The organism is Streptomyces sp. UF-297, from assembly GCF_058245575.1.
In genome coordinates this window covers 57,672-113,776 of the sequence record NZ_JBSIBZ010000003.1, presented here as the reverse complement: position 1 = coordinate 113,776, position 56,105 = coordinate 57,672, and the positions used below count along the sequence as shown (strand labels likewise).

Here is a 56,105-nt window from a genome sequence, read left to right as displayed (position 1 = left end):
CAGGGCGGCGACGAGGTGACCTACCTCAACGCCTTCCTGGACGCGCGGGTGTGGGCGATGAAGCAGGAGGAGGCCCACGAGGACACCAGCCGGGTGGACACCGCCCAGCGGGTCTTCCTCAAGAAGCGCAACCTCGACCTGAACCCGCCGCTGGACTGGAAGGTGTACGGGCAGCGCTTCCACATCGGCTGACGCGCCCGCGGTGCCGGCCGGGCACCCGGCCCGGCCGGCCCCCGTCAGTGCGCCGGAGCGGCCGTCGGCTCGGGGGCGCTGCCCGGCTGGTGGCCCGCCGACTCCAGCGGTGGCTCGCCGCGGTCGCGGCCCAGGTGGTTGAAGGCGAGGTTGAGCACGATGGCCACCAGGCAGCCGGTGCTGATGCCGGAGTCCAGGACGACCAGCAGGTCCTTGGGGAAGTGGTGGTAGAAGGACGGCGCGGCGATGGGGATCAGGCCGATGCCGATGGAGGCCGCGACGATCAGCGCGTTCTCGCCCTTCTCCATGGCGGCCGAGGCCAGGGTCTGGATGCCGCTGGCGGCCACCGAGCCGAACAGTACGATGCCCGCGCCGCCGAGGACGGGCAGCGGGACCAGGGAGATGACGGAGGCGGCGACGGGGCACAGGCCCAGCACGATCAGTATGAGGCCGCCGGTGGCGACGACGAAGCGGCTGCGGACCTTGGTCATCGCGACCAGGCCGATGTTCTGGGCGAAGGCGCTGTTGGCGAAGCCGTTGAAGACGGGGCTGATGGCGGTGCCCAGGCAGTCGGCGCGCAGTCCGCCCTCGATGGTGCGCTCATCCGCGGGCCGCCCCACGATCTTGCCGAGGGCCAGCATGTCGGCGGTCGACTCGGTCATGCACACCAGCATCACGATGCACATGGAGATGATCGCGGCGATCTCGAACTGCGGGGCGCCGAAGTGGAAGGGCGTCGGGAAGCCGACGATGTCCGCCTCGGTGATCGCGGAGAAGTCGGTGATGCCGACGGGCACGGCGACCAGGGTGCCGGCGACCAGCCCGAGCAGGATGGAGATCTGCCGCAGGAAGCCGCGCAGTACGCGCCGCAGGACCAGGACGATGGCGAAGGTCAGCACCGCCATGCCGATGTTGGTCAGCGATCCGTAGTCCGGCGCCTTGCTGTTGCCGCCCTGGGACCAGTTGAAGGCCACCGGGAGCAGCGAGACGCCGATCAGGGTGATGACGGTGCCGGTGACCACCGGCGGGAAGAAGCGTACGAGCTTGGAGAAATAGGGGGCGAGCACAAAGCCCAGGACCCCGGCGACGATGACGGCGCCGAAGATGATGGGGAGGGCGTTCTCGGGGCTCTCGGCCTTGCCGATGGCCACCATAGGGGTCACTCCGGCGAACGAAACGCCGTTGACGAAGGGGAGTTTGGCGCCGACCTTCCAGAAGCCGATGGTCTGCAGGAGGGTGGCGATGCCCGCGGTGAAGAGGCTGGCGCCCATCAGGAAGGCGGTCTCCACGGGGGTCAGCCCGCAGGCCGGTCCGACGATCATCGGCGGGGCCACCACGCCCGCGTACATCGCGGCCACGTGCTGCAGGCCGCTGGTGAACATCTTCAGGGGTGGAAGGGTCTGGTCGACCGGGTGTTTCCGGTCCCCCTGCGCACTCGGTGTGGAGGGTGCGGCCACTGCGGGCCTCCTTCGATTTCTGTGTCACCGAGGGGGTGTCACGAGGCTGTCACGGAGGTCGTGCCAAGTGGTGCGGTGCTGCCGTGGGGTGCAGCAGGCGGTGCGCACACGGCGCTTGTGGCGCGCAGGAGTGCTCAAGTACCGGCCCGGGGGCGTGGGTTGGTGCCCACACCCCCGGGGTCCGGCGCTTGTGGACCCCGCTCGGGTCCACAAGCCCGGCCGGGAGCCGTCCCTCCCGGCCGAGTCTGCTGGGTAACGCCATGGAAGGGGCTCAGCCCTCGGCGGCGATACGGGCCAGGCGCTGGGCCTCGGCGCGCGCGGTGCGGGCGATGGTCTCCTCGTCCACGTTCGTCAGGTGGCCGTCCTCGACCACCGGGCTGCCGTTGACCAGGGACAGGGTGACCGGCGCGGCGGCGCCGAAGACGAGCGCGGTGACCGGGTCGGCGATGGTGGAGTGGCCCAGCCCGTCCAGCTTCCACAGCACCAGGTCGGCGAGCTTGCCGGTCTCGATGGAGCCGATCTCCCGCGTACGGCCCAGGACTTGGGCGCCGCCGAAGGTACCCAGGCGCAGCGCCTGACGGGCATTCAGGGCGGCCTCGCGGTGCGCGCCGAGGCGGTTGATCAGCAGCGCGTTGCGCAGTTCGGTGTGCAGTTCGCCGGACTCGTTGGAGGCGGTGCCGTCCACACCGAGGCCGACCGGGACGCCGGCCGCCAGCATGTCGGGGACGCGGGCGATGCCCGCGGCCAGGCGGGCGTTGGAGGACGGGCAGTGCGCCACGCCCGTTCCCGTACGGGCGAAGGCGGCGATGTCGGAGTCGTTCATGTGGACGCAGTGCGCCATCCACACGTCCTCGCCCAGCCAGCCGGTGGACTCGAAGTAGTCGGTGGGGCCCATGCCGAACAGCTCGTGGCAGAACTTCTCCTCCTCCACCGTCTCCGAGCCGTGGGTGTGCAGGCGCACGCCCTTGCGGCGGGCCAACTGGGCGCCCTCGCGCAGGAGTTCGGTGGAGATGGAGAACGGCGAGCAGGGCGCGGCGGCGATGTGCACCATGGAGCCGAAGGAGGCGTCGTGGTACCGGTCGATGGCCTCTTCGGTGGCGATGAGGGCGCCTTCGGTGCTCTCCACGGCGAAGTCCGGGGGCAGTCCGCCGTCCTTGACACTGCGGTCCATGGAGCCGCGGGCCAGCGTGATACGGGCGCCGATCTCGGCGACGGCGGCGAGTTCGGCGCCGACCAGGTCGCCGGAGCCCCGCGGGAAGACGTAGTGGTGGTCGCTGGCGGTGGTCACGCCGCCCTTGACCATCATCGCGAGCGAGCCCTGGGTGGCGGCGGCGAGCATGGTGGCGTCGATCCGCGACCAGGTCGGGTAGAGCGCGACCAGCCAGTTGAACAGGTTGTGGTCGGTGGCCAGGCCGCGGGTGATCCACTGGTAGAAGTGGTGGTGGGTGTTGACCAGGCCGGGGGTCAGGAGGTGGCCCGTACCGTCCACCCTGCGGACCACGTTCTCCAGGCCCTCGGGGGCCTTGCCCGCGCCCACCGACTCGATGACACGGCCCGCCACGACGACATGTCCCGAGGCGTACTCGGTGCCGTCGGCGTCGACGGTGGCGATCGCACAGTTCTCGATGACGATGCGCTGGGCTGCTGCCGTTTCTGCCGTTTCTGCCATGGGGTCTTCCTTCTTCGTCCGGAAATGATGCGGGCACGGCAGGACCCTAGGGGGATTTGAGTGCCGCGACCGTACGGCCGCGGGTGCCGAGATGGTGGAAGAACAGGTTGAGCAGGACCGCGACCAGCGCGCCCGCGCTGATGCCGGAGCCGAGCACGGTCTGCGCCCAGGCGGGGAAGTCCTCGTAGAAGGTGGGGGCGGCGAGCGGGATGATGCCCGCGCCCAGCGACACGGCCACCAGGATGATGTTGGAGCTGTCGTCCAGTCCGGCCTCCGCGAGCGTACGGATGCCGCTGACCGCGATCGAGCCGAACAGCACGATGCCGGCGCCGCCGAGGACGGGCATCGGTACGAGCGAGACGACCGCGCCCAGTACGGGGAAGGCGCCCAGCACGATCAGCGCGCCGCCGGCCGCGGCCACCACATAGCGGCTGCGCATCCGCGTCAGCGAGACCACGCCGACGTTCTGCGCGAAGGCGCTGGTGGGAAAGCCGCCGAAGACGGGCCCTATCAGGGTGGCGATGCCGTCGGTGCGCAGACCGCGGGTGATGGTGCGCCCGGTGGTCTCGCGCTCGCAGATCTCGCCCAGCGCCAGCATCCCGGCGGCGGACTCGGTCATCAGCACCAGCATCACGATGCACAGCGAGACGATCGCGGCGGGCTGGAACTCGGGGGCGCCGAAGGCGAAGGGGGTGGGCAGGGCCGCGACGGGCGCCTGGCGCAGCGCGGCGAAGTCGGCCATGCCGAAGGGCAGCGCGGCCAGCGTCCCGACGACCAGCCCGAGCAGCAGCGCGATCTGCTTGACGAAGCCGGTGGCGAAGCGCTGGATGAGCAGGATGACCACGAGGGTGAAGGCGGCCAGCGCCAGGTACTTCATGTCGCCGAAGTCGGCGGCGCCCTTGTGGCCGCCCTGCGCCCAGCCCACCGGTACGGGCATCAGCGTGACGCCGATCAGGGTGATGACCACGCCGGTGACCAGGGGCGGGAAGAAGCGCAGCAGCCTGCCGAAGAACGGGCCCACGGCGAGGCAGAAGACTCCGGCGACCATAACTGCACCGTAGATGGCGGGGAGTTGGTGCCCTTTGGCGGTGTTCTCCGCGATGGCGAGCATGGGGGTGATCCCGGCGGAGCTGGCGGCGTTGACGAACGGCAGCCGGTTGCCCGCGAATCCGCGGATGCCCAGGGTCTGCAGGAGGGTGGCGAGCCCGGCGATCAGGAGGCTGGCGGCGATCAGCCGGGTCTGGCCCACGGCGTCCAGGCCGACGGCCTGGCCGATGATGAGCGGAGGGGTGACGACACCCGCGTACATGGCGGCGATGTGCTGGAGGGCGGCGGGGACGAGCCGCTTGGGGGCCGGCTTCTCGTCCACCGGGTGGACCGGCGGTGCGGAGGGTTTCCGGTGGTGCCTGTGGTGCGATTGCTGTGCCATGGGTCGTTCCCCTCAGGATCCGCGGGCCCCCTCCCCACTGCGGGTGTGAGAGGGGGCGGCGAGGCACGGCGTTGCGTCGTGAGCCGTCAGAGGTTCGTCAGATCCACCGGGATCTCGGCTTCGACGCCGTCGCGCAAAATGGTGGCTTCGATGAGGCCGTACGGGCGGTCCGCCGCGTAGTAGACGGCCCCGTCGGACGTCTCGTTCTTCAGCCCGAACGGCTCCATGTCCACCAGGAAATGGTGCTTGTTCGGGAGCGAGAACCGCACCTCGTCGATCTCGGAGCGGTTGTTGATGATGCGTGAGCCCATTTGGTACAGGGTCTGCTGCAGGGAGAGGCTGTAGGTCTCCGCGAAGGCGTGCAGCAGGTGCTTCTTCACCTGGGCGTAGGAGCGTTCCCAGTTGGGCATCCGCTGCTCGTCGTCACTCCAGTTGAAGCGCCAGCGGCCCGATACCTGGGTGGCCAGGATGCGGTCGTAGGCCTCTTGCAGGGTCGTGTACTTGTCCTTGATGTAGCCCCAGAACTCCGAGTTGGTGGAGTTCATCACGACCAGGTCCTTCAGCCCCGAGATGACCTGCCACTTCTCACCGTCGTAGGTGATCTGGGTGAGGCGGGTCTCCTGGCCCTTGCGGACGAAGGAGTGCTTGACCTCCTCGGAGCCGATGAACCGGGAGTTGGCATCGGAGGTCTCGATGCGCTCCCAAGCGTATTCCTCGATACGGATACGGGCCCGGTGGATCGGCTCCTGGCTGGTGACGAAATGGCGCGCCAGGTGAATTCCGAACTGCTCGGCCGATTCGATCCCGTATTCCTTGGCGAAGGCGTACACGGTGTTCTTGGTCGTATCGGTGGGCAGGCAGTGCGCATTGGAGCCGGAGAGGTGGACCTCCTCCAGGTCACCGGAGAGGGCGACGGAGACATTGAGGTCCTTGATGTGGTGGGTGTCGCCGTCCCGAGTGATCTTTACGACGCGGTTTTCTGCTTTCCCGTACTGGTTCTGGCCGAGAATCGTGGGCATAGGTCTGCTAGCTCCCTCGGTATACGGAGTAGCCGAACGGGTTGAGCAGCAGCGGTACGTGATAGTGCTCGCCCGGCTTGACGGCAAAGGTGATTGCCACCTCCGGGAAGAAGGCTCCGCTGTCCCGTGGCGCGGGGGCGTCCTGCTGTTCCTCGGCTTGCTGGTGGGTGAAGTACTCCTCGACCGCGAAGTCGAGACGTACGTGCGTGGTGCCCTGCGGCAGCTCCGGCAGGTCCTTGCAGCGCCCGTCCGCGTCCGTCTTGGAGGCGCCGTGGGCGCTCCAGCCCTTCTCGCGCCCGGAGCGCACGGACAGCGTCAGGGCCACGCCCTCGGCGGGGCGGCCCGCGCTAGTGTCCAGGATGTGCGTGGACACGGAGGTGTGCGTCCCGTCGCTCATGCCATCTCTCCTTCTGCGAGGCGGGTCAGCCGGATGCGGTTGATCTTGCCGAGCTCTCCACGAACGATCTCCCGTTCCTGTTCCGGCGTGTTGTCGATCCGGTTACGGAGAGCGTCACGCATCTGTTCGCCGGCCAGGCCGGTGGCGCAGATCAGGAAGACATGACCGAACCTGTCCTGGTAGGACAGGTTCAGCTCGAGCATCTCGGTCTTGAGGGCCTCGGAGGCGCCGGCCATGCCGCGCTGTTCGCGCGAGGAGGTGGCGTCCCCCGGCTTCGGCCGGCCGATGGGCGGGTGCCCGGCCATGGCCTCGGCCAGGTCCTGTGCGGTGAGCTCGGCCATGGCGGCGTCGCTCGCGGCACACAGGGCCTCGGCGGTGGCGTACGGGCGCTCGGCGAGCATCCTGCTCCCCCACGCCTTACTGGCGCACACCTCGTGCAGTGCGGCGCGGGCCGCATCGTCGTCGGCGGCGTTGAACCGGGCGAGCCCCGGCGTCGGGATCGAAGACACGGGAAAGCCTCCGCGGCCTGGTGCTGATCGAGACGGCGCTGATCTTCGGTGGTGCCGATCGGGCGCTGCTTGGCTGGAAATAGCTAAGACCTCCGGCAACATCACGTCAACACTTTGTTGAAGAATCCTCAACGCAAAACCGCCATCCGGGAGAACCGAATGGCGGCTTGTACCGATTTGAGGCGACGGGTCGAGCGCGCGCCACGGGAAGACTCGAGCGAGCGCCGCAGGGGGGCACCGCACCCGCTACTGATCGCCCTTCGCGGTCTCGCGGTTGAGGTAGTTGTAGACGGTGAAGCGGCTCACGCCGAGCGCCCCGGCGACCGTCTCCACCCCGTGCCGCACGGAGAAGGCACCGCGTGCCTCCAGAATCCGCACCACTTCCTGCTTGGTCTTGCGCTCCAGGTCCGACAGCGGCATCCCGTGCCGCCGCTCCAGCTCGGCCAGGATGTGGTCCAGCGAGTCGGACAGATGCGGCAGCCGTACGGCCACCCGGTCCTGGCCCTCCCAGGCCAGCACCACATCGTCCCCCCGCGCCAGCTCGGGCGCGAGCAGCTCCGCGCCCATGGCGTCCACCAGCGGCTTGACCGCCTGGACGAAGGGGTGATCGGCGGGCTCGGTCATCCGCGCTCCCCCTCCCCGTCCGCGATCACGTTGACCTGGAGGGAGACCCGGGTGGCACCGGCGTCCAGGGACCGGCGCAGCAGGGACTCCACCGCCGCCAGCACCCGGTCCGTGTCACCCTCGGCGGTGTTGCCGAACGGGCCGACGTCGACGGCGTCCAGCCCCGCGCCCGTGACGACCTCCCGCGCCACCACGGCGTGCGGCGGGGCCTCGTCCAGGTCGAACGGTTCCGTCGTGAACTCAACTCTCAATCGCGCCATGCCCCCAAGGTAGCCGCGCTGACCTGGGAGTTCACCAGGTTCGACAGCCCGGCTGCGCACACCCCTTGCCAAGCCCTCCCACCAGTAGCACGCTACTCGGTCAAGCTGGCACCTCACTGCCGCACAGTGGTCCGCCACCCGGCGTTCCTGCCGTGCTCCTGCCTTGTTCCCTTGTTCCCTTGTTCCCTTGTTCCTGCCGACGCTCGTCCCGACGACGGGAGACCGCCATGGCCCGTGCGACCGGCCGCCTTCGCGACAGCTCGCCGCAGGCCCGTACCGCGGCGAAGGTGACCCGGCGGATCGTGCCGCTGCTGGTGCTCGGCTACATCGTCAGCTACCTGGACCGCATCAACATCGGCTTCGCGAAGTTCGGCATGGAGCGGGAGTTCGGCATGAGCGCGTCCCAGTACGGGTTCGCCGCGGGGATCTTCTTCGTGGGGTACGTACTGGCCGAAGTGCCCAGCAACATGGTGCTGCTGAAGGTGGGCGCGCGCCTGTGGCTGAGCCGGATCATGGTCACCTGGGGGCTGGTCGCCGCGGCCATGGCCTTCGCGCCCAACGTGGAGACGGTGTACGGGCTGCGGTTCGCGCTCGGCGTGGCGGAGGCCGGGTTCTTCCCCGGCATCCTGCTGTACCTCACGCGCTGGTACCCCGACCGGCAGCGGGCCCGCGTGATCGCGACGGTGATGGTGGCGATCCCGCTGGCCGGGGTGGTCGGCGGCCCGCTCAACGGCTGGATCCTGACCGCCTTCGACGGCCTGCTCGGGCTGGACGGCTGGCGCTGGATCTTCCTGACCGGCGGGCTGCCCGCGGTCCTGCTCGGCGCGGTCTTCTTCGTGACGATGACCGAGCGCCCGGCCGACGCCCGCTGGCTCCACGCGGCCGAGCGCGCCCGGCTGGTGGCCACCTTGGAGCGGGAGGAGGCCGAGCGCGGCGCCGAGGCCCCGGCCGGGCACCGGGCGGTCTTCCGCGACGGCCGGGTGCTGGCGCTGACGGCGGTCTACTTCCTGCTCCAGTGCGGCGCCTACCCGCTGGTGTACTGGATGCCTTCGGTGATCAAGGAGGTCGGCGCGGCCCTGACCAGCGTGCAGGTCGGCTGGCTGACGGCGCTGCCCTTCCTGCTGGCCGCGGCCGCGATGTACCTCGCGGGCCGGCTGGTGGGCGGCGGGGGCTCGGTGCGCCCGGTGATGATCGCGCTGGCGGTGTCGGTGGCGGCGTTCACCGTCACCGCGTTCAGCCTGCACAGCCCCGCCCCCGCTTTTGCCGCCATCACCGTCGCCACGATGGCCGCACAGGCCGCCAAGCCGCTGTTCTGGCCGCTGCCCACCGCGTATCTGGCGGGGATCGGCGCGGCCAGCGGCATCGCCCTGATCAACTCCCTGGGAAACGCGGCGGGTTTCGTCAGCCCCTTCGCGGTGGGCTGGCTCCAGGACGCCACCGGCCACAACGTGGGCCTGTCGATGTCGGTGATGATCCTCGCCAACGCGGTGGCCATGGCGGTGCTGGCGGGCGTGTGGGTGGCGGGACGGCGCAGGGCGCGGGCCCAGCCGCCGTGAGGGCACCGGTTATGCTCGAAACCCGGTCGATGACCGTACGGGCCGGGGCTGTTCTCCGTCGCCCGGCCGGTCACGCAGAGCGCTACGGGGAGTGTCGTGACCAAGGATCCGCGCGCCGAGAGCAAGGCCGAACAGATCGCGGCGCAGATCCGTGACGCGATCCGCGGCGGCCGTCTGGAGCGCGGCGTGCTCTACTCCTCCCGCGAGCTGGGCGAGCGCTTCGGCGCCTCCCGTACGCCGGTGCGCGAGGCGCTGCTGCGGCTGGCCGACCTCGGTCTCGTACGCATCGAGCGCAACCGCGGGGCGCGGGTGCTGGGGCCCGACGGCCGGGGCATCGTCGAACTGTGCAGTCTGCGCGTGCTGTTGGAGCCGCCCGCCTGCCGCAGCGCGGCCGCGGTGATGACGGCGGCGGACGACGAGGCGCTGGCCGCGGAGTACCGGACCATGGAGGAGCTGGCCGACGGCAGCCCCGCGTACTTCGCCGCCGACGAGCGGCTGCACTCGCTGATCATGCGGGCGGGCGGCAACGCGCGGCTGGCGAAGTTCGTCGCCGAGCTGCGCCAGACCCTCGAACTGGACAGCCGGCACAGCGTGCCGCGGCACCAGTCGCCCGAGACCGCGCTCAAGGACCACCGCGACATCATCGAGGCGCTGCGGGAGCGGGACGGCGTGGGCGCCGAGCGCGCGATGCGCAGGCACCTGGTCAGGTCGGGGGATCTGCTCGTGGCCCACAGCAGCGGGGACAACCGCGCACTGGTCGCCGAGTGGCGGCGGTGGCTGGAACTGTCGGTCCCGGCAGGCTGACCCTCCGTCAACTCGCGTTCCCTACACGTCATTTCACGTCCGGAGCGAGGCGTGCGGCACTGTTGCATGCCACTCAAAGGGGGTAATACGTTACGTGCGATGGGCGGCCTGCCGACCGAAAGGGCTCCCGATGACGACACTCCCCCGCTCGCCCCACCCCTCCTACGCCGCCTCGGTCGCCCGCGGCATCCGCGACTGCGGCGCCGAGATGGTGGGGTACGTCCCCTCCGTCAGCGTCGCGCCGGTGATCACCGCGCTGGGCGGGGCCGAGCCGCCGCGCACCTTCCCGCTCTCCCGCGAGGAGGAGGCGATGGGCGTGCTCGGCGCGCTGCCGCTGGCGGGCCGCTTCGGCGCGGTGGTCATGCAGGACAACGGCTTCGGCAACGCGCTCACCGCGCTGACCACCTTCAACCTCGCCTACCAGCTGCCGCTGCTGATCGTCGCCAACGCCCGGGGCGGCCTGGGCGAGTACAACTCGATGATCCACACGCTGTGCCAGTACGTGCCCGAGCTGCTGGGGCGGGTCGGGGTGCCGGTCTTCGCACTGGACCGCCGCAGCGCGCCCGAGGACTGGCGGGCGGTGGTCGCCGAGGCCGGGGCGCACGCCCGGATGACGTTCCGGCCGGTCGTGGTGCTGTGCCACTTCTGGGGTACGGACGGGAAGGCGGCCTGAGGTGAAACGCATCCAAGCGCTGCGCGTACTGGCCGAGTTGACCGCGGGCCTGCCGGTCGTGGTGACCTGCGCCGCCACCAGCCGCGAGCTGGCCGCCGTCGCGGACCGTCCGAACCACCTGTACCTGCTGGACTCGATGGGCCTGGCCGGGTCCGTGGCGACCGGGCTGGCGCTGGGCCTGGGCGACTCCGCCGTCGGGCCGGTGGTGGCGATCGAGGGCGACGGCTCGCTGCTGATGAACCCCAATGTGCTGCCCACCGGCGGCTTTCTGCGCCCGCGAAAGCTGCTGGTCGCGCTGGTGGACAACGGGGTCTACGGCTCGACGGCGAATCTGCCGACGTACGCGGCGACCCGGATCGACCTGGGCGAGCTGGCCGGGGCGGCCGGCTGGCATGTGCTGCGCGCCGACGAACCCGCCGCGCTGCGGCGGGAGTTCACGGTGGCCTGCACCGTGCCGGGCCCCACGCTGCTGCACCTTCGCATCGACCCCGGCAATGCCGAGGGCATCCCCAAGCTGCTGGAGAATCCGGTGGTGCTCGGCCGCCGCTTCCAGGACTGGCTGGCGAACCGCGTACGGGTGCCGGGGGGCGGGGCCGTGAGGCCGGGGAGCGGCGTCGCCAGGGCGGGGAACAGTGCCGCCAAGCCCGAGATCGGGGCCGCCAGGCCAGGGACCGACACCGCCCGACCAGGGATCGATACCGCCGGGCCGCGGACCGCAGGAGGCGCCTGGTGACCATCCGGTCCGTGCGGGCGCGCGCCGTGGCCGTCCCCGTCGGGAGCCCGACCCGTATGTCCAACCGCGAATTGACGGTACGTCACTTCGTGCTCGTCGAGGTCACCGGCCGCGGCGGGGAGACGGGGCTGGGCTACACCTACGCGGGCACCACCGCAGGGCCGCTGACCAGGGCGGCCGTCGAGGACCTGCTCGCGCCGGTGTATCTGGGAGCGGACGCGGAGAACACCGTCGGGCTGTGGAGCCGCGCCTATCAGGAGACGCTGCTGGCCGGGCGGCGCGGCGCGGTGATCCGGGCGCTGTCCGCGCTGGACATCGCGCTGTGGGACCTGCGGGCCAAGCGGGCGGGGCAGCCCCTGGCGGTGACGCTGGGCGGCTCCACAGCGCCGCAGCCCGCGTACGCCTCGGGCGGCTACTACCGGGCGCAGGACGGCGAGTGGAGCCGGGCCGTGCGCGCGGAGATCGCCCTCAACCGTAGCCAGGGCTTCACCGATCACAAGATCAAGGTCGGCGGGCTGCCGGTCGCCGAGGACGCGCGGCGGGTCGCGGCCGCCGTCGAGGCCATCGGCGAGGGCGGCCGCCTCGCGCTGGACGCCAACAACGCCTACCGCCCGGTGCACGAGGCCCGCAGCGCCATCGAGGCGTTCGAGCGCGCGGCCGGAGACGTACCGCTGTGGTGGTTCGAGGAGCCGCTGTCGCCCGAGGCGATCGCCGGGCACGGCGAGCTGGCCGCTTCCGTACGCACCCCGGTCGCCACCGGCGAGATCCACCAGACCCGCTGGGAGTTCCGCGCGCTGATCGAGGCGAGGGCGGCCGCCGTGCTCCAGGCGGACGCCGGGGTGGTGGGCGGGGTCACGGAGTGGCTGCGGGTGGCGCACACCGCGGACGGCTTCGGGCTGCTCATGGCCCCGCACTGGCACCACAACCTGCACGCGCACCTCACCGCGGCGGTGCCCAACGCCCTCGCGGTGGAGTTCTTCGCGCACGAGAAGGGGATCTACACCTTCGAGGCCCTGCTGACGCCGGCGAGCAGGATGCGCTGCCGCGACAACCAGGTCCTGCTGCCCGAGCGGCCCGGCGTGGGCATCGAGCTGGACGGCGCGGCGGTGGAGAAGTACGCGATCGCGGGCTGAGGCCCGCCGTATCTCCGGGAGCCCCCGTGGCCCGCGGCACGGACCGTCCCGTGCCGCGGGCCGCGCGCGTATCCGGCCACGCCTCACCCACGCACCGCCGACATTCCGGGCATCCGGCCGGCCCGCGCCCGCCCGGAAACTCGGCACCCCCTTGACAGCCTTCGAACAGCGCGGGCAGTCTTCCATCACGCAGAAATCTTGTTCCGCAATACGGAAGGAGCGCAGAGCCTCATGGGCTTCTCGGACGCGCGCTTCAACGTCAATCTGTCGATCCTGTTCACCGAGCTGCCGCTGCTGGAGCGGCCCGCAGCGGCCGCCGCCGCCGGGTTCGACGCGGTGGAGCTGTGGTGGCCGTGGGTGGACGCCCCGGTGCCCGGACAGGGCCAACTGGACGCGCTGCGCGGCGCGTTGGAGGACGCGGGCACCCGCCTGGTGGGGCTGAACTTCTACGCGGGGCAGCTGCCGGGCCCCGACCGCGGCGCGCTGTCCATCCCCGGCGAGGAGTCCGAGCGGTTCCGCGCGAACCTCCCCGTCGCGGTGGAGTTCGCCCGCTCACTGGGCTGCACGGCGCTCAACGCGCTGTACGGCAACCGCGTACCGGGCGTCGAGGAGTCCGTCCAGGACGCGCTGGCGCTGGAGAACCTGACGCTGGCCGCCCGCGCGGCCCACGACATCGGCGCAGCCCTGCTCATCGAGGCCCTCAACGCCCCGGAGTCGCCCGCCTGCCCGATCGTCAGCGCCCCCCGGGCGGTGGAGGTGGTGGACGCGGTCAACGCGGCCACCGGCCTGGACAACACCCGCTTCCTGATGGACCTGTACCACCTGTCCATGAACGGCGAGGACCTGGAGCAGGTCATCGACGCCTACACGGCGCGGACCGGCCACGTACAGATCGCCGACAACCCCGGCCGCGGCGCCCCCGGCACCGGCAGCCTGCCCCTCGAAGACCTCCTGGACCGCCTGCGCAAGGCCGGCTACGGCGGCTTCGTCGGCCTGGAGTACAAGCCGGGCGAGCGCCCGAGCCACCAGGCCTTCGACTGGCTGCCGGCCGCGGCCCGCGCCGCCCGCTGAGCGGCAACTCACCGACGTAGTACAGCAGTTGGAAAGGCACCCGCATGAGCAACCTCGCTGGCTCCTCCCGCCCGACCCGCCCGGCGATCGCGTGGATCGGGCTGGGCATCATGGGCTCGCCCATGGCCGAGAACCTGATCAAGGCCGGCTACCCGGTCACCGGATACACCCTGGAGCAGGACAAGCTGGACCGGCTGGCCGCCGCCGGCGGCACCCCCGCCGCCTCCATCGCCGAGGCGGTGCGCGAGGCGGACGTCATCATCACCATGGTGCCCGCCTCGCCGCAGGTCGAAGCCATCGCGTACGGCCCCGAGGGCATCCTGGACAACGCGCGCTCCGGCGCCCTGCTCATCGACATGTCCTCCATCACCCCGCAGACCTCCGTCGACCTGGCGAAGGCCGCGGCCGACAAGGGCCTACGGGTCCTGGACGCCCCGGTCTCCGGCGGCGAGGCCGGTGCCATCGAGGCCGTGCTGTCCATCATGGTCGGCGGCAACCGCGAGGACTTCGACGCCGCCCGGCCGCTACTGGAGGCCCTGGGCAAGACGATCGTGCGGTGCGGCCCGCACGGCTCGGGCCAGACGGTCAAGGCCGCCAACCAGCTGATCGTCGCGGTCAACATCCAGGCCTGCGCCGAGGCCGTGGTCTTCCTGGAGAAGTCCGGCGTGGACCTCGCCGCCGCCCTGGAGGTCCTCAACGGCGGGCTCGCCGGATCGACCGTGCTGACCCGCAAGAAGGACAACTTCCTCCAGCGCGACTTCGCGCCGGGCTTCCGTATCGACCTGCACCACAAGGACATGGGCATCGTCACCGACGCCGCCCGCAATGTCGGCGCGGCCCTCCCGGTCGGCGCCGTGGTCGCCCAACTGGTCGCCTCGCTGCGCGCCCAGGGCGACGGCGGCCTGGACCACTCCGCCCTGCTGCGGGCCGTGGAGCGCCTCTCGGGGGCGCAGATCTGAGCCGCAGGGCTCCTTGAACTCCGGGCTGCGGCGGTTGCCGACACCTGTCCTGTCGCGCCCAGGCGCCGCCGCGGCCCGGAACCCACACTTCTCTTTCAACAAACTGTTGACGTTGCGTTCGGGGCGAATCTACGCTCCTCGCACCGCCAGCAGCTCCAGTACGGAAGGTCACCTCCGCCACCATGACGCAGCGCGTGCTTACCACCGAGTCCGGCGCCCCCGTCGCCGACAACCAGAACTCCGCCTCCGCCGGCGTCGGCGGCCCGCTCCTCCTCCAGGACCAGCACCTCCTGGAGAAGCTCGCGCGCTTCAACCGCGAGCGGATCCCGGAGCGGGTGGTGCACGCCCGTGGCTCGGGCGCGTACGGCTACTTCGAGGTGACCGACGACGTTTCCGCGTACACCAGCGCCCACTTCCTGGGTGAAGTCGGCCGCCGCACCGAGCTGTTCATCCGCTTCTCGACGGTGGCGGACAACCTCGGCGGCCCGGACGCGGCCCGCGACCCGCGCGGCTTCGCCGTCAAGTTCTATACGGAGCAGGGCAATTACGACCTCGTCGGCAACAACACCCCGGTGTTCTTCATCAAGGACCCGCTGAAGTTCCCCGACTTCATCCACTCGCAAAAGCGCGACCCCTTCACCGGTAAGCAGGAGCCGGACAACGTCTGGGACTTCTGGGCGCACGCGCCCGAGGCCACCCACCAGGTCACCTGGCTGATGGGCGACCGCGGCATACCGGCCTCCTACCGCCACATGAACGGCTACGGCTCGCACACCTACCAGTGGACCAACGAGGCGGGCGAGGCCTTCTTCGTCAAGTACCACTTCAAGACCAACCAGGGCATCCGCTGCCTGAGCAGCGAGCAGGGCGCGGAGCTGGCGGGCAAGGACCCCAACAGCCACCAGACCGACCTGCTGCAGTCCATCGAGCGCGGGGTCTACCCGTCCTGGACGCTGCATGTGCAGGTGATGCCGGCGGCGGACGCGGCGAACTACCGCTTCAACCCGTTCGACCTGACGAAGGTGTGGCCGCACAGCGACTACCCGCTGCAGCGGGTGGGCCGCCTGGTCCTGGACCGCAACCCCGACAACGTGTTCGCCGAGGTCGAACAGTCCGCGTTCTCGCCGAACAACTTCGTGCCGGGCATCGGCCCGTCCCCGGACAAGATGCTCCAGGGCCGGCTGTTCGCCTACGCCGACGCGCACCGCTACCGCCTGGGCGTCAACCACACCCAGCTGGCGGTCAACGCGCCCAAGGGCGTGACCGGCGGCGCCGCCAACTACGGCCGCGACGGCCTGATGGCCACCAACGCCTACGACCGGCACGCCAAGAACTACGAGCCCAACTCCTATGACGGCCCCGCCCAGACCGGCCGGGCGCTGTCCGCCCCGCTCGCGGTCACCGGCCACGCCGGCACCCACGAGGCCCCCGCGCACACCAAGGACGACGACTTCTTCCAGGCCGGTGAGCTCTACCGGCTGATGTCCCAGGAGGAGAAGCAGCGCCTGGTGGCCAACATCGCCGGCGGCCTGGCCCAGGTCAGCCGCGACGATGTGATCGAGAAGAACCTCGCCCACTTCCACGCCGCCGACCCGGAGTACGGCACGCGCGTGGAGTCCAAGGTCCGCGAGCTGCGCGAGGACTGACGGGAGGTCAGTTCACCTCGCGCGTCCGTACCGGCCGGCCCACTGAGGGGTGACCGGCCGGCACGGAGAGGCAGTGCGGCGCTCCGCGGCGCCCAGGGGAGATGCCGGTGCGGTGGCAGTGTCCGCCCGGAAGGGAAGGGCGGTCCGCCTCCCCGCCGCGGAGCCCGCCTGACTCACCCGGGACGGTACGTTCCTGCAGCGGACGCGGCCCGAAGGCCCTCAATGCCACGGTCCTGCAACAGGCGGGTTCTCTGCGTCGAATCTCCCCCCAACGCCTCGCGTTGGAGAGAACATGGACGGCAGCAGCCGATCCCGCTCCGGCTGCGGACCTACCGCTCAGGAGCCGACCATGGCCGACAGCGTGCCGGTGCGATGCCCGACATGCCGCCGCGAGAACGCCTTCACCCCGCCCACGTTCCCGTGTGCGTGTGGCGCCCCGCTGACCCTCCCGGTGCTCCGTGGCGCCGCCCCCGTCGAAATCGTGCACCGCACCTGGCAGGGGGCGTGGGTGGAGGTGCGCTGCGATGTGTGCAAGCGCCAGGACGAGTGGCCGGCGCCCGAACTGGGCTGTGTGTGCGGGACGGTGGTCCGCGTGCCCGTGGTGCCCGTACCGACCCCGCCGCCGCCCAACCTCCCCGCGCACGGCGGCCTGGCCGCGCCCGCCCCCGAGCCCCAGCACCCCATACTGCGGCCGGCCTTCCGCCCGGTGACCATCCGCACCGCCCGGGACTGCATCAGCGCCGCCGCCCAGTACCTGAAATGGCTCGGCTTCGACGATGTCGTACGGCCCCTGGAGCGCGGCTCCTCCGGCGTCGACCTGCGCGGTCCAGGAGTGGTGGCCCAGGTCGACCCCACCACTCGCCCCACCAAACTCCGCGAGATCGAGTGCCTCTGGCTCAACGGCCTCAACGAATCGGCTCTCGCGGTCTGCTTCTCCCTGGCCGGTTACGCCCGCGACGCACGGGCCCGCTCCGACACCCTGCACATACCGCTGTTCGTCATGGACCTCACCGGCACTCCCCAGCCGGTCAACGACCCTGCGGACGAACTGATCGCCCGGGGAGCACCGTAACGACACCCTCCCGGCCGTCGGACAGATCACCGGGCCCGGCTGGATCACCGAAACCCTCCAGGCCCTCGGCAGGGACCCCGCCGAGGGCACCCCCGCCGCCGAGGTGGCCCGCGCCTACGCCGACGCCGTGGAAAATCGGCTGCCCGGCGCCCCCTGAGCGGGCGAGGATCGCGGTATGGACCACCACTTCCGTACCGCGACACCCGACGATCTGCCTGCGCTGCGCGCCATCGAGCGCGCGGCGGGCGAGGCCTTCCGGGGTATCGGGATGGCGCAGATCGCCGACGACGAACCGCCCTCGCTCCAGGAGCTGGCTGCCTATCGGCAAGCGGGGCGGGCGCTGGTGGCGGCGGATGCCGCCACGGACCGTCCCGTCGCCTATCTGCTGTGCGCACCCGTCGACGGCTGCACCCACATCGAGCAGGTCTCCGTCCATCCCGACGCCGCACATCGCGGTCTGGGCCGCGCGCTGATCGACCGCGCCGCGGCGGCGAGCCCGCCGGGCACGGCCCTGACCCTGACCACCTTCGCCGAAGTCCCCTGGAACGCCCCGTACTACGCCCGCCTCGGCTTCTTCCCGCTGCCCGACTCCGCCCTCACGCCGGGGCTGCGCCGCATCCGCGAGCAGGAGGCGGCGCACGGCCTGGACCGGTGGCCGCGGGTGTGCATGCGACGGGCGGCCGCGTGAGCGCTTCGCCGGGTGCGGCAGGGAAACCGCGGGCCGGTGGGGGCTGACCGCGCAGTTCCCCGCGCCCCCTTCGGGGCGCGGCCGGCTCAGGGCGGGTCAGTCCTCCAGTCCCCGGGCCCGGCGGAAGCGGGCGAGGGCATCCGGGAGGGTGACGATGGGGGGCGGGTAGTCGAGGTGGGTGGAGGCGGGGAGGGTCCAGGGGCGGTGGATGGCGGGGGTGGGGACGGTGGCGAGTTCGGGGAGCCAGCGGCGGATGTAGGTGCCGTGGGGGTCGAGGCGGGTGGACTGGGTGAGGGGGTTCAGGACGCGGTTGGGGCGGGTGTCGGTGCCGGTGCCCGCCATCCACTGCCAGTTGAGCTGGTTGTCGGCGATGTCGCCGTCGACCAGCAGGGACAGGAAGTGCGCGGCTCCGGTGCGCCAGTCGGCGTACAGCGTCTTGGTCAGGAAGCTCGCGGTCAGCATCCGGCCGCGGTTGTGCATCCAGCCCTCGTGGGCGAGCTGCCGCATGGCCGCGTCCACCAGCGGATAGCCGGTCCGGCCCGCGCGCCAGGCGGCGATCTCCCGCTCGTCGTGGCGCCAGCGGTCGCCGCGGGTGCGGTAGTCGCGGTGTGCCGCCGAGGGGCGGGCGGCCAGCACCTGGTGGTGGAAGTCCCGCCAGGCCAGCTGCCGTACGAAGGCCTCCGCGCCCGGTCCGCCCGCCGCACGGGCCCGGGTGGCCAGTTCGACCGGGGAGAGCGTGCCGAAGTGCAGGTGGGGCGAGAGGCGGGAGGTCGCGTCGGCCGCCAAGTCGTCGTGGAGATCGGGGTATTGGGGCAGTCCGCTGGTGCGCCAGGCGGTGAAGCGGCGGCGGGCCGCGCGCTCACCGCCGCGCGCCAGGCCGGGTGAGACGCCCGCCACCGCCGCCCGGCGCGGCAGGTCCTGCGAGTGGGCCCGCTCGGGTACGCGTACGGCCCTGGGCGCGCGCAGCACATCGCGCAGCCGCTCGGCGCTCCAGCGCCGGAAGTAGGGGGTGAAGACCGCGTAGTGGTCGCTGCCCGCCGGGGTCACCGCGCCCGGCGCGAGCGCGGTGCTCACCGTGTCGTGCACGCGCAGGCGGCGGCCGGCGGCCTCCAGCGCCCTGCGCAGCCGGTCCTCGCGGCGCTGTGCGTAGCCGCTGGCGCCGCCGGCGAGGTGCACCTCCTGGGCGCCGGTGCGCGCCGCCATGCCCAGCACCTCCTCGACGACCTCGCCGCTGCGCAGCACCAGGCGCCCGCCTCGTTCGCGCAGCGCCGCGTCGAGGTCGGCCAGGCAGTCCGCCAGGAAGGCGCGGCGGTTGGGGGCGTCGAAGCCGGCCGCGCGCACCCCGTCGTCCATGACGAACAGCGGCACCACCTCCTCGGCGGCCGCCAGCGCGGCCCGCAGGACCGGGTTGTCGTGCACCCGCAGGTCGGCGGTGAACAGCGCGATCGAGACACTCATGGCGCCCCTTCTGTCAGGCGTCGTACGGGTCACCGGAATTTCATCAGGTGGGGCGGCTGGGAGGTGGGAGGCGGCCGAGCCGCGCCCCCAAGGGGCAATCCGGGGCGCCGTACCGGAAAACGCCGGGTGTCAGTGGGCACCGCCATAATGTCCGCCATGATCGACGCGCAGACGCTCAGGGCCCGCTGCCTCGAATTCAACGGGGCGGTCGAGGAGTACCCCTTTCCCCGCCACTCGGAGGTGTGCACCTTCAAGGTCGGCGGGAAGATCTTCGCGCTGAGCACCCTGGAGGCCGTACCGCTCACGGTGAGCCTGAAGTGCGACCCGGAGATCGCCCTGCGGCTGCGCGCCGCGCACCCCCAGATCGTGCCGGGCTACCACCTCAACAAGCGCCACTGGAACACCGTCACCCTCGACGGCACCCTGCCCGACCGGCTCGTCCTGGACATGGTCGAGGACTCCTACGACCTGATCGTGGCGTCACTGCCGCGCGCCCAGCGGCTGCTGCTGGACTGGCCGGGCGAGCGCGGTTCCCGAGCAGATTCTTGAACGCCCATTCTTGAAAATTCGGCCAGCGGTCGCTTAGGGTCGACGCATGGGCAGAGTGAAGGAGTTCGACCCGGACGCGGCACTGCGCTCCGCGCTGGACCTGTTCTGGCGCAAGGGCTACGCGGCCACGTCCATGCAGGACCTCGTGGATCACCTCGGCATCAACAGGGGCAGCATCTACGCGACCTTCGGCGACAAGCACCAGCTGTATCTGAGCGCGGTGGACCGCTACCGCGAGGACAACGAGGGCGAGCTGCTGCGCCTGCTCGGCCAACCGGGCCCGGTGCTGCCCGCGGTGGGCGACCTGGTCCGCAGATACGCCCGTACCGCCCTGGAGGACCTGGACCGCAAGGGCTGCCTGATGACCAACACCGCCGTGGAACGGCTGCCGGAGGACACCGGCGCCGGGCGGCGGGTGGAGGCCTCGCTGGCCGCCCTGGAGACGGGCATCGCCGGCGCGCTCGTACGGGCCCAGGCCCAGGGCGAACTGGCCGCCGGCAAGGACCCGTACAGCCTGGCCCGCTTCCTGGTCACCGTGCTGCAGGGCCTGAAGGTGATCGCCAAGACTCCGGAGCCGCGGCGCTATCTGGACGCCACGGTCGAGCAGGCCCTGGCGCTGCTCGACTGACGGCCCCTTCCCCGCCCGACCCTTTCGCCTGCCCATTTTCTTGAACGGCCATTCTAAATAGATGTCCGTTTCCTCAACCTGCCGTACGGCACACAGGAGTTGACATGACGACCGACGCCGAGCTGGCCCGCTCCCTGGAGGGCGACTTCACCAGCCGCTACGCCGAGGTCAACGGCGTACGCCTGCACTACGTGGCGGGCGGACAGGGCGACCCGCTGATCCTGCTGGGCGGCTGGCCGCAGACCTGGTGGCAGTTCCACAAGATCATGCCGGCGCTCGCCCGGCACCGCCGCGTCATCGCCGTGGACCTGCGCGGCATGGGCGGCTCGGACAAGCCCGCGGACGGCTACGACAAGAAGACGATGGCCCGGGACATCCTCGGACTCGCCCGCCACCTGGGCCACTCCACCGTCGACATCGCGGGCCACGACATCGGCGCCTCCCTCGCGTACCACTTCGCCGCCAACCACCCCGAGGCCACCCGCAAGGTGGTCATGATGGACATGGGGCTGCCCGACGAGAGCTGGTACGAGCAGGCCATGCTCCCCCGCCTCGGCGGCCAGGTGGAGAGCATGGCGCGGGGCCGGATCGAGCCGGGCGCGTACACCTGGTGGTACGCCTTCAACCAGCTGCGCGGGCTGCCGGAGATCCTGCTGGCCGGCCGCACCCGCCCGCTGATCGACTGGCTCTTCGGCTACATGCTGGCCGACCAGGCCTCCATCGACGAGCACGACCGCGAGGTCTACGCCCGCGCCTACGACTCCCCCGACGCCATCCGCGCGAGCAACGGCTGGTACCAGACCATGCCGCAGGACATCGCCGACGAGAAGACCTACGGGCCGCTCGCCGCGCCGCTGCTGGTGCTGTCGGGCGAGGGCGCCTATGCGCTCCAGAAGCAGCAGATGGAGGGCAAGGGGCGCCAGGTGCGGGTGGTGAAGGTCGAGGGCAGCGGGCACTACGTACCGGACGAGCGGCCGCAGACGGTGATCCGGGAGATGGCGGCGTTCCTGGACTGACACCCCCACGTGGCCGTATATGCGGGGAAGTTGAAGCCCCTGCATATACGGCCGCCGCGGCGAGGTGCCGTGCCGGGCGTCGCCAGGCAGACGGGACTCGGACGACAGGCCGCCAGCCAGACGGGGCTTGGACGACAGGCCCTACGGCTGGGCGAGGGACGCCTGCTCCGCCAGTGCCGCGGCCAGCTGCTCGCGCAGTTCGACCTTCCTGACCTTGCCGCTGACCGTCATGGGGAAGGCGTCCACGACATGGACGTAGCGCGGCACCTTGTAGTGGGCCAGGCGGGAGCGGCAGTAGCGGGCCAGCTCGTCGCGGGTCAGGGTGTCCCGCGCGTCGCGCAGGATGACACAGGCGGCGATCTCCTCGCCGTACTTCTCGTCCGGGACCCCGACGACCTGCACATCGGCGACCTTGGGGTGGGTGTGCAGGAACTCCTCGATCTCGCGCGGATAGACGTTCTCGCCGCCCCGGATGATCATGTCCTTGATGCGGCCGACGATCCGCAGATAGCCGTCCTGGTTCATCACCGCGAGGTCGCCGGTGTGCATCCAGCGGGCCGCGTCGATGGCCTCGGACGTGCGCTCCGGCTCCTCCCAGTAGCCGAGCATCACGCTGTAGCCGCGGGTGCACAGCTCGCCGGGCTCGCCACGCGGCAGGGTCCGCCCGCTGACCGGGTCCACGACCTTGACCTCGATGTGCGGCAGCACCCGCCCCACCGTCCCGGTGCGGTGCGCCAGATCGTCCTCGCGGCGGGTCTGGGTGGAGACCGGCGAGGTCTCGGTCATGCCGTAGCAGATGGAGACCTCGGCCATGTGCATCTCGCCGACCACCCGCTTCATCACCTCCACCGGGCAGGGCGAGCCCGCCATGATGCCGGTGCGCAGCGAGGACAGGTCGTAGGAGGCGAAGTCGGGCAGGCCCAGTTCGGCGATGAACATCGTCGGCACGCCGTACAGGGAGGTGCAGCGCTCGTCCTGTACGGCGCGCAGGGTGGCGGCGGCGTCGAAGGTCGGGGCGGGGATGACGACGCAGGCCCCGTGCGAGGTGGCGCCGAGGTTGCCCATCACCATGCCGAAGCAGTGGTAGAAGGGCACCGGCAGACAGATCCGGTCGGCCTCGGTGTAGCCGACCGTCTCGCCCACCCAGTAGCCGTTGTTGAGGATGTTGTGGTGGGAGAGGGTGGCGCCCTTGGGAAAGCCCGTCGTACCGGAGGTGTACTGGATGTTGACCGGGTCGTCGGCGGACAGCTGCGCCGCACACTCGGCGAGCCGGCCGGCGGGCACGGCCGCACCGGCGGCCAGCAGCCCTTCCCAGGTCGGGTCGTCGATGTAGACCACGTCGCGCAGCGCGGGGCTCTCGGCGCGCACCTGCTCGATCATCCGCCGGTAGCAGGTGGTCTTGTACTCGGTCGCCGAGACCAGCACCTCGATGCCGGCCTGCTTGAGGACGTACGCCAGCTCGTGCACCCGGTAGGCCGGGTTGATGTTGACCATGATGGCGCCGATGCGGGCGGTGGCGTACTGGACGAGCACCCACTCCGGGCAGTTGGGCGACCAGATGCCCACCCGGTCGCCCTTGGTGACGCCCTTGGCGAGCAGGCCGAGCGCGACCTCGTCGACGGCACGGCCGAACTCGGCGTACGTCCAGCGCCGCCCGCTGGGCACGTCGACCAGCGCCTCGCGGTCCCCGAACCGCTCCACGGTCAGGTCCAGATCGGCTCCGATGGTGTGGCCGAGCAGCGGGCGCTCACCGGCCCCGCTCTCGTACGACAGTGCCCCTGGTGGCTGGCTCATCGGTGGTCTTCCTCCCGGTACTCGTCGGCGCCCCCGTTGGCGGTGCGCTCGCGCAGTTCGATACGGCGGATCTTGCCCGAGACGGTCTTGGGCAGCTCGGCGAACTCCAGAGGGCGTACCCGCTTGCAGGGCGCCAGGACCTCGCGGGAGTGTTCGAAGAGAAGTTTGCCGGTCGCCGGGCCCGGCTCCCAGCCCTCGGCCGGCACCACGTACGCCTTGGGCACGGCCAGCCGCAGCGGATCGGACGCCGGGACGACCGCGGCCTCGGCAACCGCCGCGTGCTCCAGCAGCGCGCTCTCCAGCTCAAACGGCGAGATCTTGTAGTCGGATGCCTTGAACCCGTCGCCACCAGCGGCCGGCGGATCCAGCAACACCAACAGCCGCGGACCGCCCCGCCCCCGCACCTCAAGCGGCGGCAGCACGCCCCCTCCCTCCGCGAGCCGCTCCCCCGGCATCCCGTCCAACTCATCCAACTCATCCAACTCGTCCGACTCGTCCATGAGCCGCCCCCACAAACCCGTGGCCAGCCAGTGCTGCCACGACCTCGCGAGGCTCCCGCGCGGAAACGGCAGCGCGTCCCACGCACACCCCGTACTCGCCTTCTGCAGCATGGCGCCCATGCATGCCCCGGCCGTCCTTGCAACGCCTACCTTTCCGGCCCGCGAAGATCGCCTCAACGCGCGCCCACGCTCCGTCCGTCAACACCGGCACACAGCGCTCTCGCTCCCGGAACCACGCACTGATCCCGTCATCACACCGCGTCTTCCGCCGAACCTCCCCCAGAATCGTGACCCGAATATCCAAGAGGCCCATCGCCTCGACCTGCTCCCCCAGATCCCTCCCGTGCAGGCGATGGCGCGCCATCGTGGCCAGTTCCCGGAGGCCACGGCCCCACTGCACCGCCCGCCCGCTCTCCTCCTCCCACCTCCTCGTCTCCTCCAAAAGCTGACAGGTCTGCTCCCGCTCCTCGGTCAACGTCAGAACCGCCTGCTCGATGGCCGCCCGGGCATCCGCCTGCTTCGCGGCCACCACGACAACCGCCGAGATCGCCGCATCATGAGCGACCACCTGCTTCTCCAGCTCAGCGACCCTCGCCACGCAATCCACATCCACCCGGCCCGCCTCGCCAAGGCCAACTCACCACTGGCCTGGAGGCCACCGACTCCCTCGCCACCGCTCAGGTGCCAGACGACATCGGGGACGAGGAGTGGGTGGCATGACCACCCCATCCATTGCCGACAGCTCGCCGCTGGGGGACTTCCTGGTCGATCCGATGGGTGCCCTGTCCGGTTTCGGCCATGCATTGCTCGTGCACGGCCGACCGTGGGCCGTTGTTGCCGTACTGGTGCCCGCTTGGCTGTTACTGCGGACGGTTCTGCGGCAAGCCCACCGCCGGGCGCTGGCGGCCGGTGCGCGCCAGATCGTCATCCTGGCCCCGCCGCAGGCCGACCCCTCCGGGGGTGAGGCGCTGTGGGCGAATCTGGCCGGCCTCGTACGGCCGTGGTGGCGTCGGGCGTTCGGCGAGCAGCCGCATCTGGCCTTCGAATTCGCCTGGCAGCCCGAACAGCTGACGGTCAGCATGTGGGTCCCGCAGTGCGTACCCGAAGCCCTGGTGCGCCGGGCGATCGAGGCCGCCTGGCCCGGCGCCCACACCACCACCCGCCCCGCCATACCGCCCCTCGCCGAACTCTCGGGTACGCGGCGCCAGATGACCGGTGGCCGTTTGCGCCTGGCCCACCCGCAGATCCTCCCGCTGGAAACCCGCCATAGCGCCGCCCCGCTCCGTGCGCTCCTGGGCGCCGCCGTCGGCCTGAGCAAGAGCGAGGCGGCCTGCGTCCAACTGCTGGCCCGCCCCCGCAGCCGGGGCCCGGCTGCGCCGCGCTGCGCGCGCCGCCCGGTGAGCGAAGGCCGGTCAGGCCGCCAGCCGCCTGGCCGGAGTGCTGGACTGGCTCACCCACCAGCCCTCCCGCACCACCACAGGCCGCTTCGACCCCGCGCACGCCGCCGAAGTCCGCGCCGTCGCCGAGAAGCTCTCCGGTCCTCGTTCACCGGCTTCCTCACCGGCGGCAGCACAGCCAGCGCCGCCGCCCGCAGCAACATCCCGCCCCGCATGCTCGCCCTCTACCAACAGGCCGCCCCCACCTGCCCCGGCCTTGACTGGACCGTCCTCGCCGCGATCGGCAAGGCCGAAACCGACCACGGCCGCCACCCCACGATGCGCTCCGAGGCCGGCGCCGTCGGCCCCATGCAGTTCCTGCCGAGCACCTACGCGGCGTACGCGTACCCGGTCCCGCTCAGCGGGAAGAACCCGCCCACCCCCTGGGACCCGGTCAACGCCGTCCACGCCGCCGCCCGCATGCTCTGCACCAACATCGCCCGCGGCGGCAAAGACCTCAACCGAGCCGTCTTCCAGTACAACCACAGCCACACCGGTGCGGCCGCTGCCCCGACCGTACTCCGGGCCATCACCTTCGCCCGTTCCCAGATCGGCACCCCCTACCTCTGGGGCGGCGATGGCCCCCACGAAGGCGGCTTCGATTGCTCCGGCCTCACCCAAGCCGCCTACGCCACCGCAGGCATCCGCCTCCCCCGCGTCGCCGAAGACCAGTACAACGCCACGCCCCAAGTCCCCTGCGGCCAGCCCCTGCTCCCCGGCGACCTCGTCTTCTTCGGCCGCCCCGGCAACATCCACCACGTCGGCCTCTACATCGCCGGGACTGCCATCGGAGGTGCCGTGGGAGTCATCGGCGGGCTCTTCACCGTCATAGGTCTTCGAAACTGACCCCCTGCGGGGATGCCCGGCAAACAGGGCATCCCCGCACTTCCGCACTGGCAGTGATGGGGAGGGCCAATGCAGGAATGGATGCCCGGAAGGGCGATGAGAGGTCTACTTCTAGGCTACGCCGCGCTAATGACTCTGCTCGTCGTTGCAGCGGCAGCACTGGGGCAATGGAAGATGGCTGCGCTCTGCGCCATCGGCGCCGGCCCCGGAATCATCGCCTGCTTCTACTTCTCCAGGAAACGGGCCAGGTAGTCGGGAGGAAGGCCGCTCAAGGCGACGGCCCGCCCCCGCTCCAACGACGTATTTCCTACGAGCAAACCCTCGTAGAGAACATCGACACGAACACCCAACGCGGTGCTTCATAGGGGCGGCTTCCTTGCCAGGGAGTTCGAGCACCGTCACGATCTGCGCAAAGCGTCTTTGGAGAGCCGCTTGACTTGGGGGACGAAGCGAGCGTCCATGGTCGTGGCCGATGAATCGCGTGGGACGTAACGACTCCGCTGGGGCGTGGAAAGAGCGATCGCACTGCTGCACCGATGCCGCCGCCTGCGCACCCGCTGGGTCCGCGACGACATCCACCACGCGTTCGTCACCTTCGGCCCTCATAAGTGCTGCTGATGCCTCCGCACCGCACTGTGCCGGGAGTTGGAACTCTGCTGCGCATGTCGCTGGGGCGTGCGGGGTGACCGTGTCGGGGGTCGGCAACTGCGAGGTGGCGTTGGGGTGTCGGGTCGCCCGGTGTCCGCTCAGAACAGGGCCAGGCCCTCGCCGCTGGTGTCGGCGATGACTGGCCGGGACTGGGCAGGGAGGCCGTCCAGGCGGTCAGGACCGGCCGCGGCGGCCACGGCTGGGGTCGTCTCGGCCAGCCAGAGGCGAAACCGCTCGGCGGCTTCGCGGTAGGGGACTTGCGCCAGGACTCGGTGCTCGCCGGAGGGGCAGAAGTCGACGGCGACGGTGAACAGGCAGGAGCGGGGCGCCTGTTGACTGCCCGTCCAGGACACGCGCAGGACACCGCAGGGCTTGCGCCCGCCGGGGGCGCGGTGGGTCGGGCGCAGCGATCGGCAGGCTATGGAGGCGGTCCATGCGGCGAGGTGCGGCAGGGGCAGGGTGGTGCGTGCGCGACAGCCGGGGCAGCGGTGCCAGTGGCGAAGCCAGTCGTCGGTGTCGGTGCGGAAGAGGCGTGTGTAGCGGTTCGCCACGCGGATGTCGTTGCTGTACAGGTGGTCGGGGCGTTCCTGTGTGTTGCAGGACTGGCAGACGGGGGCGCGGACGTAGCCGTGTTCGTGGCAGTGGTCGAGGACGGTGGCGGGCGCGGTGCGGCAGACGGCGCACGCCCACCCGGCCACCTTGCGGGCGGTACCGGGCTTCCTGCTGAGCACCGAGTACAGCTGGCCTGCCAGCTCGTTGTTGTACGGGCGCAGTGCGGCGGTGGGGCCCTCGGGGTTCGTCGGCTGCCGGCCGCCGGCGTCCGGGGCCGGCCGGGGGTGGGAGGGCGGCTCGGTGGCGGCTGGGCTTGGCCGGCGTCTGCGCGCGGTGTGCACCCATTGCGTTTCGGCGTGCTCGGCCGCATCCAGCAGCCTGACCACAGCGCGCGGCAGCCACCAGGTGCGCTGCGCCCCGTCGCGGGTCCGCTCCACGAGGATCTGCCGCCAGTCGATGCCCGCCAGGGGGTACGGTCGGGCGGCTGCATGCCGCGCTGCCTGCCCGGGGCCGCCCGGCTCCTGCAGTTCCCCCACGATGCGCTGGCGCCAACGCAGCGGCGTTTCCTCGTTGCGCTCCTGCCTCGGCGCCCCACGAAACGGACCGATGCGGACCAGGTCCTGCCGGTCCATCGCCACCGCGTTCAGTTCCGCGGCCGCCCGGCGCACCTCAGCCTCCGGAACACTCCACTGACCGCCGCTCGCCCTCGCCGTCGGCACCACATGGCTGCCGAGCAGGACGTACCTCACCCGGGCGTGGGCAGGAGGGTGGGTGAATGCCCCAGGAGCCGTCGGCACAGCGCTGTCGGCCGTCAAAGCGACCCACAGAGCGTCCGCGGCATCCAGGGTGATCAGGCCGTCCGTACGACCGGGCATGACACGATCTGACATGCCGACAGGCTAACGACCTGCACCGCGGCAACGGATCTCCAAGCACCTCGCCAGCCGGGCCGACTCCCGCAACTCCCTGTTCCTGAGCAGCTGTTCGCCAGCACCTTCCGTGCCCGCAGCCTCACCACCACAACGTCAAGAACCGGGCAAGCCGCCCTCGCACATCAGCGGTCCCCGAGCCCGGACGAATGGAGCAACACAGTCAGTAAGGGCGGACGATCGCCCCAGGGGGTGGCCTGCTCGATGCGTCAGAACGCATGCGTAGCAGTCGGGCCCGCGCGGCCTCACATCCGGGATCTCAGCACGTCGACCTCACAGCCCGGCGCGAAGGGGTCGAAGCCGTGCTCGATCAGCCAGCGAACCGCCAGCAGGCTTCGCAACGACCACCACGCGTGGATCACGTCGAGGTCGATGTCGGTGCCATAGCCGGCGATGACGTCGTCGAGGTGCTCCTCGTGTCCGAGCGTGAAGGTGGCGAGGTCGTACAGGGCATCCCCCTGGCCCGCCTCGGACCAGTCGATGATGCCGGTGACCTCGTCGCCGTCGACGAAGACGTGCGCGATCTGCAGGTCGCCGTGGGTGAACGCCGGAGTCCACGGCCGCAGCGCGGCCTCGGCGACCTGGCGGTTGCGGGTGACCAGGTCGGCGGGCAGGAGACCGTTCGTCACGAGCAACTCGCACTCGTCGTCGAGTTCCGCCGCCAGCGCGACGGTGCTCCGCCCGGCCCGGCCCGGCAGGGGCGGCAGGGGCGCTTCGTGCAGCTTCCGGATGGCGGCGCCCGCCGCGGCCCACGCCGCCGGCGACCCGGTCGACGGCCCGCCGAGGCGCCCCAGCGTCGTCCCCGGGAGTGCGGCGATCGCGAGCACGGGCGGCTTGCGCCACAGGACCTCCGGGGTCGGGACCGGCGCGCGGGACATCGCCTCGACCTCGACGTCGATGCGCGCCTGATCGGCGTCCACCTTCAAGAACACGTCGCCGACGCGCAGAGTGGCGCGCTCGGAATGGGCGACGACGACTTTGACCTCATCCATGGGCGACCAGTATCCCGGGGATGATCGTCGACGTCGCCGGGTTTATCACGTGCGATTACGCGGCTGACCGCGTCCCGCTACCCGGCGGCCCCGTGCCCGACACCGGCCTCTGACGAGGTCGAGCCCACCACTTTTGTTAGGAGTTCTTGCGCCGGGCAATCCGAGGAACCGCGGCAGCGTCATGGGATCAGCCGGTGATGCGCATCAGGGAGATGCGGTCGCCGTCGACGGTGAAGGCGAAGTCGGAGGGGCCGTTGAAGCCTTTGCCGCCCACCTGGGCGCTGACGGTGGTGGTGTCGGCCTGGGTGCGGACGCCGGTGACCTTCAGGGTGACGTCCTTGCCGATGAACTCGTCGTCGCTCCAGCGCCGGATGGCGTCGCGGCCGCGGAACTCCCGGCCCCAGTCGTCGACAGCGCCGTCGGCGGTGAAGGCAGCAAGGAAGGCGTCGGTGTCACCGTTGTTGGCAGCGTCGAGGGCGCGCTGAACAGGGGCGGGGGTGTCGGTGGCAGCCATGGAGGATTGACCTTCTTTGGAAGCGGAGGCGGAGGCGGAGGCGGAGGCGGAAGGGGACGCGCTGGTGCTGCTCTGCGTACTGCTCTTGTCATTGCCGGAGCCGCCGCATGCGGTGACTCCGGCGGCGAGGCCGACCGCAGCGACCGCGGCGGTGCAGCGCAGCAGGAGGCGGCGGGCGCCCCGCGGGGATGAGAGGGCGGCGTTCCGTCTCCCGAGCCCTGCCGGATCGTCGTTCAGGGACATGCCGTCATCGTCCGTGTCTTCCTCCAGGGGCGGCCAGCGCAGCAGAGCCGAAAGGGTGCCGGGGACCGTGGCCCTGTCTCGGTCTCGCTGTGATGCCCGTATCCGTAGCCAGGGGCGGCACGGCGCCCCCGGGCCCCACGTTCCGCACCGGTCACTGGGTGCGGCGGGGCGGCCATGACAGGGCGAGGAGTGCTGCGACGAGCGCTGTGGTGGCCCATACAGGCTGTGCCACGGTCATGGAGACCGCTACGGTCACTGCGGCTGCGCCGGGATAGCGCAGGGCAGGGGCCTCGGCGGAGGGCAGCGCGCACGTGGCCCACAGGGCCAGCAGGGCGACGGTGACGGCCAGGGCCAGAGGTACGGCCGCGTGGTCTGTGGCGCCGGGCACACCCGCCCGGTCCGCGAGGAAGCGCACGCCCGAGCCGACGGCGCACAGGGCGCCGAGGAACACGTAGTGCCCGTAGGTCCACCCTCTCCACCGCTGCGCCACCAGCCGCGCGTGCGGCATGCCGCGGTAGAGCCAGACCAGGCACATGACGGTGCCCACGGACAGTACGGCCACGGCGAGCAGCGTGCCGCGCCGTCCGGTGTCGTCCAGGCTCTGCTGCACGGTCCAGATCGTCGCGGCCACCGTCTGGGCGGCCACGGTGAGGGTGAAGCGGAGATGGCGCCCCGCGAAGTGGGCGGGGTTGACCGGCGGCGCGCCGCGGCGTTCGGCCCACAGCGGCGCGGCGAGCTCGCCTGCGGCAAGGAGCAGGAAGGCCGGCAGCTGCCAGGAGTCGGGCAGCGCGAGCCGTGCGCCCCATCCCGCTTGGAGCAGCAGCAGGCAGGCGGCGAACCGCCGGCACGTCGCGCGCCGCAGTGGGTCCGCCGCGGCGGCGCGCAACCACTGCGCGGCGAGCGGGATCCGCATGACGGCGTACCCGATGGTGATGACGGTGAAGTGGCCCTGGGCGAAGGCGCGGGGGACCCCGGCGGCGAGCACGCAGGCTCCGATGATCTGGAGCGTGGTGACGGCCCAGGTCACACCGTCGTCGGTGTCGTAGGCGGAGGAGAATCTGCTGTAGGCGACCCAGGCCCACCAGATGGCGAAGAAGACCATCGCGAACTTGAGAAGCCCTTCCGCGGACTGTGCGGCCGTCCCCGCATCGGACAGCTCCTTGGCGAACTGCACGGCGGCGAAGCCGGACGCCGCGGAGAACGCGAGGTCGAACAGCAGCTCCAGCGCGGTCTGGCCGCGGGGTTCCGACGGTTCCCGGGGCCGCATCCGGCGGTGCCAAGGCGTCCCGCCCCGGTCAGCCGGCCGTGGCGTCATGGCCGCCCCCGCGAATGGTGCGCATCGTGGCGGCCAGGCCGAGCAGGCAGGCGGTCGTGGCTGCGGCGAGAGCGAGGGGGCTCAGTACGTCGGTCAGCCCGGCAAAAACACCGAGCAGGACCAGGACGGCGATGGCCACCAGCCGCGAGGAGGCGAGGACGCCGGTCCGGGCACGGATGTAGAGGAGGTTTCCGAGGAGGTAGAGGACGGGGCCGCCGACCACGCACCAGATGACCTCGGGCTCGACGTGTCCGGTGGGGTGCAGGGTGACCTGCTCGATGGAGACGGCCACCACGATCGCGCCCGCGATCATTGCAGCGTGGGCGTAGGCGTAGCCGGAGCGGGCGATGGCGGTCTGCAAGGCCCCCTCGGGGTCCGCTTCCCGCTCCTGTGCCGCCTGGATGCGAAAGCCGAAATAGTTCCACCACAGCAGCACCAAAGTGGCGAAGCCGATGACGGTCGCGGCGACGACCGGACCCGTCAGCTCGACCTCGTCCAGGGTGAACCCCATGATCAGGATGGACTCGCCGAGCGCGATGATGAACACCAGCCGGTTGCGCTCGGCCAGATGCTCGCGGTGCAGCGGCCAGGTGTGCATCGGGGCCGCACCGAATCCGGGTACGGCGAAGTCGATCATCGGTGCCCCGTAGTCGATCACCACCGCCGCCAGCCACCACCACAGGCGGTGCTCCTCAGGGGCGAACGCCCCGGCGATCCAGAAGACGCCCGCGAAGGCCGTCCAGCACAGCATCCTGGCGTAGTTCCCGCCGAGCACCTGGCCGCGGCAGGCCACCACCATGAAGGCGGTACGCAGCAGCTGCAGGCCCATGTAGGAGGCGGCGAACAGCATGCCGTCCGAACCGAATGCCTCGGGCAGGGCCACGGCCATGCCCAGACCGAGCAGCATCAGGGCCACTGTGAGCAGCCGGACCACGCCGCTGTCGGGGTTGAGCCAGTTCATCGCCCAGGCGGTGTAGTTCCACCCCCACCACACCGCCAGGAACAGCACCGCGGTCTGTGCCGCTCCTTCGCCCGTGAGGTGCGCGAGCAGGAAGTGCGACAGCTGGATGACGGTGAAGACGTAGACGAGGTCGAAGAACAGCTCGATGGCTCCCACCTCGGGAGCACCGCCTTCTGCCCGGTCCCTGAGCAGGCGTCGTCCGGTGTGCTGGGCGGTCATGATCGCAGCCAGCTGGATAGGGCAGGGATGATGAACTGGGCGGTCACGAGCGCCTCCGGAAAGAGCAGGGCGGCGGGCGAGAGCCACAGCCCGGCGGGGCGCGTCGACAGCCTCCATCCGCCGGGCCGACTACGCACCGCCGGGCCGGCTACGCAGGTCGGGGACGGCAGGACCCGGCCTGCGTAGCCGGCCCCTGCCACCTCTCACAGCCTCGCCCTGACCATCCGCTCACGCCACCGGAGCGCCCCGCGGCCTACCAGGCGCACAGGACATCGGCGCCGGGGCATCCGCGCCCCGACCGGCGCGGGCACCGCCACCTTCCGCCGGACCAGGCCGTAAGACCTGCAAGACCTGCATGTGCGCAGTAGGCGACTGCCTCATGTAGGCCACTCCTTCATGCAGGCCACTCCCCCAGACAGGCAACTGCCCCGGACTGTCGGTGCCCTCGCGTGCGTATCCGGCTTCACGTACGGGGAGGCCAGCGGTCAGTTGATCTCTCGGTCGCGGCCGGACCAGTACGGCCGGCGGAGCTTGAACTTCTGGATCTTGCCGGTGGCGGTGCGGGGGATGGCGGTGCGGAACTCGACGCTCGTCGGGGCCTTGTAGCCGGCGATGCGCCGCTTGCAGTGGGCGATGATGTCGGCCTCCTGGGCCGTGGCTCCTTCGGCGAGGACGACGAGGGCCTTGATGGTCTCGCCCCACTTCTCGTGCGGGACGCCGATCACGGCGACCTCGGCGACGGCCGGGTGACTGAAGATGGTGTCCTCGACCTCGATGGAGGAGACGTTCTCGCCGCCGGTGATGATGACGTCCTTCTTGCGGTCGGAGATCGTCAGATGACCGTCGGTGGCGTCGAAGGTGCCGCCGTCGCCGGTGTGGAACCAGCCGTCCTGCAGGGCCGCTTCGGTCTCCTCCGGCTTGTCCCAGTAGCCGTCGAGGACGACGTTCGAGCGGGCCAGGATCTCGCCGGACTCGGATTCTTTGAGCTTGACGCCGAGGGCGGGCAGGCCGGCGCGGGACAGCTTGCGGGCGCGCTCCTCGGCGGGCAGGTGCGCGTCGGCGGGCCGGGTGCGGTTGAACGTGAGGAGCGGGGAGGTCTCGGTCAGGCCGTAGATCTGGGTGAATTCCCAGCCCAGTTCCTCGTCCATGCGCTGGATGGTCCGGGTGGGCGGCGGGGCGCCCGCGCAGATGACGCGCACCCGGTCACGGCCGGGGATCTCGCCCTCCCAGGTGGCCGCCGCATCCAGGACCGCGTTCCATACGGCGGGGGCGCCGCACATGAGGGTGACGCCGTGTTCGTCGACCCGACGCAGGATCTCCGCGCCGTCGACCTTGCGCAGCACCACTTGCTTGACGCCCAGTCCGGCCATGACGTACGGCATGCCCCAGCCGTTGCAGTGGAACATCGGCAGCGTGTGCATGTAGACGTCGCGTTCCCAGACGCGGGCGTGCAGGCCGAAGGTGAGGCCGTTGACCCAGATGTTGCGGTGGGTGAGCTGAACTCCCTTGGGGCGGGCGGTGGTTCCCGAGGTGTAGTTGATGGTCGCGGTGGCGTCCTCGTCCGGGTTGGACCAGGGGCGGGGGTCGATGCCGAAGCGCATCAGTTCGCTCTCGGTCTGCTCGCCGAGGACGAAGCGGTGGCGGGCCTTGACGCCTGACAGCGCGTCGTCCAGTTCCGGGTCGACGAGCAGGACGGAGGCGCCACTCTGCTGCACGACGTAATCGGCCTCTTCCGGTTTGAGGCGGAAGTTGACCGGTACGCAGATCCGGCCGCTCATCGGCACGGCGAACAACAGCTCAAGGAGGCGGGTGGAGTTGTGGCTGACCACCGCCACCCGCTCGCCCTCGCCGACGCCGAGTGCGTCCAGCCCCGCCTGCCACGCCCGTACCCGCTCGCCGAGTCGGCCGTACGTCACATCGGGGACCGGCGGGGCGGGCTGCACCGGCTCGTCGACCACACCGGTACTGGAGGCGAACCCCAGCTCTGCGCGATCGAGGAAGTCCGCGACGGTCATCGGGATACGCATGGCTTGCTCCGTAAGAAGGTGGGAAGGGGGGCGAGGAGGGAAAGGGTGGTCACGGTGTTCTCTGGTGGCTCGGGGCGGGTGGCGGTCCGTCCGGTGCTTCGGGGCGCTCGGGCAGGGGGTGCGAGGGGTACCTGCCCAGCGGCCTGGCCAGGTGAAACGGTGATGTCGTGCGGCGGTCGGCGGCGATCGTGGGTCAGGCCGCCAGCCGCAATGGGAAAGAAGAGCCCCCTGATCTTGACGTCATCAAGACGTCGTGGGCGCGCCCGATGTAGGTGATGCAGCCGTCGCTGTCGCGGGAGCCGATGTCGCCGGTGCGGTAGTAGCCGCCGGCCATCGCCTCGGCGGTGCGCTCCGGTTCGCCGTGGTAGCCGGGGGTGGGGCGGCCCATGGAGGCGGTGGTGCCGGAGGTGAAGTAGGGCATCAGGGTCTCGTCGGCGGGGGTGGGCCCGTCGGCCGCGTACACCTCGGGGCTGTGGTGGGACTCCTCGTACGCGATCCGGCCCTGCGGGGCGCCGCCCACCGCGACCCGGGGGTAGTCGCCCGGTACGTCCGCGAACTTGCCGGTGTCCTCGGCCCGTACGAGCACCTGGCGGGCCCGTCCGCGCGCCACCCGGCCGGCGAGGTCGGCCGGGCCCAGCAGCGGGGTGGCCGGGATGACCACGGCGCGCGGCTTCATGGCGGCCAGCGCGGTCTCCCACAGCTCGACCTGGTTGCCGAGCATGACCACGATGCGGTCGCCGGCCCGCACGCCCTGTGCGGCCAGCCAGTTGGCGACGTGTGCCGAGCGCCGCCGCAGCTCCTCGAAGGTGCGGCGCGGCTCGCTGCCGTCCTCCTCGACGATGTGCAGGGCGGTGCGGGCGGTGCCCTCGGCCATCGGGTCGAACCAGTCCAGCGCCCGGTTGAAGTGCGCGGGGCGGGGCCAGGCGAAGCCCTGCCGGGACGCTCCGTAGTCCTCGCGGTGCCCCAGCAGAGAGTCCCTGGCCGCCCGGAACTCTCCGGTGGCCCCGCTCGTGCCCGTCGCGTCCGCCATGTGTCCTCCTCGTTGCCGCACCCCTGGTGCACATCGTGTAATCAGTGGCGCGTCTCTCACCACCCCCGGACGGGGGGAAGCGGAGGTTTCGAGGTGCCCATGGAGCCGGGCGAGTGCGAGGAAGTGCGGGCGGCGCTGCTGCGGCTGCGGCGCGGCAGCGGGCTGCCGGTGGCCTTCGGCGGGCTGTCGGCGGGGACCGGGCGCTACCGCATCAGCGAGCTGAGCGGGACGGCCACGGCCGCGCTGCGCGGGCTGCGCGTCGAGTCCGGCAGCGGGCTGGGCGGCAAGGTGGCCGCCAGGGCCCGGCCCTTGGCGGTCACGGACTACCCCTCCTCGCCCGTCATCAGCCACGAGTACGACGCGGCGGTGGCGGCCGAGGGGCTGCGGTCGGTGGTCGCGGTGCCGGTGGTCGTACGGCGCAGGGTGCGCGGGGTGCTGTACGGGGCACTGCGCCGGCCGCTCCAGCTCGGCGACCGGCCGCTGTCGGCGGCCCTGGATGCGGCCAGGGAGCTGGAACAGGCCCTGGCCGTACAGGACGAGGTGCGCCGGCTGCTGTCGGTGGCGCGTCAGCCGACCGTCGCGGACCCGGCGATGTGGGAGGAGGTGCGCGACGCGCACGCCGAACTGCGGGCGCTGGCGCAGCGGGTGAGCGATCCGCTGCTGCGGCAGGAGATGCTGGCGGTGTGCGGCAGGCTGGCGACGGCGTCCTCGCCGGGCCGTACGGCCTCCGGGAGTACGGCGCTGTCGCCGCGCGAGGTGGACGTGCTGGCGTGGGTGGCGGCGGGCGCGACGAACGCGGAGGTGGCGCAGCGGCTGGGGCTGCGTCCGGAGACGGTCAAGGGCTATCTGCGGTCCGCCATGCGCAAGTTGGGGGCGCACACGCGGATGCAGGCGGTGACGGCGGCGCGGCGGGCGGGGGTGCTGCCGTGACGCTCCGCTGAGTCTGCGGAGCATCGTCCCGCGCAAGTTGGGGCGCACACGCGGATGCAGGCGGTGACGGCGGCGCGGCGGGCGGGGGTGCTGCCGTGACGCTCCGCTGGGACTGCGGAGCATCGTCCCGCGCAAGTTGGGGCGCACACGCGGATGCAGGCGGTGACGGCGGCGCGACGGGCGGGGGTGCTGCCGTGACGCTCCGCTGGGACTGCGGAGCGTCGTCCCGCGGTGTGTCGTCCGTGGTGTGTCGGCTGCGGGCTCGTCGTGGCCGGTCGCGCGGTTCCCCGCGCCCCGGCCAGGGGCCCGGGCCCCTGGCCGGGTGGAGACGTTCTCCACCCTCACTGCGCCAAAAGATCCACCCCGAGTCGGCCCGGGGCAGGAGGCGGTGGGGAGCCGGGGAGGGGACAGTGGTCGCAGAGCGAAGTCCCCGACCCCGGAAGGCTCCGATGAACGCCCCTGACGATCGCCGGCGCACCGCGCGGCGGGCCGTACTGGCCGCACTGACCTGTACCGCGGTGGCGGCCGGCGTGCTGACGCCCGCGAGCGCCGTCGCCGACCCGCGACCGGAGCCCGTGCTCCAGGCCCCGCAGGGCACGGTCATTCTGCCCAACCTCGACGACGACAGCCGGCGCTGCACCCTGCGGCCCGGCGACCTGGACCGGCTGGACGTGGCCGTGGACGAGCGGCTGGCGGCGTGCAACGACGCGGCGGACGAGGTCGTCAACGGCGCCGAGGACGCCAAGGACCTCACGCCGCTGCGGGTGCCGCCGGCGCGCGTCGGGCAGGGCGCCAGCGCCCGGGTGTCGGTGCCCCCGGCGCAGCGCCCGTACGTCCGCGTCTTCGTGCGGCGGGACGGCCGCTATGTGTCGCTGGGCGGCGACGGACGGCTGAGCGCGCGCGAGCTGCGCCGCGGGGTGCAACTGGCCGTCGAGGGGCGGGACATCGTGCGGGACCGGGCTCGCTGGGACGGCCGGGTGGAGGTCTCACTGTCCGTCACCGACCGCGGGCACACCGCCCGTACGCGCCTGGGGATGCGGGTGGCGCCCGTGCTCCTGCAGAACGATCTGCAGCGGGCCCGGCACGTCTTCGCCGCGGCGCCCGGGCCGGGCGAGGGGCAGCCCGCCGAGGTCCCGGCGGCCACCCGGCCGCCCGGCCAGTGGCCCGAGTTCGCCCGTACGCTGCGCGCGGCGGCCAGGGCGGCCGGGCTGCCCGATCGCGAGCTGCGCTTCCAGCCGGGCGGGGCCCAGTGGTGGAAGGACATCTGGCGGCAGGACATCGTCGAGCCCGCTTATGTCAGCAGGCCCGCGCCGGGCGGCGCGCACACGATGCGCATCCTGCTGCGCTCGCCCAACTACTGGAAATCCGAGGACGGCAGGAGCGCGAGCCTGCGGCGGGCCGGGCGGCTGCTGTTCAAGGACCTGCGCGGCCCCGGGGTCGGTGTGGTCCAGCAGTACACCACCCGGCGCGACAAGAGCGTGGACGAGCTGCAGAACTTCACCGGCAACTTCGAGTCGCTGCCGCCGTACGCGGGCTTTCCCAAGGGCCGGGTGGTGTACGGCAGTTCGGCCGCGCGCCGCCCCGATCCCTCGTTCGTGAAGATGCTGTGGGCACAGGGGCAGCAGCGGCCGGTGGTCATCGACACGTCCTGGCTGATGGTGGGGCACGCCGACGAGACCGTGCATGTCGTACGCGCCGACAACGCGCGCGGCTGGACGCTCGCGGTCTCCGATCCGCGGATGGCCATCGAACTGCTCCGGCGGGCGCAGAAGGCGGGCCAGGGCTCACAGCGGCTGTTCGCCGACACGGTGGCCGACGACAAGCCGACCGTCGAGGAGTTCCTGCGCTACGACGCGGCGAAGGGCGACAGCGCGGACGCCGCGCGCCATATCGACCGGCAGGTGCGGGTGCTGCTGCGGGAGACCGGGCTGACGGCGGGCGAGCTGGTGCGGCTGCCGGTGCTCTACTACCGGCTGCCCGAGGCGGGCGGGCGGCACATCGCCTTCTCCCCCGCGCTGGCCAACGGGCTCTCGCTGACCGCCCGCGACTTCGCCGCCCCGCTCCCGCACGGTCCGCGGGTCGCCGGGCGCGACCTGTTCCAGGACGAGGCCGAGCGCCGGCTGACCGCGAACGGCGTGCGGGTGCGGTGGGTTGAGGACTTCTCCTGGGCGCATCTGAGCGGCGGCGAGGTGCACTGCGCGACCAACGCGCTGCGCGAGATCACCCCGTAGCCCTCACCGGGGCGCGCCCGCCGCCGGCTACTTGTCGGCGGTCAGCGTGCCCGCCGCGCCCCAGCTGTCGGCCGGGGTCTCCTGGATCCAGACCGTCACGGTCTCGGCGGGGATCTTGTACGCGTCCACGAAGGCGTCGGTGATCTGGCGGACCAGCTCCCGCTTGAGCTCGACGCTGCGCGGACCCTGCTGGACGGTGACCGTGGGCATGGTGCAACTCCCTTTTCCGCGGCGGCTTCCCGGCGTTTCCGGGCCGCTCACCGGCATGCCCTCAGTCCACCGGATCCGGCCCGCGCGACCAAGAAGCGGATCGCGCACACAGCGATCACGAAACGAGATCGTCCTCGGCGCGGGCGGGCGCACCGCCTTGGGGCGGTGTGCAGGCCGCCAGGAGGCGGTCGAGGCAGGCGGGCGGTGAGGTGCGGTGCACGGCCAGGGAGGTGGTGAGTTCCAGACCGGGGGAACGGAAGGGGAGGAAGGCCACCCGGGGCGAGCGCAGGCCGCGGGCGTGCGAGGCGTAGACGACCGTCCAGGTCGGGTCGGTGGCGCCGCCGGTGCCGATGGCGGCCAGGTTGTCCTGGAGCGAGCCGCCCGGCGGCCCCGGTACGGGCTCGAACCCGGCGTCGTGGCAGGCGGTGACGACCAGGTCGACCAGCGCGGGGTTGCCGCGGCGCGCGATCAGCCGCAGCGGGACGGCGGCGAGGTCCTGCAGTGCGACCTCGGCGCCGTCGGCGAGGGGGTGGCGGGCCGGCAGGACGGCGACGAGCGGGTCCTGCCACAGGGGCACCAGCCGGAGCCCCTCCACGTGCCCGGCCGGGACCCCGCCCCGTACGAACGCGGCGTCCAGCTCCCCGGCCGCCACCCGCTCCAGCCGCTCGCGGGCCGGTGCGGACACCAGCTCCACGCCGATGTCCGGGGCGCGTTCGGCGAAGCCGTCCAGGACGCGGTCCAGGTGCTCGCCCAGGCCCGTACTGGTGCCCAGGCGCAGCGTGCCGCTGCGGGTGCCGACCAGGCCCGCGACGACGGCGCGGGCCCGTCCCTCGGCGTCCAGCAGTGCGCGGGCCTCGGGCAGGAACCGCTCGCCGACCGCGGTCAGCCGCACCCGGCGCGCGGAGCGGTCGAACAGCTCGGTGCCCAGCTCCCGCTCCAGGCGCCGGATCTGCTGGCTGACCGCGGACTGCACGATGTGCAGCCGCTCGGCCGCCCGCCCGAAGTGCAGCTCCTGCGCGACCGTGACGAAGTACCGCACCTGCCGCAGCTCCACGTGAGCCCCTCCCCGTTCCGTACCGGTCCGCCGGTGTGCGCCCATGCCCCGCACACATGATCCACTCGACGTACCGTACGTCCTGCGGAGCGCTGCGCCGGGAGTGCGGTCGTGCATCCACAGGCCGGTGGGGGCTGGTCGCACAGTCCCCGCGCCCCTTGCGCGACCGCGGCTCAGTAGTCCTCGCCCGTAAAGGGCGCCAGCTCCGTCTCCAAGGCGGTGTCCAGGGCCCGGACGGCGCCCGGGGTCAGCTCTGTCACCAGCCCGGCGCGCACGAGGTGGCGCAGCGGGGTGGCACCGAGGTAAACCGAGGCCAACTCCCGTACGTCCAGGGCGACATCGGCGGGCTCGGCGGTCGGCTCATAGGTGGCGCCGCCGGGGGTGACCGTCAGGCGGAAGCGGCCGGCGTTGGCGGGCAGCGCCGCGTCGCTCACCTCCAGGACGAGGTCGGCCGGCGCGGCCCAGGAGCGGGCCGTCAGGGCGGCGCGCACGTCCACCAGCCGGATCCACAGCGCGGGGTACTGGCCGGTGACCCGCACCTGGTCGCGGTCGGCGGCGAAGTACTGCAGCGGGTCGTCCACCGGCCGGGCCCAGGCCCGCACCTTCTTGGAGAGGTCGATGGAGGCCAGATAGCGCCACAGGGCCGCGGCGACGGCCGGGGTACGGGCCTCCAGCTCGTCGACGTGGACGGTGCCGTTCTCCTGGACGCCGTAGATGACGTAGCCGTCGGGCGCCGCGCCCGGGTCGCCGAGGACGGCCACGCGCGGTACGCCGTCGTTGTCCTCGCCGCCCTCGGACAGCACCTCCTGGCGCCACCAGTCCAGGTCGCGGGCGTTGCGCCCGCCGCGCCGGGCGCGGCTCGCGTCGTACAGCGGCGCGATCAGCCCGGGCGCCTCCTGCGGCGGGACCAGCCGCAGCGGGCGCTCGTCGGGCTCGATGCGCAGGGCGAGCGGCTTGCTGGAGTCGATCTCGACGGTGTACGCCTCGGTGCCGGGGCCGAAGCCGAAGCGGCCGTAGATCGCCGCCTCCGACGCCCACAGGCAGGCCAGCGGCTGTCCCGCCTCGGCGCAGCGGCGCCACAGCCCGTCCAGCATGCCGCTGAGCGCGCCGCGGCGCCGGTGGGTGGGGGCGACGGCGACGAAGTCAAGCCCCGCGCAGGGGAGTTCGCCGCCGGGGACCGACAGCTGGAAGGGGTGTCCGACGGTCAGGCCGACCAGCTGCTGGCCGTCGTAGGCGCCCACCCGCGCGCAGTTCAGCAGCAGTTCGTGGTGGCGCTTGCGGGTCTTGTCCTCGGTCTTCTCGTGGAAGGCCAGGTAGCAAAGGTCCAGTGCCCGGTCGATATGGGCTTCGGGGATGTCACGGATGTCCATCACACAAGGACGCTAACTCCGCGCCCAGGAGCCGTCATACCGATTTTCCGGCGGCCGCGTGCACCGGCGCGTAGCGGATGTCCCACGAGGCTCCCGGCGCGGCCGTCTCCAGCACCGTGGCGGCCTCCGCCTCCAGCGCGGTGCGCCGCGCCGCCGGCACCTTCCCGAACAGTTCGACGGTCAGCACCGCCGTACCCTTGCCGCTCTCCACCCGCCACAGCCCGGCGACGAACCCGTCCAGCAGCAGCACGCGGTAGGAGACGTTCTTGTGCGCGGTACGGTCCGCGTGCGCGGGGTCGACGATGCGGGCGCGGTCCGCGTAGGAGAGGCAGACGTTGTCGAACTCCGACAGGAAGCGGACCGGCGCCTCGGTCTCCGGGTCCGGCAGCGGCGCGTCGGGCAGGTCGAAGAGCTCCACGCCCCGCTCGTCGCGGAACGTGCGCAGCCGGGGCCGCAGTACGTCGATCACCTCGCGCAGCCGGGTCAGCCCGGACCAGATCTGCATGTCCTTCACGGAGGCGGGGCCGAAGGCGGCCAGGTAGCGCAGCAGGACCGGCGCCACGTCCGGCGCGCTCGCCTCCTCCCGTCCCAGCCAGGCCTCAACGGTGGTGTGCGCGGCGGTCGCGCTGCGGCCCCACAGGGCGCGCGGGGTGACCTGGACCAGCGGCAGCAGCTGGCGGGCGGCCATGGCCAGCGGCCACCGCTCGTGCCGCGGCCACTCCTGCTGGAGCAGTTCCCCGAGCCGCGCGGGGGTCAGCGGGCGCTCCTGGACCAGCTCGCGCGCCCGCTCGGTGAGCCGGTCCACATCCACCCCCGCCAGCTGCCTGCCGAAGCTGCCGCGCAGGGTGCGTTCGTGCACGGAACGGGTCAGCGGGCGCAGGACGAGGGCGTCCTCGGCGCTGACCAGGTGGATGGTCGAGCGCATCACGGAGATCCGTACGGCCCGCCGCGCCTGGAGCTCCTGCGAGAGCTGCTGCGGCCGGAAGCCGGCGAGCCGGGCGGCCAGGGCGTAATAGGGCGGGGTCGGCGCCTGCGCCTGGAGGCCCACCAGGTGCTCGACCGCCCGCAGCGGTGTCATCTGCGCGCGGCGCAGCAGCAGTTGGCGCTCCAGGGTCGCGCGGTTGAGGGCGCGGGTGGTCAGGACGGGTGCGGTGGCCGGCTGCGTCATGGCCGCAACGCTAGAGCCCCTTGCGGACAGCTTCTATCCGCAAGGGGTCGCATCCGGGCGGGGTGGTTCAGCGGCGCCCTCCCCCGGGCCCGGTGAAGAAGTCCCGCACCCGGCGGCGGGCCGGCGCGTCCTCGGCGTAGTCGTCGTCGCCGTCGTCCCGGCTGTCCACGACGGTCCAGCTGACCGCGGAGACGGCCGGTTCCAACGACAGCCTGCTGACGGCCTCTTCGAGAAGGCTGTCGTCGCGGCGCTCGGTGGTGAGCTCCGCGGCAACGGTGACCTTCCCCTCCTCCTCCGCGTCGCGGCTGTGCACGGCCCGCAGCCGAAAGCCCGGCCGGGCGACGGCCTGGACGACCAGCGCCCGGATGTGGGCCTCCTCCGCCTCGGTGCACACCGCCTGGAAGTAGTAGTCGGTGGCGATCTCGGCGCCGCCGCGCGGCTCGCGGTCCATGCGCCGGCCCAGCGGGCGCAGCAGCAGGTTGGCGCCGACCACGGCAGCGGTGCCCAGCCCGGCCATCACGTACAGGCCGGTGCCCGCCAGGGCCCCGACCGCGGCCGAACACCACAGCGTGGCGGCGGTGTTCAGGCCGCGGACGCTCAGCCCGTCGCGCATGATCACGCCGGCGCCGAGGAAGCCGATGCCGGAGACGATCTGTGCCGCCACGCGTGAGCCGTCGTAGCCGGTGGTGCTGGTGGCGTCCGCGAACCCGTAGGTGGACAGCAGGACGAACAGCGCCGACCCGGCCGCGACCAGCGCGTTGGTGCGCAGCCCCGCCATGCGGGCCCGCCACTGCCGCTCCAGGCCGATGACCGCCCCGAAGCCCAGCCCGGCGGCGATGTTGCCCGCCATCTGCCACTCGTTGACGATGACCATGATCCGTATCCCCTGCTCCCCTTGTCCTTGATTTCCTCCCGTGCTATCGGCCGGTCACAGCCAGGTGTTGAACCGGCGGATGTACCAGGTCTTCACGCCCTGGGTGAGCAGGCAGTACGCCAGCAGCGTCCCGGCCAGCCACGGGAAGTAGCCGATCGGCAGCGGCTGCATGCCCAGCACCGACGCCAGCGGCGAGAACGGCAGGGCGATGCCGAAGGCCATCACCACGGCCGTCATGAGCAGGACGGGCGCGGTGGCCCGGGACTGCACGAACGGGATCTTGCGGGTGCGCAGCATGTGCACGACCAGCGTCTGGGTCAGCAGCCCCTCCACGAACCAGCCGGACTGGAACAGCGCCTGGTGCGCCTCGGAGTTGGCCCCGAAGACGTGCCACATCAGCAGGAAGGTGGTGATGTCGAAGATCGAGCTGGTCGGGCCGAGCACCAGCATGAAGCGGCCGATGCCCTTGGCGTCCCACTTGCGGGGCCTGCGCAGGTACTCCTTGTCCATCCGGTCCCAGGGCGTGGCCAGCTGCGAGATGTCGTACGCGAGGTTCTGTACGAGCAGCTGCATGGCCAGCATCGGCTGGAAGGGGATGAAGGCGGAGGCCACCAGCACCGAGAAGACGTTCCCGAAGTTGGAGGAGGCCGTCATCTTGATGTACTTGATGGTGTTGCCGAAGGTCTGCCGGCCCTGGATGACGCCCTGCTCCAGGACCATCAGGTCCTTCTCCAGCAGGATGATGTCGGCGGACTCCTTGGCGATGTCCACGGCCGTGTCCACGGAGATGCCCACGTCCGCGTCGCGCAGCGCCGCCGCGTCGTTGATGCCGTCGCCGAGGAAGCCGACGGTGTGCCCCTCGGCCTGCAGCGCGCGCACGATCCGGGCCTTCTGTACGGGGTTGGCCTTGGCGAACACCGTGGTGGCGCGGACCAGTGCGCGCAGCTCCTCCTCGTCCAGGCCGTCGATCATGGTGCCGGTGACGACGCGGCCCACGTCGATGCCGACGTCCGCGCAGACCCGGGCGGCGACCAGTTCGTTGTCGCCGGTGACCACCTTGACCGCGATGCCGTTGTCGGCGAGCGCGCGCAGCGCCTGCGCGGCGTCCTGCTTCGGCGGGTCCAGGAAGGCGAGGAAGCCGATCAGGGTCAGCTCCGCCTCGTCGGCGACGGTGTAGGCGTCCTTGTCGGCGGGCAGCGTACGCATCGCCACGGCCAGCACCCGCAGGCCCTGGCGGTTGTGGTTCTCGGCGGTCAGTACGGCCTGCTCGCGCAGCGCGTCGGTCAGTGCGACGCGGCGGCCGCGGTCGGTCAGGTGCGTGCACAGGCCGAGGACCTCCTCGACGGCGCCCTTGGTGATCAGAGTGTGCTCGGTGGCGGGCCCGCTCAGGTCGTTGCGGCCCAGCACCACCGACATCCGCCGGCGGGCGAAGTCGAAGGGGATCTCGTCGACCATCGTGAAACGCGCGTCGACGACAACCTCCTCGGCCTCGTGCATCCGGTCGATGACGGCCTGGTCCATCAGGTTGCGCAGCCCGGTCTGGAAGTGGCTGTTGAGGTAGGCGTACTCCAGGACCTCGCTGTCCTCCTGGCCGCGGACGTCCAGGTAGCGGTCCAGGACGATGCGGTCCTCGGTGAGCGTGCCGGTCTTGTCCGTGCACAGCACGTCCATGGCGCCCAGGTTCTGAATGGCGTTCAGGCGCTTGACCACGACCTTGCGCCTGGACATGGCGACCGCGCCCCGGGCCAGGTTGGTGGTGACCACCATCGGCAGCATCTCGGGGGTCAGGCCCACCGCGACCGCGACGGCGAAGGTGAAGGCCTCGGCCCAGTCGCCCTTGGTGAAGCCGTTGATCGCGAAGACCAGGGGCACCATGACCAGCATGAAGCGGATCAGCAGGAAGCTGACCTTCTTCACGCCCGCGTCGAAGCTGGTCTCGGGGCGCTCGCCGACCAGGGACCCGGCCATGGAGCCGAAGTAGGTGTCCGAACCGGTGGCCACGACCACGCCGGTGGCGGTGCCGGAGGTGACGGAGGTGCCCATCAGGACGAGGTTGTCGGCCTCGACGGGGTCGCTGGTGGTGTGCTGCCCGTAGTCGTGCGTACGGGAGTCGGCCTTGGCGACGGGCAGCGACTCGCCGGACAGCGCGGCCTGGCTGACCATGAGGTCCTTGGCGGCCAGCAGTCGCAGGTCGGCGGGTACGAGGTCGCCGGCGGCCAGCTTGACCAGGTCGCCCTTGACGACCTTGGCCATCGGGATCTCGACGGTGGTGGGCTCGTCGCCGTGGCCCGCGCGGCGCTGTACGGCGCAGGTCGTGGTGACCAGGGCGCGCAGCGCGGCGGCGGCGCTGCTGGAGCGGTACTCCTGCCAGAACCGCAGCAGGCCGCTGATGAGCACCATCGCGCCGAGGATGGGGATCTTGGGGTCGAAGGGCTCCTCGTCGGCGACCTGGAGCCACTGCGCGTACATGACGACGACCAGGACGGCCAGGATGAGGATGAAGGGGTTCCAGAACGCCCTGGCGAGCTGGGCGTACCAGCGCGGGGCGCGCTCGTGGGCCACGATGTTGGCGCCGTCGCGCTCCAGGCGGTCCACGGCGTCCTGATGGCGCAGCCCCGCGGCGGTGGAGCGGACGTCCTGCAGGACGCGGGCCGCCGGGAGGGAGCTGACGGCGGCCAGTCGCGCGCCGACGGCCCGGGTGCGGGTCTGCAGCTCCTCGGCCTTGCGGTCGCGGCGCGGGCGGCGGCCCGGCGGAGCGAGCTTCTGGGGGGTGAGCAGATCGGTCATGACGAAATACCTCCCTGCGCGCGGCGGGCATACGGGCATGCGACTGCACGGCCCGGCCGTAAAACGGCATGCCGGCATGGCCTCTGCGCGAAGAATTCACTAAAGGTCGTGCGGCCCTGGAAAAGGGCAGAATGGGGCAGCGGGAATAGCCCTGAATTCAGAAAGTGCGCACAGCGCGGCCGACACCGCCGCCCATGGGGCGTACCGGCGTCAATGCATGGAGATGGTCAGCAGCTCAGAGTGCTACGACACCGCTGCGGCAAGGACTTCCCTCGGGACTGTGACTACTCATCCCGATCACCTCCTCGCTCGCGCGGACAGAAACGGTGCTCTTCAGATCAGCACCTACCTCTTCGAATACTGCCATACCTCCGGTATTCCTCTGTAGTCCTTTTGGCCAAGATTCCCCCATCTCCAGGTGCGGCATCGGTCACACGCACGAGGCGGTGCGGCACCATCGTCGGCATGACGACGGGGAGCGCGCCTGCGGCGCGAGCGGGGCGTTGGCGGCGGCCGGCCGCCTGGTGCGCGGGGCTGCTGCTGGCCGGTGCCAGCGTCCCGCTCGGCTTCCGCGCCGCGGGCGCCGACGGCCCCACCCCCGTCCCCCAGCTGCTGGCCTTCCTCCCCTGGCTGCTCGTCCCGATCGGCGTCGCCCTCGTGCTCTGCCTCGCGGCGCGCTGGCGCACCGGCGCCGTCTGGGCGGCCCTCGCCGCCGTTGTGACCGCCTTCTTCCTGCCCGCGTACGGGGACGCGCCGGGCGCCGCGCCCGGCCCGCGCGTCGCCGGGCTGCGCGTCCTGTCCGCGAATCTCCAATTCGGCCGGGCGACCGGTGAGTTGCTGAAAGCCTTGCGCCGCGAGAAACCCGATCTGGTCTCCGTTCAGGAATGCGACCGGGCGGTGTGTGCGGCGGCGCTGGAATCCGCCGAGCTGCGCGCCGCGTATCCGTACCGGCTGATCGCGGGCGACGGCGAGGCCGAGGGTTCCGCGATCCTCAGCACCTATCCGCTCACCCCGGACGGCGAAATTCCCGCCGAACTCGCCATGCCCCGCGCCCGTTTGACCGTCGCGGGCCGGCCGCTCCTTTTCCAGGTCGCCCACCCCATGCCCCCGGTCCCCGGATCCCTTCCCGCCTGGCGCACCGAATTGGGCCGCCTGCGCACGCTGGCCGCCTCCCGTTCCTCCGGCCCTCTGATCATCGCCGGGGATTTCAACTCCTCCCAGGACCACGCCGCTTTCCGCGCCATCCTGGACGCCGGGGTCCACGACAGCGCCCGGCTGGCCGGCCGGCCCCGCACCCCCTCCTGGCCGGCCGCCACCGCCCCGCCCTTGGGCGCCCAGATCGACCACATCCTGACCAGCGACGCGCTGCGCGCCCGTAGCGCGCGCTTCCTGACCCTGGCGGGCAGCGATCACCGGGCGCTGCTGGTGGAGCTGGATCTGTACGCGGCGCGCTGACCTCGGGTCGGCGCCGCCTGCGGGTCAGGCGTCCGGCGTCAGATGCCGCCGAAACCAGTCCGTCAGGGCCTCGTCCACCCTTTGGGCGAGCGGGAGTTGAGGGGCGGGCGCCAGCCCCGGCCGCTCGGCCAGCGGGTGGGCCAGGCCCGGGACGGACGTCAGCTGCACGCGCGCGGGGTCGGCGTAACGGGCGCGGAGGGCCCCGGTCAGGTCCTCGGCATCCGTCCGCAGCGTGGCGTAGTCGCGCTCCCCGCTGACCACCAGGAGCGGGGGCTGCGGGGAGCGGGCCGCGAGGTCGTCGGCGCGGGCGACGAAGTCCAGATGGCCGGCCGCCGCGCGCGCCTCGGGGGACCAGGTGTACGGGCGGCCCGTCGCGGCCTCTATGACGCCGACCACCGAGCGGGCTCGGATGGCGGGGTTGACCAGCGCCGCCGCGCGGACCGGCACACGGTTGCGGGCCAGTACGCACAGGGCGACGGCGCCGCCCATCGAGCCGCCGAGCACGCCGACGGGCCCGCCGTCCACGGGCAGCCGCTCGCGCAACTCCGCGAGGGCCGCCGGGAGTTCATCGGCCGCCTGGCGCACCAGCGGTTCCATGTACGCCAGCATCGCGTCGCGCCGGGAGAGCGCGACGACGGCGTCGGTCCGGCCGTCCGGCATCCGCGCCCCGCACAGCGGCAGGCCCAGGTGGACCCGCCAGGCCGGCACCCCGTCCATGGGCAGCGCGGCGGCGAAGGCCGCGTCGGTGCAGGGCGCGTCCAGCATGTGCCAGGTGAGCAGCAGCGGCGCCGGGCCAGGCCCCGGCTCACCGGGCGGCAGCGCCGTGAACGGCACGCCCCCCGCCGTGCCCGTGATGGCCGCTGTCTGTCGTGGTGCCGTCATCCGCCGCCTCCTCGCCCCCGCGCACGTGATCGTCCGGTCCCCAACGTAGGCAGGGGGCGGCGCGCACCGAAGGCCGTTCGCCCTCAGCGTTGCCGCTTTCAGCGGTGTTTGCGGCGTCAGTTGCCGGGCTCGTGCGCCGCCCGGTGGTCGTAGTCGGCACGCGCCCGGGCGATCTCGTCCTGGTGCTGCTCGGTCCAGCTGACCAGGGCCTGGATGGTGTCGTGCAGGGTGCCGCCCAGCGGCGTGAGCTCGTAGTCCACGCGCGGCGGTACGACGGGGTGCACGGTGCGCCGCACCAGGCCGTCGCGCTCCAGCTGGCGCAGGGTGACCGTCAGCATCCGCTGGCTGATGCCGTCGACCTCACGGCGCAGTTCGGTGAAGCGCAGGGTGCGGCGCTCCAGCAGGGCGATCACCAGCAGCGACCACTTGTCGGCGACCCGGTCCAGGATCTGGCGTACCTCGCAGCCCTCGCGGACGTCCCACTGGCGGGGGTCGTAGTCGCACTCGGCGCCGTCGGTTCCCGCGCAGTAAGTCGGTGACTTCGCAGTGCCTTCTTCCATGGCTGACCAGAGTGCCGCAGGATGCAATCAGTAACAAGAGGGAACCGACCCCCCGTAGGGGAACCAAGGGCCCCACCGCCCTCTCCCGTCTCCCGCCCCGCGCGCCCCCTCCCGGTCTCCCTCGCCCTCCCGCGCGCCGACCCTGACCCCGGTCCTGGTACGGCGCTTCGGCAGTGCCCGGCTGATCCTCGCCGGGCTGATCCCGGCCGCCCTGGCCTACGCCCTGTTCGCCCGCGTCGGCGCGGACTGGAGTTACGTGGCGATGTTCCCGACCATGCTGCTGATCGGCCTCGCCTTCCCCCTCGCCCTCGGCCCCCTGACCATCGTGGCCACGGACGGCATCGCCGCACACGAACAGGGGCTGGCCGGCGGCCTGTTGCTCACGCCCTTCAGTTCGGCGCGGCGCTGGGCCTCTCGGCGGTGTCGGCGGTCCTGACCACCGCGGCCTCCCCGGGCTCCTTGAGCGGCTACCACGCGGCCCTGCTGGTCCCCCTGGCCACGGCCATACTGGCCACCGTTGTCAGCCTCACAGGGCTGCGGCGTTCCCGTACGGGCCAGGTCCGAGCAGTCGGTTGAAAGCGGGTGCCGGTCGCGCGGTTCCCCGCGCCCCTCTTGGGGCACGGGCGGACCGCGGCACTCAGGTCCGCCCGTACGGGAGCACCGCTCAGGCCACCGACCCGATCCGTCCCACCGGCGCGGTGTCGTGGTGGATGGGGGTGTGCGCGCCCGTCAGGGGGACGCCGGTGCCGCCGCGGCGGTTGGCGATGATTTCGGCGGCGATGGACAGGGCGGTCTCCTCCGGTGTGCGGGCGCCCAGGTCCAGGCCGATCGGGGAGCGCAGGCGGTTCAACTCCAGTTCGCCCAGGCCCACTTCGCGCAGTCGCTCCAGGCGTTCCAGGTGGGTGCGGCGCGAGCCCATGGCGCCGACGTAGGCGACCGGGAGCCGCAGGGCGCGCTCCAGCAGCGGTACGTCGAACTTGGCGTCGTGGGTCAGGACGCACAGGACCGTACGGGAGTCCAGCGCACCGGCGGAGACCTGCGCGTCCAGGTAGCGGTGCGGCCACTGAACGACGATCTCGTCGGCCTCGGGGAAGCGGGCGGCGGTGGCGAAGACGGGGCGGGCGTCGCACACGGTGACGTGATGGCCCAGGATCTTGCCGACCCGCACCAGCGCCGAGGCGAAGTCGATCGCGCCGAAGACGAGCATCCGGGGCGCGGGGACGGAGGTCTCCACCAGGAGCGTGACCGGCTGCCCGCAGCGCGAGCCCGCGGCCCCGATCTCCAGGGTGCCGGTGCGCCCCGCGTCCAGGTAGGCGCGGGCCTCGGCGGCCACCGTACGGTCCAGGTCGCGGTGCCCGCCCAGGGTGCCCTCGTACGGGCCGCCGTCGCGCACGAGCAGGGCGCGCCCGCGCAGCTGCGCGGGGCCCCGTACGACGCGGGCGACGGCCGCTGGCCGCCCCTCGACGGCGGCGGACAGCGCGGCGGCGAGCACCCCGCAATCGGCCGCGCGGACCGGCGTGACGAGGATGTCGATGACGCCGCCGCAGGTCAGACCGACGGCGAAGGCGTCCTCGTCGCTGTAGCCGAAGCGCTCCAGAACCGTTTCACCGCTGCGCAGCGCCTCCTGGCACAGCTCGTACACGGCGCCCTCCACGCATCCGCCGGAGACCGACCCGATCGCCTGGCCGTCGGCGTCCACGGCCAGGGCGGCGCCGGGCTGGCGGGGCGCGCTGCCGCTGGTGGCCACGACCGTGGCCACCGCGAAGTCGCGCCCCTGCCCGACCCACCGGTGCAGCTCGGCTGCGATGTCCAGCATCTCGGTCTCCTCACGGACGGTGGATGGTACGGACGCTACTTGACGCCCAGCCAGTGCTCGATCGGGCTGAGGGCGAAGTAGACCAGGAAGATGGCGGTCAGGCCCCACATGAAGGCGCCGATCTCGCGCCACTTGCCCTGGGCCGCCTTGATGGCGGTGTAGGCGATCACTCCGGCGCCGACGCCCGCGGTGATGCTGTAGGTGAACGGCATCAGCGCCACGGTCAGGAAGACCGGGATGGACACCGAGCGGTCCCGCCAGTCCACGTGCTGGGCTGCGCTCATCATCATCGAGCCGATCACGACGAGGGCGGCGGCGGCCACCTGGGCGGGCACCAGCTGGGTGAGCGGGGTGAAGAAGAGGCAGGCGGCGAAGAGCAGGCCGGTGACGACCGAGGAGAAGCCGGTACGGGCCCCCTCGCCGACGCCGCTGGCCGACTCGATGAACACCGTCTGGCCCGAGCTGCCGGTCACCCCGCCGATCGCGCCGCCGGCGCCGTCCACGAACAGCGCCTTGGACAGGCCCGGCATCCGGCCCTTGTCGTCGGCGAGCTTGGCCTCCGTACCGACGCCGATGATGGTGGCCATCGCGTCGAAGAAGCCGGCCAGCACCAGCGTGAAGACGATCATGCCGACGCTCAGTGCGCCGATCTGGCCCCAGCCGCCGAACTCGACCTCGCCCAGCAGGGAGAAGTCCGGCATCGCGACCGCGTTGCCGTGCAGCGCCGGGGTACTGCCGCCCCAGTCCTTGTCGGTGAGGCCGCCGGCCTTGGTGACGACGATGGACAGTACGGTGCCGGCCACGATGCCGATCAGGATCGCGCCGGGCACCCTGCGCGCCTGGAGCATGAAGATCAGCAGGAGCGTGACGGCGAAGAAGAAGACCGGCCAGCCCACCAACTCGCCGGTGCCGGTACCCAGTTGGACCGGGCCTCCGGTGCCCTTGCCGACGAATCCGGCCTTCACCAGGCCGAGCAGGGCGACGAACATGCCGATGCCCATGGTGATGGCGTGCTTGAGGGCCAGCGGGATCGCATTCATGATCATCTCGCGGAGACCCGTGACGACCAGCAGCATGATGACCACGCCGTACATCACGCACATCCCCATGGCCTGCGGCCACGTCATGTGCGGGACGACCTGGGAGGTCAGGGCCGCCGAGACGTTCAGGCCCGCGGCGAGCGCGAGCGGAACCTTGCCGACGAAGCCCATCAGCAGGGTGCACAGGGCGGCGGCGAGCGCGGTCGCGGTGACCACGCCGGCCTGTCCGAGGGTGTTCTTGTCGACGTCGGGCGTCGAGAGGATCAGCGGGTTGAGCAGGAGGATGTAGCACATCGCCATGAAGGTGGTGATGCCGCCGCGCACCTCCCGCGCGGGGGTGGATCCTCTCTCGGATATGTGGAAGTATCGGTCGAGCCAGGAGCGGCCGGCGGGCGGGCGCGAGCCGGTGCCCGCGTCCTCCGCCGCCGTCTTCGGCTCTATGGACTGCTGGGTCATGGTGCCTGTCTCCCAAGGTTCAAAGGGGCACTCGCATCAGGCTGCGAGATTTGGGATGTGCACGACCCGGGGGACGGCCCGAGGCGAACGCTTGGTGTGGCGCTGGGGGCCGCGGTGCGGCTGCCCGGCGCCGGGGTGTCTCCGTGCCCACCCGTACCGCCTTCACGGCACGGCTGCCCACAGAGGCAGCTGGGACCTTACGTGCCCGTGATGTGCTCGGGACGTACCGGTGTCCTGTTCAGTTCGAGGCCGGTGGCGTTGCGGATGGCCGCGAGGACGGCCGGGGTGGAGGACAGGGTCGGGGCCTCGCCGATGCCGCGCAGCCCGTACGGGGCGTGGTCGTCGGCGAGTTCGAGCACATCGACCGGGATGGTCGGGGTGTCGAGGATGGTGGGGATCAGATAGTCCGTGAAGGAGGGGTTGCGCACCTTCGCGGTCTTCGGGTCCACGATGATCTCCTCCATGACGGCGACGCCCAGGCCCTGGGTGGTGCCGCCCTGGATCTGGCCGACGACGGAGAGCGGGTTCAGCGCCTTGCCGACGTCCTGGGCGCAGGCCAGCTCGATGACCTTGACCAGGCCCAGCTCGGTGTCGACCTCGACGACGGCGCGGTGCGCGGCGAAGGAGTACTGGACATGGCCGTTGCCCTGTCCGGTGCGCAGGTCGAAGGCCTCGGTGGGGCGGTGCCGCCACTCGGCCTCGACCTCGACGGCCTCCCCTTCGAGCACGTCGGCCAGGTCGGCCAGGACCTCGCCGCCGTCGGTGACGACCTTGCCGCCTTCGAGCAGCAGCTCGGCCGTCGCCCACGCCGGGTGGTAGCTGCCCAGCTTGCGGCGCCCCATCTCCAGGACCTTCTCGCGCACCAGCTCGCAGGAGTTCTTGACGGCGCCGCCGGTGACGTAGGTCTGCCGGGAGGCGGACGTCGAACCGGCGCTGCCCACCTGGGTGTCGGCGGGGTGGATGGTCACCTGCGTGACGCCGAGCTCGGTGCGGGCGATCTGCGCGTGGACGGTGACACCGCCCTGGCCGACCTCCGCCATCGCGGTGTGCACGGTCGCGACCGGCTCGCCGCCGACGACCTCCATGCGCACCTTGGCGGTGGAGTAGTCGTCGAAGCCCTCGGAGAAGCCGACGTTCTTGATGCCGACCGCGTAGCCGACGCCCCGTACGACGCCCTCGCCGTGCGTGGTGTTGGACAGACCGCCGGGCAGCTGGCGCACGTCGGCGCCCTCGCTGGACTCCCACTGGCGCTCGGGCGGCAGCGGCATCGCCTTGACACGGCGCAGCAGTTCGGCGACCGGGGCCGGGGAGTCGACCGGCTGCCCGGTCGGCATGATCGTGCCCTGCTCCATGGCGTTGAGCTGCCGGAACTCGACCCGGTCCATACCCAGCCGGTCGGCGAGCTTGTCCATCTGCGCCTCGTACGCGAAGCACGCCTGGACCGCGCCGAAGCCGCGCATGGCGCCGCAGGGCGGGTTGTTGGTGTAGAGCGCGATGGCCTCGATGTCGACGTCGTCGAGCACGTACGGGCCGACGGAGAGCGACGAGGCGTTGCCGACGACCGCCGGGGACGCCGAGGCGTAGGCGCCGCCGTCGAGGACGATCCGGCATTTCATGTGCGTGAGCTTGCCGTCGCTGGTCGCCCCGTGCTCGTAGTAGAGCTTGGCGGGGTGGCGGTGGACGTGCCCGAAGAAGGACTCGAACCGGTTGTAGACGATCTTGACCGGCTTGCCGGTGCGCAGCGCCAGCAGGCAGGCGTGGATCTGCATGGAGAGGTCCTCGCGGCCGCCGAAGGCGCCGCCGACGCCGGAGAGCGTCATGCGCACCTTCTCCTCGGGCAGGCCGAGGACCGGGGCGATCTGCTTGAGGTCCGAGTGCAGCCACTGGGTGGCCACGTACAGGTCGACGCCGCCGTCCTCGCCCGGCACGGCGAGGCCGGACTCGGGCCCGAGAAAGGCCTGGTCCTGCATGCCGAAGGTGTACTCGCCCGTGACGATGACGTCGGCCCTCTTGGCGGCCTCGGCGGCGTCGCCGCGGACGATCGGCTGGCGGTGCACGATGTTCGGGTGCGGGACGTGCCGGGAGTGCTCGTCGGTGCGGCCCTCGTGGACGAGGACCGCGTCCGGCGCGGTGGCGGACGCCTCGTCGGTGATGACGGGCAGTTCGCGGTAGTCGACCTTGATCTTGGCGGCGGCGCGGCGCGCGGTCTCCGGGTGGTCGGCGGCGACCAGGGCGACGGGCTCGCCGTGGTGGCGGACCTTGCCGTGCGCGAGGACCGGGGTGTCCTGGATCTCCAGGCCGTAGTTCTTCACCGCGGTCGGCAGGTCGTCGTAGGTGAGGACCGCGTAGACGCCGGGAGTCGCGAGCGCCTCGCCGGTGTCGATGGAGACGATCTCGGCGTGCGCCACGGTGGAGCGCAGGATCTGGCCCCACAGCATGTCCTCGTGCCACATGTCCGACGAGTACGCGAACTCGCCGGTGACCTTGAGGGTGCCGTCCGGGCGCAGCGTGGACTCGCCGATGCCGCCCTTGGTCTGCGACCCTTGCGTGACCTTGGCGGGGATGCCGGTCGTACGGGTGTCGGCCATGGCCTCAGACCTCCTCGGACTGGCGCGCGGCGGCGAGCCGGACCGCGTCCATGATCTTCTCGTAGCCGGTGCAGCGGCACAGGTTGCCCGACAGCGCCTCGCGGATGTCGGCGTCGGAGGGCTGGGCGTTGCGCTCCAGCAGTTCATCGGCGGCGACCAGCAGACCCGGGGTGCAAAATCCGCACTGGACCGCGCCCGCGTCGATGAACGCCTGCTGGACCGGGGAGAGTTGGATGTTCTCGCCGGTCTGCCCGTCGGCCGTGGCCGGCTTGCTCTGCCAGCGCTTGGCCTGGTCGAGGGTGGTGCCCTCACAGGCCCCGGTCCCGCAGGCGCCCTCGGAGCGCTGCTTGGCGAACTCCGCCAGGCCCTCGACCGTGACCACCTCGCGGCCCTCGGCCTGGCCCGCCGCCACCAGACAGGAGCACACCGGCACCCCGTCCAGGCGGACCGTGCACGACCCGCACTCACCCTGTTCACAGGCGTTCTTCGAGCCCGGCAGCCCCATGCGCTCGCGCAGCACGTACAGCAGGCTCTCGCCTTCCCATACGTCGTCGGCCGTCTGCTCGCGGCCGTTGACGGTGAAGTTCACGCGCATCGTGCGCCTCCTTCTGTGTCGCGGGCGGTGCCGCGGTAGGACTCCCAGGCCCAGCCCAGGGTGCGGCGGGCCATGATCCCCACCGCGTGGCGGCGGTACTTGGCGCTGCCGCGCACATCGTCGATCGGGTTGCAGGCGCCGCTCGCCAGCTGCGCGAACTGCTTGGCCACGGACGGCGGTACGGGCCCCCGGGACTCCCACAGGCCGCCCTCCTCCAGGGCCGCGGCGAGGAACTCCTCGGCCTCCTTGGCGCGTACGGGCGTGGGCGCGGCCGAGCCGATCCCGGTGCGTACCGTCCTGGTCCCGGGGTGCAGCGCGATCCCGAAGGCGCACACCGCGATCACCATGGCGTTGCGGGTGCCGACCTTGGAGAACTGCTGCGGCCCGTCCGCCTTGGGGATGTGCACCGCGCGGATCAGCTCGTCCGGCTCCAGGGCGTTGCGCTTGACCCCCGTGTAGAACGCGTCGATCGGGATCATGCGGGTGCCGCGCACCGAGGCGGCCTCGACCTCGCAGCCGGAGGCGAGCAGGGCGGGGTGCG

Annotated in this window: 48 protein-coding genes and 3 pseudogenes (2 of these 51 cut by a window edge); 19 read left to right on the top strand and 32 right to left on the bottom strand. The window is 71.7% G+C overall.

All coding sequences use genetic code 11. The annotated features are described in order from the left end of the window. Positions 1-192 carry the end of a chitosanase gene (locus AC4IJH_RS03460; protein WP_490849962.1) on the top strand. Its footprint begins 744 nt before the window's first position, so 192 of the gene's 936 nt are visible here — the last part of the coding sequence; its start codon lies beyond the left edge, outside the window; its stop codon occupies positions 190-192. 44 nt (positions 193-236) lie between these two features. Here the strand turns inward: AC4IJH_RS03460 and AC4IJH_RS03455 are convergent, their stop codons facing one another. From AC4IJH_RS03455 to AC4IJH_RS03420, 8 genes are all read right to left on the bottom strand, one after another. After that, positions 237-1,649: a nucleobase:cation symporter-2 family protein gene (locus AC4IJH_RS03455; RefSeq protein ID WP_490849961.1), complete on the bottom strand. Its 1,413-nt coding sequence runs from the start codon at positions 1,647-1,649 to the stop codon at positions 237-239. 271 nt (positions 1,650-1,920) lie between these two features. Then, complete coding sequence (locus AC4IJH_RS03450) at positions 1,921-3,318, bottom strand: 8-oxoguanine deaminase (protein ID WP_490849960.1); 1,398 nt, start codon at positions 3,316-3,318, stop codon at positions 1,921-1,923. A gap of 46 nt (positions 3,319-3,364) precedes the next feature. Next, positions 3,365-4,747: a nucleobase:cation symporter-2 family protein gene (locus AC4IJH_RS03445; protein ID WP_490849959.1), complete on the bottom strand. Its 1,383-nt coding sequence runs from the start codon at positions 4,745-4,747 to the stop codon at positions 3,365-3,367. An 86-nt stretch (positions 4,748-4,833) separates the two neighbouring features. After that, a complete protein-coding gene (pucL, locus tag AC4IJH_RS03440) occupies positions 4,834-5,766 on the bottom strand; it encodes a factor-independent urate hydroxylase (RefSeq protein WP_490849958.1) in 933 nt (310 codons plus the stop codon). Between the two features lie 7 nt (positions 5,767-5,773). Next, a complete protein-coding gene (uraH, locus tag AC4IJH_RS03435) occupies positions 5,774-6,163 on the bottom strand; it encodes a hydroxyisourate hydrolase (protein WP_490849957.1) in 390 nt (129 codons plus the stop codon). Beyond that, positions 6,160-6,672, bottom strand: a complete 513-nt coding sequence (uraD, locus tag AC4IJH_RS03430) for a 2-oxo-4-hydroxy-4-carboxy-5-ureidoimidazoline decarboxylase (protein WP_490849956.1) — start codon at positions 6,670-6,672, stop codon at positions 6,160-6,162. Before uraD ends, uraH begins: the two co-directional genes overlap by 4 nt. Positions 6,673-6,918: 246 nt before the next feature. Further along, the gene (locus AC4IJH_RS03425) at positions 6,919-7,296 is read right to left on the bottom strand and encodes a helix-turn-helix domain-containing protein (protein ID WP_490849955.1); all 378 of its coding nucleotides are present in this window, start codon (positions 7,294-7,296) and stop codon (positions 6,919-6,921) included. Then, positions 7,293-7,556 carry a YkoF family thiamine-binding protein gene (locus AC4IJH_RS03420; RefSeq protein WP_490849954.1) on the bottom strand — a complete coding sequence of 88 codons (264 nt, stop codon included), beginning with the start codon at positions 7,554-7,556 and terminating at the stop codon, positions 7,293-7,295. Before AC4IJH_RS03420 ends, AC4IJH_RS03425 begins: the two co-directional genes overlap by 4 nt. A gap of 227 nt (positions 7,557-7,783) precedes the next feature. Between AC4IJH_RS03420 and AC4IJH_RS03415 the strand changes: the two genes are divergently transcribed. The 10 genes from AC4IJH_RS03415 to AC4IJH_RS03370 all read left to right on the top strand — a co-directional run bounded on the left by AC4IJH_RS03415 (position 7,784) and on the right by AC4IJH_RS03370 (position 17,891). After that, on the top strand, positions 7,784-9,112 hold the full coding sequence (locus tag AC4IJH_RS03415) for an MFS transporter (RefSeq protein ID WP_490849953.1): 1,329 nt from the start codon (positions 7,784-7,786) through the stop codon (positions 9,110-9,112). A 96-nt stretch (positions 9,113-9,208) separates the two neighbouring features. Next, entirely contained in the window at positions 9,209-9,916 is a 708-nt protein-coding gene (locus AC4IJH_RS03410) for a GntR family transcriptional regulator (RefSeq protein WP_490849952.1), read from the top strand. Positions 9,917-10,046: 130 nt separating this feature from the next. Further along, positions 10,047-10,589 carry a hypothetical protein gene (locus AC4IJH_RS03405; RefSeq protein WP_490849951.1) on the top strand — a complete coding sequence of 181 codons (543 nt, stop codon included), beginning with the start codon at positions 10,047-10,049 and terminating at the stop codon, positions 10,587-10,589. Position 10,590: 1 nt separating this feature from the next. Continuing rightward, positions 10,591-11,322 carry a thiamine pyrophosphate-dependent enzyme gene (locus tag AC4IJH_RS03400; protein WP_490849950.1) on the top strand — a complete coding sequence of 244 codons (732 nt, stop codon included), beginning with the start codon at positions 10,591-10,593 and terminating at the stop codon, positions 11,320-11,322. Continuing rightward, positions 11,319-12,455: a mandelate racemase/muconate lactonizing enzyme family protein gene (locus tag AC4IJH_RS03395; protein WP_490849949.1), complete on the top strand. Its 1,137-nt coding sequence runs from the start codon at positions 11,319-11,321 to the stop codon at positions 12,453-12,455. The genes AC4IJH_RS03400 and AC4IJH_RS03395 overlap by 4 nt, the downstream gene beginning before the upstream one ends. 231 nt (positions 12,456-12,686) lie before the next feature. Further along, complete coding sequence (locus AC4IJH_RS03390) at positions 12,687-13,526, top strand: TIM barrel protein (protein WP_490849948.1); 840 nt, start codon at positions 12,687-12,689, stop codon at positions 13,524-13,526. Positions 13,527-13,570: 44 nt separating this feature from the next. Then, entirely contained in the window at positions 13,571-14,485 is a 915-nt protein-coding gene (locus AC4IJH_RS03385) for a 2-hydroxy-3-oxopropionate reductase (protein ID WP_490849947.1), read from the top strand. A 182-nt stretch (positions 14,486-14,667) separates the two neighbouring features. Next, entirely contained in the window at positions 14,668-16,131 is a 1,464-nt protein-coding gene (locus tag AC4IJH_RS03380) for a catalase (RefSeq protein ID WP_490849946.1), read from the top strand. 349 nt (positions 16,132-16,480) lie between these two features. Continuing rightward, positions 16,481-17,203: a hypothetical protein gene (locus tag AC4IJH_RS03375; protein WP_490849945.1), complete on the top strand. Its 723-nt coding sequence runs from the start codon at positions 16,481-16,483 to the stop codon at positions 17,201-17,203. Positions 17,204-17,378: 175 nt separating this feature from the next. After that, complete coding sequence (locus AC4IJH_RS03370) at positions 17,379-17,891, top strand: GNAT family N-acetyltransferase (RefSeq protein ID WP_490849944.1); 513 nt, start codon at positions 17,379-17,381, stop codon at positions 17,889-17,891. 96 nt (positions 17,892-17,987) lie between these two features. On the opposite strand, the gene AC4IJH_RS03365 is transcribed toward AC4IJH_RS03370, so the two are convergent. Then, positions 17,988-19,349, bottom strand: a complete 1,362-nt coding sequence (locus AC4IJH_RS03365; protein ID WP_490849943.1) for a cryptochrome/photolyase family protein — start codon at positions 19,347-19,349, stop codon at positions 17,988-17,990. 156 nt (positions 19,350-19,505) lie between these two features. Here AC4IJH_RS03365 and AC4IJH_RS03360 point away from each other — a divergent pair, with 156 nt between their 5' ends. The 3 genes from AC4IJH_RS03360 to AC4IJH_RS03350 all read left to right on the top strand — a co-directional run bounded on the left by AC4IJH_RS03360 (position 19,506) and on the right by AC4IJH_RS03350 (position 21,542). Then, a complete protein-coding gene (locus AC4IJH_RS03360; RefSeq protein ID WP_490849942.1) occupies positions 19,506-19,898 on the top strand; it encodes an MmcQ/YjbR family DNA-binding protein in 393 nt (130 codons plus the stop codon). A 46-nt stretch (positions 19,899-19,944) separates the two neighbouring features. Next, positions 19,945-20,526 carry a TetR/AcrR family transcriptional regulator gene (locus tag AC4IJH_RS03355; protein WP_490849941.1) on the top strand — a complete coding sequence of 194 codons (582 nt, stop codon included), beginning with the start codon at positions 19,945-19,947 and terminating at the stop codon, positions 20,524-20,526. Positions 20,527-20,630: 104 nt separating this feature from the next. Beyond that, positions 20,631-21,542, top strand: a complete 912-nt coding sequence (locus AC4IJH_RS03350; RefSeq protein WP_490849940.1) for an alpha/beta fold hydrolase — start codon at positions 20,631-20,633, stop codon at positions 21,540-21,542. A gap of 141 nt (positions 21,543-21,683) precedes the next feature. Here the strand turns inward: AC4IJH_RS03350 and AC4IJH_RS03345 are convergent, their stop codons facing one another. The 3 genes and pseudogenes from AC4IJH_RS03345 to AC4IJH_RS03335 form a co-directional block, all read right to left on the bottom strand. Then, complete coding sequence (locus AC4IJH_RS03345) at positions 21,684-23,336, bottom strand: AMP-binding protein (protein WP_490849939.1); 1,653 nt, start codon at positions 23,334-23,336, stop codon at positions 21,684-21,686. Then, positions 23,333-23,680, bottom strand: a pseudogene (locus AC4IJH_RS03340) (AMP-binding enzyme); the annotation flags it as partial. The gene AC4IJH_RS03345 and the pseudogene AC4IJH_RS03340, both read right to left, overlap by 4 nt. 130 nt (positions 23,681-23,810) lie before the next feature. Further along, positions 23,811-24,434 (bottom strand): hypothetical protein, encoded by a 624-nt coding sequence (locus tag AC4IJH_RS03335; RefSeq protein ID WP_490849938.1) that lies wholly within the window; start codon positions 24,432-24,434, stop codon positions 23,811-23,813. 118 nt (positions 24,435-24,552) lie between these two features. Between AC4IJH_RS03335 and AC4IJH_RS03330 the strand changes: the two genes are divergently transcribed. Next, positions 24,553-26,118 (top strand): C40 family peptidase, encoded by a 1,566-nt coding sequence (locus AC4IJH_RS03330; RefSeq protein WP_490849937.1) that lies wholly within the window; start codon positions 24,553-24,555, stop codon positions 26,116-26,118. A 746-nt stretch (positions 26,119-26,864) separates the two neighbouring features. On the opposite strand, the gene AC4IJH_RS03325 is transcribed toward AC4IJH_RS03330, so the two are convergent. From AC4IJH_RS03325 to AC4IJH_RS03295, 7 genes and pseudogenes are all read right to left on the bottom strand, one after another. Then, entirely contained in the window at positions 26,865-28,208 is a 1,344-nt protein-coding gene (locus AC4IJH_RS03325) for an endonuclease domain-containing protein (protein ID WP_490849936.1), read from the bottom strand. A 284-nt stretch (positions 28,209-28,492) separates the two neighbouring features. Then, entirely contained in the window at positions 28,493-29,239 is a 747-nt protein-coding gene (locus AC4IJH_RS03320) for a phosphotransferase family protein (RefSeq protein ID WP_490849935.1), read from the bottom strand. Positions 29,240-29,426: 187 nt separating this feature from the next. Then, entirely contained in the window at positions 29,427-29,753 is a 327-nt protein-coding gene (locus AC4IJH_RS03315) for a nuclear transport factor 2 family protein (protein WP_490849934.1), read from the bottom strand. Between the two features lie 394 nt (positions 29,754-30,147). Further along, positions 30,148-31,263, bottom strand: a complete 1,116-nt coding sequence (locus AC4IJH_RS03310) for a low temperature requirement protein A (RefSeq protein WP_490849933.1) — start codon at positions 31,261-31,263, stop codon at positions 30,148-30,150. A gap of 28 nt (positions 31,264-31,291) precedes the next feature. After that, the gene (locus AC4IJH_RS03305) at positions 31,292-32,491 is read right to left on the bottom strand and encodes a low temperature requirement protein A (protein WP_490849932.1); all 1,200 of its coding nucleotides are present in this window, start codon (positions 32,489-32,491) and stop codon (positions 31,292-31,294) included. A gap of 485 nt (positions 32,492-32,976) precedes the next feature. Beyond that, positions 32,977-34,518: an AMP-binding protein gene (locus AC4IJH_RS03300; RefSeq protein ID WP_490849931.1), complete on the bottom strand. Its 1,542-nt coding sequence runs from the start codon at positions 34,516-34,518 to the stop codon at positions 32,977-32,979. Between the two features lie 391 nt (positions 34,519-34,909). Next, positions 34,910-35,548, bottom strand: a pseudogene (locus AC4IJH_RS03295) (AMP-binding protein); the annotation flags it as partial. Between the two features lie 99 nt (positions 35,549-35,647). On the opposite strand from AC4IJH_RS03295, the gene AC4IJH_RS03290 reads away from it, so the two are divergent. Together AC4IJH_RS03290 and AC4IJH_RS03285 are read left to right on the top strand one after the other, a co-directional pair. Continuing rightward, positions 35,648-36,478 carry a helix-turn-helix transcriptional regulator gene (locus AC4IJH_RS03290; protein ID WP_490850040.1) on the top strand — a complete coding sequence of 277 codons (831 nt, stop codon included), beginning with the start codon at positions 35,648-35,650 and terminating at the stop codon, positions 36,476-36,478. Between the two features lie 449 nt (positions 36,479-36,927). Next, positions 36,928-38,709, top strand: coding sequence for a protein-arginine deiminase family protein (locus AC4IJH_RS03285; RefSeq protein ID WP_490849930.1), 1,782 nt, complete (start codon positions 36,928-36,930; stop codon positions 38,707-38,709). 27 nt (positions 38,710-38,736) lie between these two features. Here AC4IJH_RS03285 and dmpI read toward each other — a convergent pair whose 3' ends face one another. The 6 genes from dmpI to mgtA form a co-directional block, all read right to left on the bottom strand. Further along, the gene (dmpI, locus tag AC4IJH_RS03280) at positions 38,737-38,919 is read right to left on the bottom strand and encodes a 4-oxalocrotonate tautomerase DmpI (protein WP_490849929.1); all 183 of its coding nucleotides are present in this window, start codon (positions 38,917-38,919) and stop codon (positions 38,737-38,739) included. A gap of 115 nt (positions 38,920-39,034) precedes the next feature. Further along, complete coding sequence (locus tag AC4IJH_RS03275; RefSeq protein WP_490849928.1) at positions 39,035-39,973, bottom strand: LysR family transcriptional regulator; 939 nt, start codon at positions 39,971-39,973, stop codon at positions 39,035-39,037. Between the two features lie 173 nt (positions 39,974-40,146). Then, positions 40,147-41,343 (bottom strand): GNAT family N-acetyltransferase, encoded by a 1,197-nt coding sequence (locus tag AC4IJH_RS03270; RefSeq protein ID WP_490850039.1) that lies wholly within the window; start codon positions 41,341-41,343, stop codon positions 40,147-40,149. Between the two features lie 34 nt (positions 41,344-41,377). Continuing rightward, positions 41,378-42,511 carry a winged helix DNA-binding domain-containing protein gene (locus tag AC4IJH_RS03265; protein ID WP_490849927.1) on the bottom strand — a complete coding sequence of 378 codons (1,134 nt, stop codon included), beginning with the start codon at positions 42,509-42,511 and terminating at the stop codon, positions 41,378-41,380. Positions 42,512-42,578: 67 nt separating this feature from the next. Next, positions 42,579-43,379, bottom strand: a complete 801-nt coding sequence (locus AC4IJH_RS03260; RefSeq protein WP_490850038.1) for an MgtC/SapB family protein — start codon at positions 43,377-43,379, stop codon at positions 42,579-42,581. Positions 43,380-43,439: 60 nt separating this feature from the next. Continuing rightward, positions 43,440-46,172 (bottom strand): magnesium-translocating P-type ATPase, encoded by a 2,733-nt coding sequence (gene mgtA, locus AC4IJH_RS03255; RefSeq protein WP_490849926.1) that lies wholly within the window; start codon positions 46,170-46,172, stop codon positions 43,440-43,442. Positions 46,173-46,637: 465 nt separating this feature from the next. Between mgtA and AC4IJH_RS03250 the strand changes: the two genes are divergently transcribed. After that, positions 46,638-47,627: an endonuclease/exonuclease/phosphatase family protein gene (locus AC4IJH_RS03250; protein ID WP_490849925.1), complete on the top strand. Its 990-nt coding sequence runs from the start codon at positions 46,638-46,640 to the stop codon at positions 47,625-47,627. Between the two features lie 24 nt (positions 47,628-47,651). Here the strand turns inward: AC4IJH_RS03250 and AC4IJH_RS03245 are convergent, their stop codons facing one another. Beyond that, positions 47,652-48,509: an alpha/beta hydrolase family protein gene (locus AC4IJH_RS03245; protein WP_490849924.1), complete on the bottom strand. Its 858-nt coding sequence runs from the start codon at positions 48,507-48,509 to the stop codon at positions 47,652-47,654. Between the two features lie 116 nt (positions 48,510-48,625). After that, positions 48,626-49,069 carry a winged helix-turn-helix transcriptional regulator gene (locus tag AC4IJH_RS03240; RefSeq protein WP_490849923.1) on the bottom strand — a complete coding sequence of 148 codons (444 nt, stop codon included), beginning with the start codon at positions 49,067-49,069 and terminating at the stop codon, positions 48,626-48,628. Between the two features lie 133 nt (positions 49,070-49,202). On the opposite strand from AC4IJH_RS03240, the pseudogene AC4IJH_RS03235 reads away from it, so the two are divergent. After that, positions 49,203-49,645: pseudogene (locus AC4IJH_RS03235) on the top strand (MFS transporter); the annotation flags it as partial. Between the two features lie 88 nt (positions 49,646-49,733). Here AC4IJH_RS03235 and AC4IJH_RS03230 read toward each other — a convergent pair. The 5 genes from AC4IJH_RS03230 to AC4IJH_RS03210 form a co-directional block, all read right to left on the bottom strand. After that, entirely contained in the window at positions 49,734-50,885 is a 1,152-nt protein-coding gene (locus AC4IJH_RS03230; protein ID WP_490849922.1) for an XdhC family protein, read from the bottom strand. 35 nt (positions 50,886-50,920) lie between these two features. Continuing rightward, entirely contained in the window at positions 50,921-52,381 is a 1,461-nt protein-coding gene (locus AC4IJH_RS03225) for an NCS2 family permease (RefSeq protein ID WP_490849921.1), read from the bottom strand. A gap of 197 nt (positions 52,382-52,578) precedes the next feature. Continuing rightward, positions 52,579-54,969 carry a xanthine dehydrogenase family protein molybdopterin-binding subunit gene (locus AC4IJH_RS03220; RefSeq protein ID WP_490849920.1) on the bottom strand — a complete coding sequence of 797 codons (2,391 nt, stop codon included), beginning with the start codon at positions 54,967-54,969 and terminating at the stop codon, positions 52,579-52,581. Between the two features lie 4 nt (positions 54,970-54,973). Further along, positions 54,974-55,564 carry a (2Fe-2S)-binding protein gene (locus AC4IJH_RS03215; protein ID WP_490849919.1) on the bottom strand — a complete coding sequence of 197 codons (591 nt, stop codon included), beginning with the start codon at positions 55,562-55,564 and terminating at the stop codon, positions 54,974-54,976. Next, positions 55,555-56,105: the 3' portion of an FAD binding domain-containing protein gene (locus AC4IJH_RS03210; protein WP_490849918.1), read on the bottom strand. It continues 349 nt past the right edge of the window; the window shows 551 of its 900 coding nt (coding positions 350-900); the start codon falls outside the window, past its right edge; its stop codon occupies positions 55,555-55,557. Before AC4IJH_RS03210 ends, AC4IJH_RS03215 begins: the two co-directional genes overlap by 10 nt.

What these genes read in the sequence shown, in the direction of transcription:
- AC4IJH_RS03365 (WP_490849943.1), bottom strand. Translation starts at nt 19,349, where the DNA reads ATGAGTGTCTCGATCGCGCTGTTCACCGCCGACCTGCGGGTGCACGAC.
- AC4IJH_RS03240 (WP_490849923.1), bottom strand. Translation starts at nt 49,069, where the DNA reads ATGGAAGAAGGCACTGCGAAGTCACCGACTTACTGCGCGGGAACCGAC.
- AC4IJH_RS03305 (WP_490849932.1), bottom strand. Translation starts at nt 32,491, where the DNA reads ATGACCGCCCAGCACACCGGACGACGCCTGCTCAGGGACCGGGCAGAA.
- AC4IJH_RS03425 (WP_490849955.1), bottom strand. Translation starts at nt 7,296, where the DNA reads ATGACCGAGCCCGCCGATCACCCCTTCGTCCAGGCGGTCAAGCCGCTG.
- AC4IJH_RS03230 (WP_490849922.1), bottom strand. Translation starts at nt 50,885, where the DNA reads ATGCTGGACATCGCAGCCGAGCTGCACCGGTGGGTCGGGCAGGGGCGC.
- AC4IJH_RS03405 (WP_490849951.1), top strand. Translation starts at nt 10,047, where the DNA reads ATGACGACACTCCCCCGCTCGCCCCACCCCTCCTACGCCGCCTCGGTC.
- AC4IJH_RS03245 (WP_490849924.1), bottom strand. Translation starts at nt 48,509, where the DNA reads ATGACGGCACCACGACAGACAGCGGCCATCACGGGCACGGCGGGGGGC.
- AC4IJH_RS03415 (WP_490849953.1), top strand. Translation starts at nt 7,784, where the DNA reads ATGGCCCGTGCGACCGGCCGCCTTCGCGACAGCTCGCCGCAGGCCCGT.
- AC4IJH_RS03265 (WP_490849927.1), bottom strand. Translation starts at nt 42,511, where the DNA reads ATGACGCAGCCGGCCACCGCACCCGTCCTGACCACCCGCGCCCTCAAC.
- AC4IJH_RS03330 (WP_490849937.1), top strand. Translation starts at nt 24,553, where the DNA reads ATGACCACCCCATCCATTGCCGACAGCTCGCCGCTGGGGGACTTCCTG.
- AC4IJH_RS03225 (WP_490849921.1), bottom strand. Translation starts at nt 52,381, where the DNA reads ATGACCCAGCAGTCCATAGAGCCGAAGACGGCGGCGGAGGACGCGGGC.
- AC4IJH_RS03325 (WP_490849936.1), bottom strand. Translation starts at nt 28,208, where the DNA reads ATGTCAGATCGTGTCATGCCCGGTCGTACGGACGGCCTGATCACCCTG.
- AC4IJH_RS03285 (WP_490849930.1), top strand. Translation starts at nt 36,928, where the DNA reads ATGAACGCCCCTGACGATCGCCGGCGCACCGCGCGGCGGGCCGTACTG.
- AC4IJH_RS03380 (WP_490849946.1), top strand. Translation starts at nt 14,668, where the DNA reads ATGACGCAGCGCGTGCTTACCACCGAGTCCGGCGCCCCCGTCGCCGAC.
- AC4IJH_RS03420 (WP_490849954.1), bottom strand. Translation starts at nt 7,556, where the DNA reads ATGGCGCGATTGAGAGTTGAGTTCACGACGGAACCGTTCGACCTGGAC.
- AC4IJH_RS03270 (WP_490850039.1), bottom strand. Translation starts at nt 41,343, where the DNA reads ATGGACATCCGTGACATCCCCGAAGCCCATATCGACCGGGCACTGGAC.
- AC4IJH_RS03355 (WP_490849941.1), top strand. Translation starts at nt 19,945, where the DNA reads ATGGGCAGAGTGAAGGAGTTCGACCCGGACGCGGCACTGCGCTCCGCG.
- mgtA (WP_490849926.1), bottom strand. Translation starts at nt 46,172, where the DNA reads ATGACCGATCTGCTCACCCCCCAGAAGCTCGCTCCGCCGGGCCGCCGC.
- dmpI (WP_490849929.1), bottom strand. Translation starts at nt 38,919, where the DNA reads ATGCCCACGGTCACCGTCCAGCAGGGTCCGCGCAGCGTCGAGCTCAAG.
- AC4IJH_RS03385 (WP_490849947.1), top strand. Translation starts at nt 13,571, where the DNA reads ATGAGCAACCTCGCTGGCTCCTCCCGCCCGACCCGCCCGGCGATCGCG.
- AC4IJH_RS03290 (WP_490850040.1), top strand. Translation starts at nt 35,648, where the DNA reads ATGGAGCCGGGCGAGTGCGAGGAAGTGCGGGCGGCGCTGCTGCGGCTG.
- AC4IJH_RS03350 (WP_490849940.1), top strand. Translation starts at nt 20,631, where the DNA reads ATGACGACCGACGCCGAGCTGGCCCGCTCCCTGGAGGGCGACTTCACC.
- AC4IJH_RS03370 (WP_490849944.1), top strand. Translation starts at nt 17,379, where the DNA reads ATGGACCACCACTTCCGTACCGCGACACCCGACGATCTGCCTGCGCTG.
- pucL (WP_490849958.1), bottom strand. Translation starts at nt 5,766, where the DNA reads ATGCCCACGATTCTCGGCCAGAACCAGTACGGGAAAGCAGAAAACCGC.
- AC4IJH_RS03375 (WP_490849945.1), top strand. Translation starts at nt 16,481, where the DNA reads ATGGCCGACAGCGTGCCGGTGCGATGCCCGACATGCCGCCGCGAGAAC.
- AC4IJH_RS03320 (WP_490849935.1), bottom strand. Translation starts at nt 29,239, where the DNA reads ATGGATGAGGTCAAAGTCGTCGTCGCCCATTCCGAGCGCGCCACTCTG.
- AC4IJH_RS03345 (WP_490849939.1), bottom strand. Translation starts at nt 23,336, where the DNA reads ATGAGCCAGCCACCAGGGGCACTGTCGTACGAGAGCGGGGCCGGTGAG.
- AC4IJH_RS03220 (WP_490849920.1), bottom strand. Translation starts at nt 54,969, where the DNA reads ATGGCCGACACCCGTACGACCGGCATCCCCGCCAAGGTCACGCAAGGG.
- uraH (WP_490849957.1), bottom strand. Translation starts at nt 6,163, where the DNA reads ATGAGCGACGGGACGCACACCTCCGTGTCCACGCACATCCTGGACACT.
- AC4IJH_RS03250 (WP_490849925.1), top strand. Translation starts at nt 46,638, where the DNA reads ATGACGACGGGGAGCGCGCCTGCGGCGCGAGCGGGGCGTTGGCGGCGG.
- AC4IJH_RS03215 (WP_490849919.1), bottom strand. Translation starts at nt 55,564, where the DNA reads ATGCGCGTGAACTTCACCGTCAACGGCCGCGAGCAGACGGCCGACGAC.
- AC4IJH_RS03445 (WP_490849959.1), bottom strand. Translation starts at nt 4,747, where the DNA reads ATGGCACAGCAATCGCACCACAGGCACCACCGGAAACCCTCCGCACCG.
- AC4IJH_RS03450 (WP_490849960.1), bottom strand. Translation starts at nt 3,318, where the DNA reads ATGGCAGAAACGGCAGAAACGGCAGCAGCCCAGCGCATCGTCATCGAG.
- AC4IJH_RS03300 (WP_490849931.1), bottom strand. Translation starts at nt 34,518, where the DNA reads ATGCGTATCCCGATGACCGTCGCGGACTTCCTCGATCGCGCAGAGCTG.
- AC4IJH_RS03390 (WP_490849948.1), top strand. Translation starts at nt 12,687, where the DNA reads ATGGGCTTCTCGGACGCGCGCTTCAACGTCAATCTGTCGATCCTGTTC.
- AC4IJH_RS03360 (WP_490849942.1), top strand. Translation starts at nt 19,506, where the DNA reads ATGATCGACGCGCAGACGCTCAGGGCCCGCTGCCTCGAATTCAACGGG.
- AC4IJH_RS03310 (WP_490849933.1), bottom strand. Translation starts at nt 31,263, where the DNA reads ATGCGGCCCCGGGAACCGTCGGAACCCCGCGGCCAGACCGCGCTGGAG.
- AC4IJH_RS03315 (WP_490849934.1), bottom strand. Translation starts at nt 29,753, where the DNA reads ATGGCTGCCACCGACACCCCCGCCCCTGTTCAGCGCGCCCTCGACGCT.